Genomic DNA, 49826 nt, shown 5'->3' on the forward strand with positions numbered 1-49826 from the left:
GCACCTGTTCCGGTGTAAATCCAAGGTCACGCACGTATTCTGCAAGCTTCACCGCTTCCTTCATCGTACATCCCGGATGGGAGGACATAAAGTATGGGACGGCGTACTGCTTCTTGCCTGTCGCCGCGTTTGCCTTCTCATACTGATCCAGAAACTGCTGATAGACCTGATGGGATGGTTTTCCCATATAGTGAAGTACCTGGTCGGAAACGTGTTCCGGCGCGACACGAAGCTGTCCGCTTACATGGTATTTCACAAGTTCCTGCAAAAAAACTGGGCTTTTGTCCGCTACTACATAGTCAAATCGGACTCCGGAGCGGACGAAAACTTTCTTGACTCCGGAGATCTTGCGGAGTTTCCGAAGAAGTGCCACGTAATCGGTATGGTCTACGGTAAGGTTTCCGCACGGTTTCGGGAAAAGACACTGCCGGTTCTGGCAGACACCTTTGGTGAGCTGCTTCTGACAGGATGGCTGCCTGAAGTCTGCGGTAGGGCCTCCGATATCATGGATATAGCCCTTGAAATCCGGATCATGAGTCATTTTTTTTGCTTCTTTGAGAATGGACTCATGACTTCTCGTCTGGAGAATGCGTCCCTGATGGAACGTCAGAGCACAGAAATTACAGCCGCCGAAACAGCCCCTGTTGCTCGTCAGGCTGAATTTGATCTCCTCCAGAGCAGGGATTCCGCCTTTGGCGTCATACATCGGATGCCAGGTATTCTGATAGGGAAGGTCGTAAACATCGTCCATCTCCTGCTGGCTCAGTGGAAGTGCCGGCGGGTTCTGGATCACGCATCCTCGATTTCCGTAGCTCTCTGCCATCGGTCTGGCAGTAAACGGGTCGGTATTTCTGTACTGCTCGGCAAAGCTTTCGGCATAGGCTTTTTTGTCCGAAGATACTGTCTCATAGGACGGAAGGATGATCGGATCATAAGCGCGCGACAGATCTTTGCACTTATAAACGGTTCCCGGAATGAAAGTGATCTCATCTACCGGAAGGCCGCTCTGAAGCGCCTCCGCGATCTGGATGATCGAATGCTCTCCCATTCCATAAGAAATAAGATCCGCCCCGGAATCCAGAAGGACACTGCGGCGCACCTTGTTTTCCCAATAATCATAGTGTGCGAGGCGTCGAAGGCTTGCCTCGATCCCGCCCAGGATGATCGGTGTATGTTTATACGTCTGACGGATCAGGTTACTGTACACCACGGTAGGCATGTCCGGGCGCAGTCCCATCTCGCCGCCTGGTGAATAGGAATCCTTCTGGCGGTGTTTCTTGGAAACGGTGTAATGGTTCACCATGGAATCCATATTTCCGGCACTGACAAGAAAACCAAGACGCGGTTCGCCAAATACCTGGACGCTTTCTTTCTTACGCCAGTCCGGCTGTGGGATGATCCCCACGCGGTAGCCTCTGCTCTCCAGAAGTCTTGATATGATCGCTGTACCAAAAGAAGGATGGTCTACATAAGCATCTCCTGTCAGATAGACAAAATCCACCTGTTCCCATCCTCTCTGCTGCATTTCTTTTTTGGTTACTGGTAAAAAATCCTGCATGTATATGTTCTTCTCCTAAAATGATACCGACTGTGCCCGATATCCCTCTGCGATGATATCAAGCTGTCTGTGAAAACGTGCAAGCTGCTGCAGATCCTTCGTCCGGAATACGCGGAGAAACTCGTCCTGGATCTTGGCAACTTCCCTTTTGTTTGAAATCTTGTAAAGATTTTCGATGCTGAGAAGAATATCCTTGACAAGATTCGACTGCATCTGCGAAGAGTTCTGTGCATCCATGATCTCATCGCGGACAGAGGACATCTCCTGATCCAGCGCAATGATCGCATCTGCGGCGTTGCTCAGGCGCTCTGCCACGTGAAGCGGCATCTCACCTTTGTATTTGTACTGGAGAGAATGCTCGATCGTCGCCCAGAAATTCATCGCCATGGTACGGATCTGGATCTCCGCCTGGATCTTCTTTGGTCCGTTTATCGTTTCAACTGTATAATAAATGATCAGGTGATAACTTCTGTATCCACTCTGTTTGATGTGCTTCAGATAGTTCTTCTCACTCTTGATCGTCATATCGGTACGCTTCTGAATGATCGCAGCAACGGTATCAATGTCTTCCTCAAACTGGCAGATAATGCGGATACCTGCGATATCCTCCAGTTCTTCCTCCATGCGTTCCATGGGAATGTGTTTGCGCTGCATCTTTTCCAGAATGCTTGGCAGGCTCTTGACGCGTCCGCTGACCTGCTCGATCGGAGAATAAAGATCGTTCTGCTTGTGTTCTTCTATAATATGTTCAAACTTGACCATCAGCTCCTTGACAGCCAGTTCATATGGACATAATATACTTCTCCATAACTGTATTTCCATAAAAATCGCTCCCTTGGTGGCTTGTAGCAAAAGTAGCCCCGGCTTCCTCTTGATTTAAAGCGAAACTACTTTTGCATTATAGCACATTTTTGCATGGATATGTAATTAATATACACACTTTCTGATTTTTTTCTGAACGGCCTTCAGCACCCAGTATGGGTTTACGCTCATCTCCCTCGAATACGGTGTCTGAATGTAGATCCCGAGATGCAGATGTACCGGAAATTTTCCCTTTGTACCTTCACTGCCATAACCGGTATCGCCCATAAACCCAAGGATTTCTCCCGCTTTTATGGAATCTCCCTCCTTCCAGTCCCGCTCATAGGAAGAAAGGTGTGCATAATAAAAATAGCCTCCTGAAGGAGAACGGATACCGATCCGATAGCCACCTAAGGGGAGCCAGCCGACCGCTTCTACACTTCCGTCCGTCATACTGATGATCGGATAAAAATCTGCTGCCCCGCAACCTCCAAAAAGATCACAGCCTTCATGAACACGCTCTCCCCCAAAGCTTCTCTCTTCCATCCAGCCGTCCTCAAATGAGATGTCATCTGCTGCGACCGGAAAATATCTGACATCCTTCCAGACCGCCTGGTAAAAACTGCACAGATCTGTATATTCTTTGTATTTATATCTCAGATAAGGCTCCCTGTCAGAAGAACATCTCCCGGGATAAAATTTCCCGTTCAGCATTGTCGTCGTCAGATTTTCGATCCAGTCTGTATTTCCTGAACTTTCATCCTGGTTGCGAAGCTGCCGGTATAGTTCCGTCGGAAGATGCTGCTCCCGAAACGCAGCCGTCTCACATGTTTTTTCATCCAGTATCGATGCCCGGCTTCGCTCCAGAAGGATCTTCTGGGCGCCAGTGATGCAGGTAAGAATAAAAAAACAGAAGAAACTTTTCCAGAGCCATCGTCCCATGAGCCTGAAATTCTGCCTTTATACGATATCGTCAATTTTTATTCTATTCTCTCTCTTACATCATTATTACGCAAAAAACAGAGGCTCCCGGCGATCACCGCCCAGAAGCCTCTGTCGTAGAAACTTAGTTTTGTTTTATCAGTCTTTTAACTGTTCCAGAACTTTGACAAGGTAATTCCATACACGTTCTGTGGATGCGATATCCAGAACTTCCTCTGAAGTATGGATGTCCTTCATGTTTGGTCCCAGAGATACGCAGTCAAGTCCTTCGATCTTCTTGTAGAAAAGTCCACACTCCAGTCCTGCATGGATCGCAACAACTGCCGGTTTCTGTCCGTACATTTCTTCGTATACGGATACCATCTTGTCACGGAGCGGAGATTCCTTGCGGTACTCCCATGCCGGATAAGCACCCTGGATGGTGTACTCGCCACCAAGGAACTCTGTCAGATACTGGATCTTGTCAGAAAGTGCATCTCTTGCTGCCTCTACGGAACTTCTGACACTGGAGCTTGCAAAGAATTCATCCTCATAAAGTTTGACAATACCGATATTGGTAGAAGTCTCTACCAGCCCCTCGATGCTTCCGCTCATCTTCTGGATGCCGAACGGAACTTCCATCAGATAGAAGAGAACCTTCTCTCTGCTGGTCGGATAAAGGACCATTGCTGTCTCCACATCGCCCTCTGTGATCTGGATGGTGATCCTTGCATCGCTGCCTTCGTATTCCTCACGAAGACCTTCCTGTACTTTGGCTGCATAAGCTTTGACTGCTTCTGTCTGGTCGCCGTCGATCAGGAGTTCTGCGACAGCTTCTCTTGTGATCGCATTGTCCTTCTGACCACCCTCAAGAGAAATCATCTCATAATCTGCCTTGTTCTTGAGTCCGTAAAGGAAACGTGCCATAAGAACGTTGGCATTTGCGCGTTTCTTGTCGATCTCTGCTCCGGAATGTCCACCCATCAGTCCGCAGATCTTGACTCCGATCTTCTTTCCTTCTGCCTCGACTCTCTTCACCGGAATGCTGCTGACTGCGGAAAGACCGCCTGCACAGCTGATCCAGAGACTTCCTTCTGCTTCGGAATCCATGTTGATCATACGTTTTCCTTTGAGAACGCTGCAGTCAAGTCCTACTGCTCCAAGAAGTCCGATCTCCTCGTCTACAGTGACCAGAACTTCCAGTGCCGGATGCGGGATATCTGTGCTGTCCAGAAGTGCCAGTGCATAAGCAACAGCGATTCCGTCATCACCACCAAGTGTGGTTCCATTTGCGCTTACATATCCGTCCTTGACAGAAAGATTCAATCCGTCTTTCTCGAAATCATGCTCTACATCCGGACGTTTCTCGCATACCATATCCATATGACCCTGAAGGATCACAGTCGGTGCATTCTCATATCCGGCAGTTGCAGGTTTGTAGATGACAACGTTATTCAGTTCATCCTGTACATAATCAAATCCATGATCCTTCGCAAAATTCACCAGATAATCACTGATCTGCTTTGTATTGCGGGAACCATGCGGAATCTTACAGATTTCTTCAAAATAATAAAATACTCTTTTTGGTTCACAGTTTTCTAAAACTCTCATTTTGATTTCCTCCATTATTACTGCATTATAGTTTATATTACCCAGAAATCTTTTTGATTTCAAGGGTTTCTGGATTTTTTCCTCATATTTGTCCCGGGTATTTCGTATAGTAAAGAAAAAAAGATTTTTTTATGAAAAAAATTCTCTATACCGTCGTAAGTCTCGTATTGTTTGTGTTTCTTTTATTTTTTCCACGGGAAAGTCTGGCTTCCGCACAGGAAGGAATGCAGCTCTGGCTCAATATCCTGCTGCCGACGCTATTGCCTTTCATGATCCTGACTGGAGTCCTGATCCGAACAGATATGATCGGCCAGCGCCTAACCCCCATGGAATCCATCTGGCAAAAAATCTTCGGTGTTTCTCCTGCCGGAGCTTATGCCGTTCTTTTTGGGCTGCTCTGTGGTTATCCCATGGGAGCCAAACTTACTTCCGATCTCTATGCCAGCCGAAAGATCAGTCGCAGGGAAGCACAGTATCTCCTGACTTTTACCAACCACGCCAGTCCCATGTTCATCAGTTCTTATCTGATACATACCTGCATGAACGGGCAGGTCTCTGCTTTGGAGGTATTCTCGCTTCTTCTCGGCTCCGCCTTCCTCACCATGCTGTGCATGCGCCTGTGGTTTTTTCGTACAGGCAGCCGGTACACTGCTGGCTTCTCCCCGATATACACATCAAAAAAAGAGACATCCTCTGACAGCTCTCCGGGAGCCATACTGGATGCCTCTATTATGAACGGTTTCGAAACGATCACCAAACTGGGCGGGTATATTCTTATGTTCTCGATCCTGACTGCCTGTGTACGTCATTTCTGGAAAAGTCAGTCCATACTTTCGTATGTGCTGTTCTGCCTCCTGGAAATGACTACCGGGCTTCACAGTCTCGCACTCTCAGGTCTGAACCCGGAAATAAAATATCTCTGTGCCCTGGTCACTGTCGTACTCGGCGGTGCCTGCATCACTGCACAAACACGAAGCCTCGTGACAGAAGAACTCTCCCTGCTTCCCTATCTCGCATCCAAGCTTGTGAATGCGCTGATCGTCATAGTACTATTCTTATTCTTCGCCAAGATCATCTAAGAGATTGTCATCCTCAGCTTCCTTGGCAGGTTCGTCATGGTAAGAACCTGTGATCGCTGCTGCCTGTGCTGTCTGAGGTGCCAGCTCCTGGCGATTGTGGTTTACAACTTCCAGACAGCTCTGCAGAGAGTCGATGAAAGTCTTGTATTTGCCACCTGCATCCTCCAGTGTCTGGTTCAGGACAGATCCGATGTTTGCCATCATGTCATCTGTGTAAGTGATCGCGCTCAGACGAATGCTGTTGGCATCCTGTGTAGCGGAATCCAGGATCTCCTGTGCCTGCTTGTTGGCAGCGTTGATGGTCTCGTTCGCCTGTGCGTAAGCCTTCTGCATGATCTCGTGCTGTGTAACGAGCTCCTGTGCCTTGGTCTGTGCATCTGCGATCAGGGCATCTGCCTTGGTCTGTGCATCCTCAAGGATCGCATCTTTGTTGCTGATGATCTTCTGATATCTCTTGATCTCATCCGGAGTCTTAAGACGAAGTTCTCTTAAGTACTCTTCCATCTCTTCTTTATTTACAACGATCTTGGTTGCTGATAAAGGCTGAAATTTACAGCCTTCTATAAATTCATCGATTTCGTCGATAAGCTGTTCAATTCTGCTGCTCATAGTACATTCTCCTTATATTTTGTCTTTTTCCTGCATCTTCAGGAGTAGTTCCTGAATGATCTCTGCCGGTGCAAAACTGGATAAATCTCCTCCAAATCGGGCTACTTCCTTCATAATGGTGGAGCTTACATAAGCGTACTCCAGACTTGTGGTCAGGAATACGGTATCTACATCCGGAGCCAGAACACGGTTGGTCTGAGCCATCTGAAGCTCATACTCAAAATCAGTAACCGCACGAAGCCCACGTACAATGACCTGGGCCTGGTTCTCTCTGGCAAAGTTCACAGAAAGTCCGTCAAATGGCTTGATAATCACATTCGGGATATCCCTGGTCGCCTTTTCTAATATATTAACACGTTCTTCCACAGAAAACAACGGACTTTTTGCAGAATTCTGCAAAACCCCGACTACAACTCTGTCAAAAGATACGCTTGCGCGCCTGATGACATCCAGATGACCATAGGTTGCCGGATCAAAACTTCCCGGATAAACTGCTGTTACCATAGGTATTTCTCACTTTCTTTTGTGCAAAAAAATATGCTTATTGGTCTTGTATTCTTTGGAACGGCTCAGTTCATAGCCAAATTCTTCCACATAAGAGAAGTCCGTATGAAGGTCTGCCTCAACGATGATCAGGGTATCCTCATCCGCGAGGGAGCTATCCTGCAGATACTCCAGCACCTGTCTCTCCAGCTCATTGTTATACGGTGGATCCATAAAAATACAGTCGAATGCAGCCTGCCCTTCCATAGAACGAAGAGCCTGCAGTACATCCATGTTCAGCAGTTTACCATGTTCAGCCAGCTTTGTAAATGCAAGATTTTCCCGGATGCAGGCGCATGCCTTGGGATTTTTCTCAACGAAGGTCGCATGTTCTGCGCCTCTGCTGAGTGCCTCGATCCCGATTCCACCGCTTCCACTGAAAAGATCCAGGAAGGTGCTGTCCGGAATGTATGGCTGCAGAATATTAAACAGAGTTTCTTTGATTCTGTCTGTAGTTGGTCTTGTTTCCATGCCAGGCACTGTCTTGAGTGCAAGACGTCTGGCAGTTCCAGCGATTACTCTCATTTCAGATTCAGTCTCCAATCCAGGTCGCCGCGTGCAAGTCCGAGAATCAGAAGTTCTGCCGTTGCGATATTCGTAGCGACCGGTATATTATATTGATCACACCTCATAACGATGGCGTGGATGTCCGGTTCTTTCGGATCCATCATGACCGGATTGTAAAACAGGATGACCATGTCAAGATCCTGTCGTTCTACCATTTCCATAAATTGCTTATCTCCGCCTATACTTCCTGCAAGGAACTTATGCACATGAAGGTTTGTGGCTTCCTCAATCCGCCTTCCGGTTGTTCCGGTAGCATAAACCTCATGCTTGGCGAGAATATTCTTGTAGGCGATACAGAAATCTTCGATAAGTACCTTTTTGCTGTTGTGTGCAATGATTCCTAAATTCATCGTTCATCTCTCCATTTTCACCAATACATTACTGGTTTTTTAGTTTTAAGCTTATTTGTTACTGTTAACGTGGTAAACAGTAACACTTATTTTTGTTTATTATAACAAGTTACCAAAAAAAGTGCAATTAAATCTTTCAAACTTATACACAATTCATAGAAATTTAATATTTTCATATTTCTGGCAGATTATACGCTAAATTCCAGTGTATTATTTCGATAAATCCACATACTAGCATTGTAACACAAACACAAAAACAACCAAGGAGGAATCAATCATGTCAAACAATACTTCTTCTAACAAAGCAGTCGTACCAGAAGCAAAAGGCGCACTGGACCGTTTTAAATTCGAAGTAGCAAATGAATTAGGTGTACCGCTCACAGATGGATACAACGGAAACCTTACCTCCAAACAGAATGGTTCCGTCGGCGGATATATGGTTAAAAAAATGATCGAGCAGCAGGAAAGACAGATGTCTTCCGGAAGCCAGGGCGGTCAGTATTAATCTTTATCTCTCTGCCTGAAAGGGTCAAAAAGCTCAGATGAACAGATCATCTGAGCTTTTTATTGTTCTTATAATCCAAGAAATCCTGTAATATCACCATTGATGACATAGTGTGCCCCATTGTCTTCTGGTTTGATATATACTTTTAAGTCTTCAAGTTCTGATTCTTTTCTGCCCATCTCTTCTGTCCAGATCTTTTTGATGCTCTCAACAACATCCTTTGCATATATCTCTTTGCCAAGCCACTGTACGAATACTTCTGTAGTTGCTTCTGCTTTCTTTGCAGCTGCTTTTCTGGTTGTTCTCTTCGCAGTGGTTTTCTTCTCTGTTGTCTTTTCTTCGGTTGTCTTCTTGACAGCAGTTCTCTTTCTGGTTGTCTTCTTTGCAGGTGTTTTTACTTCTTCAGTTATTTTCTCGGTTACTGTTGCTTTGACCGGCTCTTTTGTCTCCGGTTCTGCAGCGAGCTTTGCAGGAGCCTCTTTTTCGATAGCCGTCTTCGCAGTTGTTGTCTTAGGTTCTGCCTTTTTTGTCGTTGTTCTTGTAGCCATAATAGCCTCCTTACAAGGTGAAAAATAGTTTTTACGGTACTAAAATACCACGTTTTCCCGGGTTTGGCAATATTTTCTTTTCAGAGGGCGATGTTTTCTGTCGCATTCTGGCTGTAATGTTCCATCCGTTCTCTCAAAGATCTGTGCTGTTCAAGATCAAGTTCCGGGTCCAGGGAAAGGATCTCTTCTGCCGCTTCGCTGGCTTCTTTGAGGATCGTGGAATCGTTGTAGATATCACCGATCCGAAATTCCATATCACCACTCTGACGGATCCCGAACAAGTCGCCGGGGCCACGGAGTTTGAGGTCTTCGCCTGCGATATAAAAGCCATCATTTGATTTGTTCAGGATCTCCAGACGTTTCGAAATCTGATCCTGATTTCCCTGGATAAAAATACAGTAAGACTGGTATTCTCCACGTCCTACACGGCCACGGAGCTGATGAAGCTGTGCCAGGCCAAAACGTTCGGTATTTTCGACCATCATGACGGTGGCATTCGGCACGTTCACGCCTACCTCAACAACGGTTGTCGAGACAAGCACCTGGATCTCACCGGCTGCAAAAGATTCCATCACGCGGTTCTTTTCTTTGGGTTTCATCTTACCGTGGAGGTATTCGATCCGAATGTCGGATGGAAGGTTTTCCTTGAGTTTCTGTGTATAGTCGAGAACATTTTCGGCTTCCATTTCCTCGCTCTCTTCTACCATCGGACAGATAACGTATGCCTGTCTGCCTTCTCGTACCTGCTTCTCTATGAAAGAGTAGGCTTTGGGGCGGTATGAAGTATTGACAACGCAGTTTTTGATCGGGAGACGCTTTGCCGGAAGTTCATCGATCACGGAGATATCAAGATCTCCGTAAAGAATGATCGCCAGTGTTCTCGGGATCGGCGTTGCGCTCATGACAAGGACATTCGGCGGATTTCCTCTCGTTGTCAGGGCTTCCCTCTGTTTGACACCGAAACGGTGCTGCTCATCTGTAATGACCAGGGCAAGGTTTGCGTATTCGACTTTTTCCTGGATCAGCGCATGCGTACCGATGATGATAGAAGCTTCTCCGGAAGCAATGCGCTCGTAGGCGATGCGTTTTTCTTTTGCCGTATCAGAACCGGTCAGAAGAATGGTCGGAAAAGAAAGTCCCTGTTCTTCCATCAGTTTCAGAAAGCCTTCGTAATGCTGCCTTGCAAGGACTTCTGTCGGGGCCATCAGTGCCGCCTGATAACCATTGTCTGCCACAAGAAACATCGCGAGAAATGCGAGGATCGTCTTGCCGCTTCCAACGTCCCCCTGTACAAGCCGGGACATCATCGTTCTTCCGGCGAGGTCGCGTTCGATCTCATGCCAGGCATTGAGCTGTGCATTTGTAAGTGAATAGGGAAGCCGCTCGATGACTTCCTCTGTCAGCCAGGTTTCTTTGACCGGAAAGCAGTTCGGTGTCTCCTCTGCTTTTTCCTTCATTCTTCTCACAGAAAGAATAAAGAGAAGAAATTCATCAAAAACAAGACGTTTCCTGGATACCAGAAGTTCCTCTTTGTTCTTCGGGAAATGTATGGTTTTGAGAGCATAATTGACATCTGCGAGTCCGTAACGTTCTCTGAGTTCTTCCGGAAGATACTCACTCTGCATGGGCAGATCTTCCAGAAGCTGTGTGACCATTTTGACAACGGTTTTGTTGGAAAGTCCTGCCGTCAATCCGTATATCGGCTGGAGATTGTGAAGGATCTCCTCATACGCTGACGGAGTGAAGATCTCCGGATGTTCCATCTCAAGCTTTCCCTGTTTGCGCACGATCCTGCCTCGGAAAACGAACCAGCTTCCTTTCCTGAGGGTTTTCTTGAGATATGGAAGATTGAACCAGACTACAGGGAATTTCCCGCTCTGATCAGCAATGTTTACAGAGATGATCTGTCTGCCTCTCACGGAATTAACATAAACGCCGGAACATACCGCAGCGGAGACGGCCTGCACCGTCCCCTCCTTAAGTTCTGCGATATCTACCGGCGTTTCATATTCATCATAATTTCTTGGATAGTAGAGCAGGAGATCGTCAGTATCATAGATTCCAACCTTCTGGAAAAGCTTCTCTGTCTTCTCTCCTACACCTTTTAGGGTTCTTAAACTCTGTGCCATTTGTCCTACTCAACAGAAATGATGTAATAATAGATCGGCTGTCCGCCATAGTTTACTTCTACTTCACAGTCCGGATATTTCTCTTCCAGAGTGGCTGCAAGTTCCTCTGCCTTCTCCTCGGAAGCATCTGCACCATAATAAACACTGATAACCTCTGCATCATCTGTCATCATGGCTGCTACCGTATCCTCTGCGACCTTTTCTTTGCCGCTGCCTACTGCAAGGATTCCCTTGTCACCGATACCCATGATATCTCCCTCATGGATCTCATTATCCTCGATTCTGGTATCTCTGACTGCATAGGTGATCTGACCTGTCTTAACTCTTGCGATCGCTTCGGTCATCTCTTCGGTGTTTTCTTCGAGAGACTTCTCCGGTACGTAGCTGATGAGAGCAGTAACTCCCTGCGGAACTGTCTTGGTCGGAACAACGATGATCTTCTTGTCCTCGGTAAGATCTCTTGCCTGGTTTGCTGCAAGGATGATGTTCTTATTATTAGGAAGGATGTAGATCGCCTTGGCATTGACTTTGTCGATCGCGTTCAGCATATCCTCAGTACTTGGATTCATGGTCTGACCGCCCTCGATCAGATAGTCTACACCAAGTTCTTTGAAGATGTCTGTGAGTCCATCACCTGCGGACACTGCGATGAAGCCAACTTCCTTTGCCGGTTCCTGTTTCTTCTCTTCTTCTGCCTGCTGTTTGGCAAGTTTCTCTGCGTCTTTGATAAGTTTTTCCTGATGTTCTTCGCGCATGTTGTCGATCTTCATACGGGAAAGGGCTCCATAAGTCAGTGCACGCTCGATCGCCTGTCCCGGATGATTGGTGTGCACATGGACTTTGACGATCTCATCGTCTGCAACGAGAACGATGGAATCACCGATGGAAGTCAGGAATTCCTTGAATTTGTGTTCTTCTTCGATCGGAAGCGTTTTGTCCAGAAGGATGATGAATTCTGTACAGTAACCGAATTTGATATCAGCCTCTGCCTGTGGAGAAATCTTGGTCACTGCCGGTCCCGCAGTCTTCTCAAAGTCGGAATAATCTACTTCTTTGCCGAGGAAGCCGTCAATGGCACCTCTTAAAACTTCAAGGAGACCCTGTCCACCGGAGTCTACAACACCTGCTTCCTTAAGAACAGGAAGCATCTCCGGTGTCTTTGCCAGAGTTGCCTCTGCGTGTGCAAAAACTTCCTCAAAAAACGGCTGCAGTTCCTCTGCTTCCGGAGCGATCTCTGCAGCCTTGAGTGCTGCTTCTCTGGCTACAGTGAGGATGGTTCCTTCCTTCGGTTTCATAACTGCCTTGTATGCAGTCTCTACTGCACGGTCCATAGCTGCTGCAACTGCAAGTGCATCGAGTTCCTTAGCTTTCTTAACGCTCTTGGTGAATCCTCGAAGTAACTGGGAAAGGATAACACCTGAGTTTCCTCTGGCTCCACGGAGAGAACCGGAAGAGATCGCCTTGGCAAGAGTCTCCATATCCGGATCTGTCAGTGCACTTACCTCTGCAGCTGCTGACATGATCGTCATTGTCATATTGGTTCCTGTATCTCCGTCTGGTACCGGAAATACGTTTAATTCATTGATCCATTCTTTCTTTGCTTCCAGATTCTTGGCTCCTGCCAGGAACATTCTGGAAAGCACACTGGCATCGATGGTTTTTATATTCAACACGTGTTCCTCCTCTGATTCCTTAGTCTATTGCGCGAACGCCTTCTACGTAAATATTGATCTTGTCGATCTCCATGCCAGTGAAATCCTCTACTTTGTACTTCACATTGCTGACAAGGTTATCGGCGATCGTACTGATATTTACGCCATACGCTACAATCACATGGAAATTCAGGCGGATCTTGTTGTCCTCTGTGATCTTGACACTGATACCATGTTTCAGGCTTTCCATACGAAGCAGCTTGACCAGTCCGTCCTTCATGCTGACTGCTGCCATTCCTACGATCCCGAAACATTCAACTGCCACACTGCCCGCATAGGTAGCAATAACGTCTGTATCAATGACGATCTGCCCTAAGCCGGAATCTATACGTCCATTCATATAGTGACCTCCATAAAAAATTATTATATAAATGTATTATAACCCGTTTTTTTGGATAAGACAATGTTTAATTTCGACATGGGCTGTTCTCATGATTTCTAATATAAAAAGAAGCTGGTCGGATTTGATCTCCAGCCAGCTCATACACGATAGCATTTTTCTTCTTGATATTTCAGCTCCCTGCTTTTGACCTGATCCGATGAAAAACAGGGATTTCTGAAATGTTTCTAGAAAAAAACAGACGGCAGCATTGCCATAGATAAAAAAGATGTATTGCTTAGTTCTATATTAACACTCCCATCCCTATAATTCAAGTGATTTTACTATTATTTTTTTAATTATCCGTGTTTTTATAATTAAATTTTGAAATAAGATATTATTTCACACGTTTTTTCATTTTTACCATATTTTATAACATTTTTTACATATTTACAATATTCCTCATCTCTGTCGTTCCGGTTTCATACTTATAATATATAGTCTGAAAACAGCTATATTTTACCTTGTTTTTGCCCTTTTGAAGAATATTTTGAGATTTTCTATTTTTTTACTTGCAAAACCTGGCTTCATCTGGTAGAATAAAATCTGTTGAAAAAAAGCGTCAAGGAGGTGCTATCATGGCTAAATGCGCAGTTTGTGAAAAAGGTGCTTATTTCGGAAATAATGTAAGTCATTCCCATAGAAGATCCAATAAAATGTGGAAATCCAATGTAAAATCCGTTAAAGTTAAAACAGCTAACGGCGGTGCACAGAAGATGTATGTATGTACTTCTTGTCTGAGATCCGGAAAAGTTGAGAGAGCATAATTCCGAATTATGTATGAACGACCAAGCAGGGCACGGGAATTTTCCCGTGCCTCTTTTTCGTTTTACAATAAACAAAGCTATAAAACATCTGTTTTCATTGTTAATGGCAGAACATATGATAACCACAGAGAAGGCAAAGCCCGGCTGTGACAATAATGACCACATTCTCCTGTATCAGCATGCCGATCACAATTCCTATCCCTATGCAGAAAATCATCAATCCCAGAAGTCTTCCCACACTCTTACCCTCATCTTATGGTCTCATAATATCTTATGCCAAAAACCCCTGTGGAATACAAAAAGCTTTACCGCACCTGCACGATAAAGCTCTTTGATATATCTCTTACTTTTTATTTAAATCTCTGTCTCACTTTCTGTGTCATCACTCTTGCCGAATCCAGAGGCAAATCTGTCTACAAAATCCGGAACCATATCGAGGACTTTGGTGAGTCCGTCCTGATTCTTGACATTGACGAGTTTGGTAGTTCCATTCTGGATGACCAGGACGGCACTTGGGGTCAGTTTACCGGTCATTCCACCGCCGCCGTTGCTCTTCTTGTCACCCTCGAAAGCCCCTGCTCCTACGCCGAAGGAAACATCCACCAGCGGAAGGATGATCGTATCTCCGACATGGATCGCATCTCCGACAACTGTCTTGGCAGAAATAAATGCATCCATTCCTTTAAAAAGAGAATTTACAGTATCCTTAAAATTGTTTTCACCTGACATAACACCAGTCCTCCTTTATTTATGTTTCCATCGTCTGATGACGTATTTTATATTTTTATCAAAATACAGCTCTATGGCTGTTTTAACCAGCATGATCCCGTATACTCTGCCCTTCAGATTCACATTTCCATAGAGAACATTCCGGTTCTCAAAAAGCGGCATGACACGGATACAGTTTCTGTGAAGCGGGATCGTCATTCCAAGGACTGCAAGTACAGAGCCCGTGATCGACGGATCTGTGCAGTCAAATACAAGTTCTCCCTCCACTTTCGTCGGAAATACATGCCGTAAAAGACGAAATGCCCTGGTTTTGACAAGAGATATGGCTTTCTGTGTACGTGGATGTCCGATAAATGCTTTCCACCAGTCAATCTTGTCACAAAGCGCATCCTTCTTTCGGGAGAGATTCTCCAGATCTGCGGGGATCTTCATGATCCTTCGATAGACTGCTTTTATTTTGTCCCAGATCCTTCTGGCTTTATTCCCCAGATCATAAAACAGATTCTTAAGTTTCTCTGCTGTCTGCTGCCATTTGCGTTCTTTCTCGATATCCGGATCTGACAGATCTTCTTCGGATGTTTCCATCTCCGGCCAGGATGCCTGCGGGGTCTCTGCTACTTCCCGGCTGTGCTTTGTCTCATCCCGAGAAAGTTCTTTCGCTTCTATATAAGTCGCATTTCCAGTGCTGTCCTCATCAGTCTCACTGTACTCTATTTCATCATCCATGTCAGGATCTGTTTTCTTCTTGTTCTTACGGTTCCTCAGTTTCTTCAGGACTTTCATGACAGGGATCCCAAATAACCGGAAATCCGATACCGTCTGTCCATTCTGAAACCCAAGAGAAAATGAGATACCGCCAAACAGCCAGCTTACCTTCGCCCGCCCACTGGCAGTGCGGAAGGAACCGGCCTCCTTCGTCCCTTCTGCCCGATACCTTACAGGACAGAATAAAATCAGCAGCAGTGCAAACAGGATCAGCCCCAGTATTATCCCTATAAGGATCAATATAAATTTTATGATCATCCACAAGATATGTAGCATGGCATCACCTGTTCTTCCAATATTCTTCTATCCGGAAATCTCCTGTCGCATCGTAGACTTCCTGAATGATCTCCACAACCATATCCACAGCCTCGTCCTTATCGCCGGCAAGTCCGATGATCTCCGGACAGATGTCTGCAGCACTCTGCTGGATTATTGTCAGAGCCGGTATGATCTCCAGAAGGTTCCGTGGATTTTCTGAAAAAGTGATAAGATAGACACCCGGCACGATCTTCCCATGATTCAGTTTACGACGGATCTTATCTGCTTTCTTTACGCCCTCGCCAATGCGAAGATCCTTACACCATTTCAGCATCGCTTGCTTCTCCTTCGGCTGTTATTATAGAGGATTTCCTTTTTTTCGGAATCTAAACAGGGCTGCGTCAGAAACACAGCCCTATTGTACATCTTCCATGCAGAGAATCTGAACAGTTATGCTCAATCTCTACGCTGTTTGCCCCAGAGTCCCTGACTCCGTAGTTCCAGATATTCCTGGTAAGCCTTCTCCACGATCTGCTTCTCATTCGAGAAACGAAGCAGATGATAGATCTCATGGAATTTGTAATACCCGGAATCCACAAAAAACTCTTCTCTCTGAGGTCTGCTATGATAATTATCAGCCGTCATCAGATACCAATGTACTTCCTTTGTAACGATATCCTCCGGAACTGTGAAATTATAATGGCTCTTGCCGATATACTTGACTACGGTAGCCTTCACGCCAGATTCTTCCTGCACTTCCCGAAGTGCTGTCTGAATATGCGTCTCACCTGGTTCTACAGTTCCCTTTGGCAGCACCCAGCCTTCATAACGGTTCTTATAAGACTTGTAAAGTGCCAGTATCTTGCCACGATAAATTACCACACCGCCACAGCTCGTTGCTTCTATCATGTTGCAATTTCCTCCTGTACTGCGTGTGAGTTGTTACTGTTCACTCCGTTCACAGTAACTGTAAGTTTCATACACTGAACTGTTAATAGTATAACTCTTTTTGGACAAACTGGCAACCTTAATCGTTATTCGATCAGTCAAAATAATATGCATCAAAGACATCCGCCGCGATCGGCACTGCCGCCTCGCTTCCGGTACCACCATCCTCGACGATGACAGAAACCACGATATCCGGATTATCAACATTAGAATATCCGACAAACCAGGAATGGCTTGCACCACTTTCGTTGTATTCAGCAGAACCGGTCTTTCCTGCCACTGTATAGCCTCTTCCATTCAGAGAAGAAGCTGTACCGTTCTGTACAACCCCCTTCATCAGTTCTCCGAGGAGAGATGCTTCGTTGTCTGTCATCAGACGTTTATATGCTTCCGGCTCTGTGGTATCCACCTCATCACCGGCATGATTCTGCACCTTGTCGATCAGATATGGTTTCATCAGAACACCGCCGTTTGCAATGGAACTTGTGATCAGTGCCATGTGCATCGGAGATACCAGGGTATTTCCCTGACCGATCGCCGTCTGCATCGTGAGCGGAACTCCAGAGCTTCCATTTAAAGTAAAGGAGCTCTTACGATAGGATCTCAGCGGAAGCTTCTGATTAAACAGAAGGTTCTCGCTTGTCTTAAGAAGTGCAGCTCCGCCAAGCTGTGTTCCCATCTCCGCAAATGCACAGTTACAGGATTTCGCGAATGCCGCATAAAAATCCTCCTGTCCGTGAACGGTTCCTCCATAACACTGGATCGTATGGTCTTCTTTTGTGATACTTCCCTGGCAGTCATAGGAAAATCCGTTAAACGTTCCATGCTGACGAAGATAAGTCAGTGCTGTAACAATCTTGAAGGTCGATCCCGGAGGATACTGTCCCATTGTCGCACGGTTCAAAAGGCTGCTGTTTGTCTCATCATTTACAAGCTGTTCCCAGTTTGCTGCAATCGTATTCGGATCAAAATCCGGCTTGCTGACCATCGCAAGGATTTTTCCTGTAGATGGCTGAATGACCACAACAGCTCCTCTTCTGTCGCCCAGAGAATTATAGGCTGTTGTCTGAAGATCTGCATTCAGGGTGGAAACCACTGTATCTCCCACATTCTTGGCACCCATAAATTCGTTTTTGATCTGGGTCAGAAAGAATTCATGAGAACTCAGCAGCTGGAAATTTGCCTCCGACTCCAGACCGCTTTTGCCATTGGTATCATATCCGACAACATGTGCAAAAATATTGGAATACGGATAAGAACGTTCTTCCGTTCCGTCATCGCTGACATTCGTCTGTGCGAGTATTTCACCGTCTGAAGACATAATATTTCCCCTCACGACTCTGTCTGCAAATGTATCCTGCCTTGTATTATAAGGGCTGTTGATAAAGCTGTCTCTCTTTATGGCATTGAAATACACCAGATACCCTGCCAGTCCCAGAAAAATAAGCACAAAGAAGACAGATACAAATGTATATTCTTTATTTCTTGCCCGACGTCTTTTAGAAGCGGCGTGTTCTGTCGCCAATCTCCTCTCTTGCTCTGATTCTCTGTAATGCTTCCTTTTTTCGTTTCTCAAATTCCTCGTCCTCGTCTTCTCTCAAAATATACAGTCCCTGAATGATCGCCAGCATGAGGATCGTACTCAGAAGAGAACTTCCTCCATAGCTTACCAGCGGAAGAGTAACACCTGTCATAGGGATAAATTTGGTAGCACCGCCGATCGTCAGGAATACCTGAAATGCATACTCTGTTCCAAGCCCCAGCGCGATCAGCTTATAAAAAGGATTGATGATACGCAGCGCGATATTGACGATCATCAGGAAGAAACTCATGCACACCAGGATCAGGCAGATTGCAAAAATCCCTCCCAGTTCTTCACAGATCGCGCTGAAGATAAAGTCATTCTTGACAACCGGAATGGACTCCGGTGATCCCTGGCAGAGTCCCATGCCGAACCAGCCGCCAGTTCCGATCGCAAACAGTGACTGTACGATCTGGTAGCCTTCGTTCTGGTAAACTGCCATCGGATCCTTCCATGCGCTGACCCTCTGTCTGACATGGCCAAACAGATGATAGGCGACCACTGCTGCCCCGCTTCCGCCTACAAGTCCAAGTCCCAGATATCCGACATTTCTGGTAGATACATAGACCATGACCAGATAAGCCACAAAAAAGATCACGGCACTTCCAAGGTCCCTGGAAAGCACCAGTATCCCCACATGGAAAGCTGCAACTGCCGATACCTGTACCACAGCTTTAAGACTGGTATCTCTGGACAAAAATGATGCCATAAAGAATACAAAGGTAATCTTGATCGCCTCTGATGGCTGCACACCCAAAAGTGTCAACTTCGCTCCATAGCTGGTTCTGGCCAGAAGAAATACTGCTGCCAGAAGTACAACGCCTATTCCTGCATATATCCAGGTCAGTTTGCGAAGAAAACGCATCTTACGGATCATGACCGGTATTGCAAGCGCAACAGCACTGGCACCGGCCGCAACAAGAAGCTGCTTGGTAGCCATCGTGATGTCAAGACGGCACAGCATGATAAATCCAACACTCAAAAGCATGCACATATTATTCAGAAGCAGCAATGATGCTTTCTTGTACAAGACTCTGTACAGGATCTGGATCACTGCAAAAAAGATCTGCATTTCTATATAAAAACGTACCACCTTGTAATCAAACGTCTTGAGGTAGATCACAAGAAACGCAGTGAAGTCGATAAAAAAGATCAGGATAAGCTGCTGACGCAGAAGCTCATTCCTCTCCTCTTCATCCGGCTGACGCACGGTATAAAAACAATGAAACGTATAGACGATCATCAGCGTCAGGATGATGTATTTGGATAATTCTACTATTACATTGATCATATGCCCCTACTCGGCTCCTCTTTTAAAATGTCCTTTGGTAAAGTTCCTTTCGGCAGGTATACGGTTATGATAATATACCCCCAGAAATTCATCCAGAATCTGCTCTGTTTCCTTAGCTGTCTCCATAGTCAGGGAAATACGTAAGGACTGCATCCCAAGTGCAAGCACCTGCTTCGACTCCTTAAGAAGTCCATACGGCAGACTATTATAGATTATATTATAGCAGCGTTCTTTTGTTTTTGTAGTTCCTGTTTTCCATGGGTGGCAGACACAGACTGCTGTAAATTCCTTGTCGTATCTGTCCTTCAGGACCATACTGCCCTCGCACATATCACAGGAAGCGATATTTTTGCGGACGCACTGCGCTGACTGCATCAATGGAATATATCCATATACGATAAGCTCACTGTTCCTGTTATCCCTGTGACGCATTTCCGCTTCTTTCAGTTCCAGAGGTACCGTATTCTTAAGAATGTCCTGTTTCTCCCAGAAATCGACGGCTTCGTTATTCCAGGTATACATCGTTGCATCCAGAACCGCAGATTTCTCAAGGCCCTGTTTTTTCAGCATTCCATAGGATTCCAGATTTCTCACAAGAAATCCCTTCATTCCTTCCTCAAGCCACCTTAAAGCAGTCTCAAAAAAATGCTCCGGTGCCTGTTCTCTGGTGATATAAGGAAATGCAAGATACAGTTCTTTCTGGTTCTGAATGCCCCTGGCCATTGCCTGCTCCATAACAAAATATGGAAGATACAATCCCTGAACTTCGTCTCTCTGCCATGCTGTCTCTGCCTGCTCCATCGTTTCGCAGGATATGAACATGCCTGGTATACTGCCATTCTTTCCGGCAGGACTCCCTTCCATTGTGGCAAACACTGGTCTGTCCGCTGCTTTCCGGTACATCGGCGCACAAAGTTCTTCTCCCAATGCTGCCAGAGCGTTTCTCCTGAGTTCATTAAGAAGTTTCACCGGAACAAAGATATTTCCATCCATCTGGATATCCAGGGATTCCCATTCAAATTCAGTATTTCCCAGTTTCTCCATCTGTTTGCGGATACGCTCCTCTGACATCGGATGTTCCTTGGCAAACTGGACTTCTCCATCGGAAACCACCACCTGCCTGTCCCCGCAGGAAACCTGCAGGATTGCCGGGCTCTCCGGGTAAAGCATCAGGCTTCCGGTGATCTTCTCCTTACATTTCGTAAGTTCTCCGGATACGCCGCCGGTCTTCTTCTCATTGGAGAATGCCATCATGGACGGACCGTTGTGCTGCTTATAATAGCCCGTGCAGGAACCGCCTCTGTTAAAGATATCTAAAAGATATTTCCTGTCTTTGTCTGTCACCTGATAATTTTGTCTGTTCTCTAACAATATGTCCAGATATTTCCGATACATACCTGTCACCCCGGCTGTATATCCCGGCTGTTTCATTCTTCCCTCGATCTTGAGCGACATCACGCCCGCTTCTACAATCTCCGGCAGAATATCCAGTGTACAGATATCCTTAAGACTCAGAGGACACAAATCCTCTGTCTTCGGAAATTTCCTGTCCTCTCCCTTACGGACCTGGTAAGGAAGCCTGCATGGCTGTGCGCATCTTCCACGGTTGCCGCTCCTGCCTCCGAGGATGCTGCTCATCAGGCACTGCCCGGACAGACTGTAGCAAAGAGCCCCATGGACAAACGCTTCGATCTCAATACTGCTTTCCTTGTGCATGGCAGCCAGTTCCTCAAGGCTTAATTCCCTGGCAGCAACGACACGTGCCGCTCCCTGTTCCTCAAGGAATTTCATTCCCTCCGGTCCGGTAACTGCCATCTGTGTGCTGGCATGGATATGCATGTCCGGAAAATTTCTGCGGATGAACTGAAAAACGCCAAGATCCTGAACAATGACCGCATCCAGTCCCGCCTCATACAGCGGTTTCAGGGAATCAAAAAGTTTTTCCCTGATCTCACGGTTCTTAAGCAGTGTATTTACTGTGAGATACAGCTTCCTGCCATGAATGTGCGCTGTCCGGATCGCACGGATCAGTTCTTCCTGTGTAAAATTCTGCGCGTAAGCTCTTGCCCCGAAATCCGGTCCGCCTACATAAACTGCATCTGCACCGGCTCCGATCGCAGCCTCGAATCCCTCATAGGAACCTGCCGGTGAAAGTAATTCTATTTCCTGTTTCTTCAAATGAGATTTTCCTTTCATCTGATCATTCTGTAACAAATAAAGAGGACTACCGAAGCAATCCCCTCCCTACTCTTACTTAAGCAACTTATCTATCTCTTCTTCCAGTTCCTTGACCTTCCCTTCGAGAAGTTCCTTCTGTGTTCTGGCATCCTGTTCTTTCTTCTCAGTTTCTTCGATCTTCATGCGGAGTGCGATCAGTTCATGCTTTAATTCATACATCTCCTGATCCTTCTGCTGAAGATCCTGCTCAAAGATCTCTGCCTGCTTCTTTGCCTTGAAATAATCATCTGTAACATTCAGGCTGAGCAGGGTGTGCTTTGTCTCCATTGGCTGACGGGAATATCCCGGCATTTCGCTCAATTCAGACATTTTGTTATTTATATATGATGCCACTTTCTGGAAATACTCTTCAGATTCGTAACCACCAAGAGTTATGATCTTCCCTCCGATGACTACCTGCGCCGTATTTTTGACTGCCATAACAAGCCTCCCGTATCTTAAACTTTCATCCTTCTTCCATAACGGAAGCCGACCAGATTTTTACAAATCTATGGCGTAGTAATACTCCTCACGCCTTGTCTGTACTCCATTATAATCGAATTTTGTAAAAATGTATAGGAATTTTTACGAATTTCTTTCAATTCCGAGATGCTTATAGGCAAGTGCGGACGCTGTACGGCCTCTCGGGGTCCTGTTGAGGAAGCCATTCTGTAGAAGATATGGCTCATAAACATCCTCCAGAGTGCCTGCATCCTCCCCGATCGCTGCCGCCAGAGTCTCCAGACCAACCGGTCCTCCCTGGAAGTTTACGATCAGTGTCTTGAGGATCCTCCGGTCGATCTTGTCCAGTCCATATTGATCCACTTCAAGAAGATCCAGTGCAAAAGAAGCTACATCATAAGTGATCTTTCCATCGTATTTGACCTGTGCAAAATCACGGACTCTCTTGAGAAGACGGTTTGCAAGGCGCGGGGTTCCTCTGGAACGCTTGGCGATCTCTGCCGCACCCCTCGTATCGATCTCAACACCAAGGACATCTGCTGAACGAAGGATGATCGTCTGAAGTTCTTCCTTATTATAGAATTCCAGATGGTGCATCACCCCAAAACGATCCCGGAGCGGTGCAGAAAGAAGTCCTGCCCTCGTTGTCGCTCCGACCAGGGTAAATTTCGGAAGATCAAGACGGATAGATCTCGCAGAAGCACCCTTGCCGATCATAATGTCGATTGCAAAATCCTCCATCGCCGGATAAAGGACCTCCTCCACCTGACGATTCAGGCGGTGGATCTCATCCACAAACAGGATATCTCCCTCCTGGAGATTATTGAGGATCGCCGCCATCTCACCCGGCTTCTCGATCGCCGGACCGGATGTTACCTTCATATGGGTTCCCATCTCATTGGCGATGATCCCGGATAAAGTAGTCTTACCAAGTCCCGGAGGTCCGTAAAACAGGACATGGTCGAGGGCATCGTGTCTCTGTTTCGCGGCTTCTATATAGATCTTGAGTGTGTTTTTGGTTTTTTCCTGACCAATGTATTCATCGAGGGTCTGTGGACGGAGGTTTCCCTCCAGAGGCAGATCCTCCTCTGTCACATCTGTTGTGATCATTCTTTTTTCCATTTATCATTACTCCATTATAATTGTTTGAGGGCAGCCTTGAGGATTGCTTCCACATCGCCCGGGTCTACATCTGTGACTCTGCGGACTGCCTTGAGTGCCTCGGAACTGCTGTAGCCAAGTGCTGTCAGGGCTTCCACTGCCTCCTGGCGTCCATCATGGAAATCTGCACCAGCAAGGACTGCCGCCTCCTGCTCATGTGCCAGTTTCTTCTCAAACGCATCCTCCAGTTTCAGTTTATCCTTCAGTTCAAGGATCAGTTTCTGGGCGGTTTTTTTACCGATCCCAGGCGCTTTGGAAAGAGCCTTGACATCATCAGAGAGTACCGCGAACCGAAGCTCATCAGAAGTAAGTCCTGCCAAAACTCCCAGTGCAGCCTTCGGCCCGATCCCGTTGACACCAAGAAGAAGACGGAACATCTGAAGATCGTCCTTATTCCAGAAACCATATAACTGCATGGCATCCTCACGCACATGGAAATATGTATGGACTTTCACCTTACCTTCCATACGGACCGCCTGCTCGATCGCCGTCCCTGTCATAAAAACCTCATATCCGATCCCGCCTGTCTCTATGATCACAGAATTCTCTGTTGTATCTGCCACCTGGCCGCAAATGAATGAAATCATGCAAACTCTACTCCTGCTCTAATCAAATTTTTTTCCTGTTTTTCAATCATAACATAACAAAAAGCAAAAAGCAAACATCTATTCGAAAAGATCCCGGTCAGAGAAGCATTGCCTCTCACGGCCGGGATCTTATTCATATGATATGAGGTTTTAGAGAATGACTTTTCTCGGGCATACTTCTTTACATGCACCGCAGTTTGTACATTTGTCGTAATCGATGTGTGCACAGAAGTCTGTAACAGTGATCGCACCGTTCGGACAGGTCTTCTCACACTTCTTACATCCGATACATCCAAGTTCGCAGGCAGTTGTAACAGCCTTGCCTTTGGCATGGGAGCTGCAGCCTACGAAAGTCTTCTGCTCGTATGGTGCAAGCTCGATCAGATGATGCGGGCATTTTGCGATACATTTACCACAGGCTTTACATGCATCACGGTCTACGACTGCAACACCGTTCACGATGTGGATCGCATCAAACGGACAGGCTTTTACGCAGCTTCCGAATCCCATACATCCATAGGAACAGGCTTTGGCACCGCCGCCCGGGATGAATGCCATCATTTCACAGTCTTCTACACCTGTGTAAGTGTAGTTGTCTTTTGTTTTTTCACAAGTTCCGGTACATTTTACGAAAGCAGCCATACGTGCACTCTCGACAACTTCCTGTCCCATGATCCCTGCGATCACTTTTCCAACTGCTTCGCCGCCTACCGGACATGCATTGACCGGTGCTTCTCCTTTGGCGATCGCTGCTGCCAGACCATCACAGCCCGGGTATCCACATCCACCACAGTTGTTTCCCGGAAGTGCTTCACGGACAGCAACTTCCTTCTCATCGACTTCTACCGCAAACTTCTTGCCGGCAACGCCGAGGAAGATTCCAATAAAGAGGCCCACTGCTGCAACAACGACAGTTGCCACGATAATTGCATTAATATCCATAATCTACGCCTCCTTCGTTACTTAAGCAGTCCGGAAAATCCGAAGAATGCGATCGCCATCAGACCTGCTGTAAGCAGTACTTTCGGGAAGCCCTGGAAAGATTCCGGAACATCATTGTATTCAGTTTTTTCTCTGATACCAGCCATCAGGGTGATAGAGATCGTAAATCCGACTGCTGTTGCAAATCCGTTTACAGTTCCCTGAAGGATATTGTAGCTTTTCTGTACGTTTGTCAGGGCAACACCAAGAACTGCACAGTTTGTTGTAATCAGAGGAAGGTATACACCGAGTGACTGATAAAGTGCCGGCATGCCTTTCTTGAGGAACATCTCAACAAACTGAACAAGTGCTGCAATGATAAGAATAAATACGATCGTCTGTAAATATTCCATTCCTGTCGGTACCAGGATGAAGTTGTAGATCAGACCTGTTACAAAGGAAGACAATGTGATAACGAAAATGATCGCACCACCCATTCCTGCTGCCGTTTCGATTCTCTTGGATACACCGAAGAACGGGCAGAGTCCGAGAAACTGGCTTAAGACTACGTTGTTGACGATCGCAGAGCTTACCAGGATCAGTAATAATTCTTTCATGCTTCCTTGCCTCCTTTGCACATTGTATTGTTGCAGGTATCACAGCCTGCACAGCATCCACAGCCTTCACTCGGGTCAATACCTCTCTTGGCAGCACCGATCTTGAATTTATTCTGGATCGCTGCAAGCATTGCGAGAACGAAGAATGCTCCAGGTGCAAGGATAAAGATTGTGATCGGCTCATATCCAAATTTTCCGCCTGCTGCGAGTGGAAGTATCTGATGTCCAAAGATCTGTCCGGCACCGAGAAATTCACGGACTGCACCGATGCAGGTGATACTTAAGGTAAATCCAAGTCCCATACCAATACCATCAAATAATGACGGGATCGGAGGATTCTTGGAAGCATATGCCTCTGCACGGCCAAGGATGATACAGTTTACAACGATCAGAGGGATATAGATTCCAAGTGCGGAATACAGGCTTGGGATAAATCCCTGTAAAAGCATCTGTACGATGGTTACGAAAGATGCAACGACAACGATAAATGCCGGCATACGAACTCCATCCGGAATGAATTTCCTAAGAAGGGAGATCATAAGGTTGGACATTGCAAGGACTACTGTTGTGGTAAGTCCCATTCCGATACCGTTGATCGCGGATGTGGTAACTGCCAGTGTAGGACACATACCCAGTACCAGCACAAAAGTCGGATTTTCTTTGATAATACCGTTTACAAGACGTTCAGCAGGTGTATTTGCTTTCATGACTCTGCTCCTCCTTCCACATAACGAAATGCACAAAGGCCGGCATTTACACCGTTTGTCATGGCATTTGTAGTAATTGTGGCACCACTGATCGCATCGATCTGGTCGTCAGATGTGGCACCTGTCTTGGTATATTCGAATTTTTCTACGTTCTTATCCTTAAACTGATCCTGGAAATCCGGATTCTTGGCTTTCATACCAAGTCCGGCTGTCTCGCTGATGGACAGGATGGAGATTCCGTTTAAGGTTCCGTCGTTCTGAATTCCCATGGTGAACTGGATGTCTCCGCCATATCCTTCAGAATCTGTAACGTTGAGTGCATAGCCGATCGTCTCACCGGAAGCATCCTTGGCTTCCATGATCTCGTTGATCGTCTGTGCATTGAAATTATTCTCTGCAAGGTTTGCTGCCAGTGCATCAGCATCTACATCATATACTTCAAAGCTGTCTGCATCTTCAAATACAGCCTTGTATGCTTCCTGTTTGGACTGCTCCTGCTGCTGTGCGATAGGACCTGCTGTGATATCCTGGACTACGCCAAGTGCAAGACCGGCAACAAGCGTGATCGCTGTAATCGCGATCGTATCTTTTACAATACTCATGCTTTTTTACCTCCTTTTCCAAAAGCAACCGGTTTGGTCACTTTCTCGATAAGCGGTACCAGAAGGTTACAGAAGATGATCGCATAGGAAACACCCTCTGCGGATCCGCCAAAGAGACGGAAGATCGCTGTGACAACACCAAGACAGCATCCGTAAAGTAACTGTCCCTTCGGTGTGATCGGGGTCGTTACATAGTCAGTTGCCATGAACCATGCACCAAGCATCAGACCGCCGCCAAACAGATGGCTGAAAAGATAGTTTACATCAAATCCCTTGCCTGTTCCAAGCATATAAAGGATTACAAATACTGCAAAACTTCCGATATATGTAAGCGGGATCTTGAGGTCGATGACTTTGAATGCAAGCAGGATCACTGCACCGATCAGGATCGCGATTGCAGAAGTCTCACCGATGGTTCCGTGAATATTACCGATGAACAGGTTCTTTACAGAGATGGAATCTGCTGTGAATCCGCTGTTCTTAAGTTCTGCAAGAGCAGTTGCTCCTGTAACAGTATCAATACAGTGATATCCGCTCAGCTTGTCCACTGCGAAATCTGTCATTTTGCCTGCAAAGGAGATCATCAGGAAACATCTTGCAGCAAGTGCCGGGTTCATGAAGTTCTGTCCCAGACCGCCGAAAAGCTGTTTTACAACGATGATTGCAAAGGCACTGCCGAGTACCGGCATCCACAGCGGGATCTGCGGCGGCATGTTGAGCGCAAGCAGAAGTCCTGTAACAACTGCACTGAAATCATTGATTGTGTTCTTTTTATGCATAAGACGGTCATACAGCCATTCAAAAAAGACGCTGGACGCAACCGTCACGAGTACAACAAGAAGTGCACGGAAGCCGAAGTTCCAGATACCAAACAGTGTGGTAGGAAGCAGCGCAAGTGCAACGAGCTGCATGATCCGGCTTGTTGTCATTTTGTCCCTGACATGAGGATTAGATGATACATTTAACATTTGTTCCATTTTGTTCCCTCCCCCTATTTCTTCTTACGGCTGGCAAGAACCATTTTACGCATAGATTTGATACTCTGGGTCAGCGGTCTCTTCGCCGGACAGATATAACTGCAGCATCCACATTCGCAGCATTCCATACCATCCAGTGCTTCAAAACCTGCCATATCACCACGTTCAGCCAGCGTAGCCAGACGAGCCGGAAGAACATGACCGGGACAGACACCTACACAACGGCCACAGTTGATACATGCCGTCTGGATCTTCTGTGCCTCAGCTACTGCATCATGCTCCAGGAAAAGGAATGCAGAGGTTGTCTTGGTGCACGGGATATGAAGGTCATATAACGGGAATCCCATCATCGGACCACCGGAGATGATTTTCTCGATCTTGGCTTTCAGTCCGCCTGCTGCATCGATCAGTTCAGACATATCGGTTCCTGTATAAACACTGAAGTTCTTAGGCTCTTTGATGCCGTCACCTGTTACAGTCACAACTCGATCCATGACAGGTCTGCCCTGGATAACAGCCTTGTATACAGCAACTACAGTCTCTACGTTGTCTACCACGCATCCAACATCTGCCGGGAGCATCTTGGAGTTGATCTCTCTGCCTGTTGTCGCGTAGATCAGGGTACGCTCACCACCCTGTGGGTATTTGGTCATGAGTTCTTTGACTTCGATCCTCGGGATATCCTTGACCAGTTTCTGCATCTTCTCGATACAGTCCGGTTTGTTGTCCTCGATACAGATATAACCTTTGGCAGAATCAAAGAGTTTCAGGATCACTTTAAGTCCCTCGACTACTTTCTCCGGTTCTTCCATCATTCTGCGGTAGTCACTGGTGATGTACGGTTCGCACTCCGCGCCGTTTACCAGTACGTATTCGATCTTGGAAGGATCCTTCGGTGCCAGTTTGACATGAGTCGGGAAACCGGCTCCACCCATACCTACTACTCCGCCTTCTTTGATACGGTTCAGGATTTCTTCTTTGGTCAGATCTTCCAGTTTCGCAGGTGTGAACTCCACTTCCTGATACTGTTGGTCGTTCTCCACGATGATCGCATCGATCATGGCGCCTGTTGCATTCAGGCGCTTCTCGATCCCCTTAACAGTACCTGATACAGATGCGTGAAGAGGTACAGATACAAATCCTCCTGCATCTGCGATCTTCTGTCCTGCGAGAACCTGGTCACCCTTTTTGACACATGGAACAGACGGTGCTCCGATGTGCTGAGACATCAGGTAAGCCATGTCTCCTTTTGGGAGATACTTCTCAATCGGATGATTCTTTGCCAGTTCCTTACCTTCGTAAGGATGGATTCCGCCCTTAAAGGTCAGTTTTCCCATATATTCGTTTCCTCCTTTTTCATGAGCTGGTATCCACCGCCCATGTTTATTTTGTTTCTGGTGCTGCAGACGATGCCCTCTGCAGTAGAAATCTTGATTAGCTACTGTGCACTCCATTCGCAATAACCGCTATGTTACTGTTCACTCCGTTCACAGCAACTTGGTCAAAATCCATTCCAAATCACCTTCGGTGATAGGATTTTGCCCTGTATGTCTCGGGATTTTGCCATATTCATGGCAAAACACCTCGCGGGATACTACCTGTGAACAGTAACATCTCTATTACTACTATACATCTTTTTCACTAAAAATTCACTACCCAATTCACAAAATATTGTGTATAATTAAATACAATCAAGAAAGGAAAAAAATACCATGATTGTTAAAAAAATGCCGATTTTACAAGGGTTTCCAGACTCTGATACTGTTAAATTTTTGTCGAATGCGGAATTAAAGTTGTCAGAATTTTCACCTATTTTTTACGATATTGAGACTACAGGTCTGTCCCGATATTCTACCTTCGTTTATCTGATCGGAGCCGTCCGACATGAACAAAACCTATGGATCCTGACACAGTGGCTCGCAGAATCTCCCGAAGAAGAATCTCTGATCATCGAGGAATTTACCCGCTATATACAGGGCGCAACCTGTACGATCCAGTACAATGGAAACCGTTTTGACCAGCCTTATCTCGAGGAAAGGTGTCGAAGGAACGGTCTTCCTTCCCCTTTTGGAGAGCTTCCGTCGATTGATCTCTATCAGTCGCTTAGATCGTGTCAGACTTTGTTTAAATTATCACGAATGAAGCAGCTCGACCTGGAAAATCTGTTTCCTTCCATACACAGAATACACTGTGACGGCGGTCAGTGCATCCGATTATACCGCTCCTATATAAAAAAGGAGGACCCCTCCGCACTGGAAACGGTTCTGGGTCACAATCAGGAAGACTTATGCGGGCTTGGATCTGTCTATACGCTTCTGAGCTACAAATTCCTCTATCTTGGCGAATATGAGCCTTCCGCTGTCCGCATGCACGGCCAGGAAGAACTTGTGATCACGCTGGCGCTAAAGCATCCGGTCCCTGTTCCCGTTTCCTGTGTCACAGAGGAATTCTATCTCACCGTCAATGATTCCGAAGCCAAACTGCTCCTCCATCTCAGGGATGGAAAGCTCCGGCAGTATTATCCGAATTACAAGGACTATGAATATCTCCCCGGAGAAGATCAGGCAATCCCCAAATCGCTCAGCCGCTACGTGGACAAGAGCCTGCGGACAGCAGCCACGCCCCAGACCTGTTACACCTGGTTCTGCTGCGACGAAAGTTTCCTCAACAGCAGACAGAAACAGATGCAGTACCTGACACATTCTCTCCCCTGTCTTCTCAAAAATCTCGGAAAATAACGCAAAAAAATCCCGGCAGACCTTAAATCTGTCGGGATTTCATATTATTTGGAATTAATTAAGCCTCTGTGTCTTCTTCTGCCTGTGCAGGAGCTTCCAGTGCTTTCATGCTAAGGCTGATCTTCTTGTCTTCGCCGTTGAAGTCAACAACCTTTGCTTCGATTTCCTGTCCGATGGAAAGTACATCAGATGGTTTTGCAACGTGCTCTCTGGAAATCTGGGATACATGAAGAAGTGCATCAATTCCAGGTGCCAGTTCAACGAATGCACCAAAGTCTGTCATACGTGCAACTTTACCAGTTACAACGTTGCCTACTGCGAATTTCTCAGCAGCTGTAAGCCATGGATTCTCTTCCGGGAATTTCATGGACAGTGCGATCTTGTCTCCGTTGATCTCTTTGATCATAACTTTAACTTCGTCACCAACGTTGAATACTTTCTTCGGGTTCTCTACTCTGCCCCAGGACATTTCGGAGATATGAAGAAGTCCGTCTGCTCCACCGAGATCGATGAATGCACCGAAATCTGTAACGTTCTTAACAACGCCTGTAACAACATCACCAACGTTGATTCTCTCCATAAGTTCTTTCTGTTTTTCTGCTTTCTCAGCAAGAAGAAGCTGTTTACGGTTACCGATGATACGGCGTCTTCTTGGGTTGAATTCTGTGATAACGAATTCGATCTCCTGATCTGCATATTTGGAAAGATCTTTCTCATAAGTATCGGATACAAGGCTTGCAGGAATGAATACTCTTGCTTCCTCAACGTTTACACAAAGTCCACCATCCAGTACCTGTGTTACAGGTGCTTTCAGTACTTCCTGCGATTCAAAAGCAGCTTCAAGACGTTTGTTGCCTTTCTCTGCAGCAAGACGTTTGTATGTCAGGATAACCTGGCCCTCTCCATCGTTCACTTTCAGGACTTTTGCTTCCATAGTGTCACCAACTTTGACTGCATCGGTGAGTACCAGGGAAGAATCGTTGGAATATTCATTCTTTGTGATGATACCATCTGCTTTATAACCGATGTTCAGGATGATCTCATCCTCTTTGACATCGATAACAGTACCCTGTACGATCTCTCCATTTCTGATTGTTTTTACGGAATCCTCCAGCATCTGTTCAAAACTTAATTCTGACATGTTCTTGAACCTCCTCAATAATTTTCTTTGGGGTGGACGCCCCTGCTGTAATACCTACACAACTACTGCGATGGAACATTTCAGAATCCAAGTCTACAGGTGTTTGTATATAGTAAGTATTTCCACATTCCTCTTTGCATATTTCAAACAGCTTTTGAGTATTGGAACTATGTCTGCCACCGATGACAAGCATAGTGTCTACCTCTCCGGCTATGTTTTTTGCTTCTTTCTGCCGTTCTTCAGTAGCATTACAAATAGTGTTTAAAATATTGCTAATATTTAAAACATTATTATAATACCTCTTTTCGCGGAGAATTTCAACTAGTTCTTTAAATTTGTTGTAATTAAATGTCGTCTGTGATACAACGCATGCTTCCATATCTGCTTCCGGAATCATATTCTCGACATCTTCTCTGTTTTTGAGGACTCTGTACGGGCCATGGCACCAGCCGCAGATCCCCTGCACCTCCGGATGCTTCGGATCTCCGAAAATGAAGATCTGTTTCCCAGCAAGGCTTTCTTTCTCGACGATCCGGTGGATCTTGAGTACGAATGGGCAGGTGACATCTACATATTCAAGTCCATTCTCCTTAAGCTTCTCATAGATCTCTCTTCCCACGCCGTGAGAGCGGATCACAACGGTACCACTCTTAATATGATCGAGATCCTCTACTTCAATCACACGCACGCCTCTTGATTCCAGATCAGAGACAACTTCTTCATTGTGGATGATCGGTCCCAGAGTATAAATAGGAGAAACTCCATCCTCGATCAGCTGATAGACCTTGTCGACAGCCCGCTTGACTCCGAAACAGAAGCCTGCAGTCTCTGCTACTTTAACCTTCATATCGTTTATTCCTTTTCTGATACTTTGGAGTGATAGACAGAAAGGATCTTCTCGACAGTCTCATCGATCGTAAGTTCTGAGGAATCCACGAGAACAGCATCCTCTGCCTGGCAGAGCGGCGAGATCTCTCTGGTCATATCTCTCTGATCTCTCTCCTCGATCGTTTTCTGGATCTCGGCAAGATCACAAGCCTCACCCTTTTCCTGATATTCAAGATAACGGCGGCGTGCCCTTGTCAGTGAGCTTGCGGTAAGATAGATTTTGACATCTGCATCCGGCAGGATCGTTGTTCCGATATCTCTGCCGTCCATGACAACGCTCATGGTCCTGGCCAGCTTGCGCTGCAGATCAAGAAGCTTCTCTCTCACACGCGGCACTGCAGAACTTACAGACGCCATTGCACTCACTTCTTCCGTGCGGAGATGTGCATTTACATTTTCTCCGTCGAGAAGAACGATCTGCTCTCCATTCTGATACTCAATAGAAATCTCCGCATTCTGACATGCCTCTCCGATCTCATCCGGTTTCTCGCGGTTTACTCCCTTTCTGAGAAGATAAAGTGCCATAGCGCGATACATTGCTCCTGTATCCACGTATACAAAAGAAAGTTCTTTTGCTACTTTTTGGGCCACTGTACTTTTGCCCGCTCCAGCCGGACCGTCAATTGCAATATTGTGTACCATTTTGTTTTCCTCCTAGTTACTCTTTTTCGCTTATATCTATAGCAGCAAGGTATGCAGTGGACCACGCGATCTGAAGATTGTAGCCCCCTGTTACTGCGTCAAGATCAAGAACTTCACCTGTAAAATACAGGTTTTTGATTTTTTTGGACTCCATGCTTCCCGGGTTGATATCCTTGACGGAAACACCGCCCTGTGTGATGACCGCCTCCTTGAATTCTCCCGGCTCCGTGATCGTGAACGGGAAATTCTTGACGACTGTGCCAAAGGCAAGGCGTTCTTCTCTGGATATCTCATGGATCACCTTATCTCCCGGGATTCCACCGATCTCAAGCATCACCGGTGTAAGTGATGATGGGAAAAGGACTCCTATCACATTCTTAAACTGCTTATTCTTGCCATTTTCAAACTCTCGAAGTATCCGCTCATCAAGCTGCTCCGGACTGAGGGCCGGCTTAAGATCGATAAATGCGCTCAGTTCTTCTCCTTTGGCAAGATATTTGCCAAGTTTGGCACTGGCACTTAAGATCAGCGGTCCGGTAACACCGGTATGTGTAAACATCATCTCTCCAAAATCCCGATAAAGGATCTTTTTGCCGCGTCTGACTGTAAGCTCTACATTCTTGAGTGAAAGTCCTGTCATCCTCGGAATATAATCTTCTTTGACCTTAAGCGGAACAAGCGATGGGATACAGTCCGTCACCTGATGCCCGGTCTCCCGTGCAAAACGATATCCGTCTCCTGTGGAACCGGTCGTTGGATAAGACAGTCCGCCTGTCGCAACGACTACTGCATCTGCATTCTGAACTTCTCCGTCCGCCAGGGAAATTCCTGTCGCAGCCCCGTCCTTTGTCAGAATCTCTCTGACTTCACTTCTGAATCTTACGTGAACGCCATATTTCTTCATAAGACGTTCCAGACCGCGGATGATGTCTGAAGAACGGTCAGACTGTGGAAAAACGCGGTTTCCCCGTTCTGTCTTGAGCGGTACGCCCGTCTCCTCAAGAAGTGCCATCATATCCTGGCTGTTAAAAGTATAAAATGCACTGTACAGAAATTTGCTGTTCGTCATCACTGCGCGGAGCAGGTCTTCTACCTCACAGTTATTTGTAACATTGCATCTTCCTTTTCCTGTAATATAAAGTTTCTTTCCCAGCTTTTCGTTTTTTTCGTATAAAAAAACTTCACAGCCGTTTCTGGCGGCGATGATACTGCACAGCATACCGGCAGCTCCGCCCCCGACAATTATCACTTTGTTCATGGAAATCCTTTCTTGCAAGCAAGCCCGTCAGAAAAATCTGGCGGGCCTGATTATTTTCCTTCATTTGGAACGCTGTCCAAAGCAGGGATTTTTATTTTTTATACCGGATATGCTCCGTTTTCTGTGTCTGCAGCTTTCTCGTCTACTTTTTTCTCCTGAGCCTGACGGTATTTGAAGAAGTCAGTAGCAACCTGCGGGAACAGTGCGTAAGACAGAACGTCCTCATCCTGCTCTTTGTAAGCGGACATTTCTGTTTCCAGTTTGTCCAGCTCGTTGTCGAGAAGGTCTGCCGGACGGCAGGTGATCGGTTTTGCATCTCCGATGCACTTCTTCTGTACATCCTGGTTGAATGGTTTTACGGTTGCACCGTATTTTCCTAACAGGATATCCTTTGTTTCTTTTGTGACCATCTTGTATCTCTCACCCATGAGCACGTTGAATACAGCCTGTGTACCAACGATCTGAGAAGACGGAGTTACGAGTGGCGGCTCACCGAGGTCTTTACGAACCTTCGGAACTTCCTCAAGAACATCGTAGAATTTGTCTTCTGCGTGCTGCTCTTTGAGCTGTGATGTCAGGTTGGAAAGCATTCCGCCTGGTACCTGATACAGAAGAGTCTTGATGTTTACACCAAGGTTCTTCGGATTCAGAAGGCCGCTGTCCAGAGCGTCATCACGGATCGGCCGGAAGTAATCAGCGATCTCAGCAAGGAGTTTCTGATCAAATCCTGTATCATATGGTGTGCCTTTGAAGGTCTCTACCATAACCTCTGTTGCCGGCTGGGAAGTTCCCAGAGCGAACGGAGACATTGCAGTATCGATGATATCAACACCAGCTTCTACTGCTTTGAGGTATGTCATGGAAGCAACACCAGAGGTGTAATGTGTATGAAGATCGATCGGGATCTTAACAGCATCTTTGAGTGCTCCGACAAGCTCAGTTGCTTTATATGGAAGCAGAAGACCTGCCATATCTTTGATACAGATGGAATCTGCACCCATGTCTTCGATGTGTTTTGCGATGTTTACCCAGTACTCAAGAGTATATGCATCACCTAATGTGTAGGAAAGAGCAACCTGTGCGTGTGCTTTTTCTTTGTTGGCAGCTTTAACTGCTGTCTGAAGGTTACGCATATCGTTGAGGCAGTCAAAAATACGGATGATGTCGATTCCGTTTGCTACAGATTTCTGTACGAAGTATTCTACTACGTCATCTGCATATGGACGATATCCAAGGATGTTCTGTCCACGGAACAGCATCTGAAGTTTTGTGTTCTTGAAGCCGTCACGTAATTTACGAAGTCTTTCCCATGGGTCTTCTTTAAGGAAACGAAGGGAAGCATCGAAAGTAGCTCCACCCCAGCACTCTACTGCGTGGTAGCCGACTTTGTCCATTTTATCTACGATCGGGAGCATCTGTTCTGTGGTAAGTCTTGTTGCGATCAGAGACTGATGAGCATCACGGAGAACAGTTTCCACGATTTTTACAGGTTTTTTTTCTAATTCAGCCATTATGTTTTCTCCTTATATTATTAATTCAGCTAAACGCATCTGACCCAGCGGGATCAAACACCGAAGATAGCCATGAAGGTTCCGGCTGCAACGGCTGTTCCGATTACACCGGCTACGTTTGGTCCCATTGCATGCATCAGCAGGAAGTTTGTAGGATCTGCTTCTGCGCCGACTTTCTGGGATACACGGGCAGCCATAGGAACGGCTGATACACCAGCGGATCCGATCAGCGGATTGATCTTTCCACCGGACAGTTTGCACATCAGTTTACCAAGCATACATCCGCCGAAAGTACCGAATGCAAATGCTGCAAGACCGAGAACAACGATTTTCAGAGTATCAACATTAAGGAATGCCTCTGCGCTTGTAGAAGCACCTACAGATGTACCAAGCAGGATAACTACGATGTACATCAGGGCATTGGAAGCAGTCTCAGTAAGCTGTTTAACAACGCCTGACTCACGGAAGAGGTTACCCAGCATCAGCATACCTACCAGCGGAGCTGTTGTAGGAAGAAGTAAGCAGACAACGATCGTGATAACGATCGGGAACAGGATCTTCTCGATCTTGGTTACCGGACGAAGCTGATCCATTTTGATCTTACGTTCTGCTTCTGTAGTACAGAGTTTCATAATCGGCGGCTGAATGATCGGAACCAGTGACATATAAGAATATGCCGCCACCGCGATCGGTCCCATTAAAGCGGTCTGTCCAAGTTTTCCGGCAAGGAAAATGGAGGTAGGACCATCTGCTCCACCGATGATGGAGATCGCTGCTGCTGCTTTTCCGTTGAATCCAAGGAAGATCGCAAGGAAGTATGCAACATAGATACCAAGCTGTGCAGCTGCTCCGAGGAGGAAGCTCTTCGGATTGGCGATCAGCGGACCGAAGTCTGTCATCGCACCAACGCCCATGAAGATCAGGGACGGAAGGATACTCCACTCATCGAGGATATAGAAGTAATGCAGAAGACCACCAACACCGTTGGACATGTCTTCCGGATTTGCCATAATGTCCGGGTAGATATTTACCAGGAGCATACCAAAAGCGATCGGAACCAGAAGAAGCGGCTCAAAACCTTTTTTGATAGCAAGGAATAAGAATACACACGCCACCGCGATCATCAGATAGTTTCCCCATGTCAGGTTAAAAAATGCTGTCTGATGGATCAGGTTGGACAGGGTTTCTATTACATAAGACATTTGATTACCTCCCGTCCTAGTTCATTGTAGCCAGAGTATCTCCGTTTTCTACGGATGCGCCTTCGGATGTGTCGATGCTGGCTACAGTACCATCCTGAGGAGCTACAACCGGGATCTCCATCTTCATGGATTCCAGGATCACGATGTTGTCTCCTGCTTTTACTGCCTGTCCTGCGGAAGCTACGATCTTGAGGACTTTACCTGGTACAGAAGCGGTAACTTTGACTGCGCCTGCTCCTGCTGCCGGTGCTGCTACTTTAGGAGCTGCTGCCGGTGCTGCCTTCGGTGCTGCTACTGGAGCTGCTGCCGGTGCGCGTACGCTTCCTGTTTCTTCTACAGTAACTTCATATGCTGTTCCATTTACGGTGATTGTATAGCTTTTCATTTTTAATCCTCCTAAAATTGTCAATTACCTTTTTTTGCGGTTGATCTTACGGATGGAGCGTACAACAAATCCGTCTGTTGTAGTTCCCTCTGATGCTGCGATCGCTGCTGCGATCACGGCGATCAGCTCTGAGTTATCAGTTTCTTCCTGAACAGGTGCTGCTGCCACCGGAACCGGTGCAGGAGCCGGAGCTGCTGCTTCTTCTTTTTTCTTTTTAACCTGCTGTGCTCCTGAACCCGGAATGTATTTGAACAGGGAGATCAGGAAGATCAGCATGGCCAGAATCACGAATACAGTACCGATTCCCATAAGAGTGTTAAGTGCTGCATTCTTCATGGTTGTTCCAAAAGAATACTGAATATCGACTGCCAGTGAAGTAGGAGTCAGGTTCTTGTCAAATACATAAGTAAATTCAGCGTCTTCTTTTTCGAATTCAACCGGAATAACTGCTGTATATTCATCACCTGAATATTCGATCTCTACATCACCGGTTTCCTTCAGCTCACCCAGGTCATCTTTGGTTCCGTCCCAGGCTGTCATTGCACTTGAAGTAAACGCATCGTCGGACTCCATGTACTGCTCGATCTGATCATCAGACAGTCCGATGATCTCATCTGTCAGTCCTTCTGCATAAGTTTCAATCTGGTTTTTGACGGTTTCGTCGATCTCACCATCTGCCCAAACAACTGCTGCACCGGAGAATATCAGGGATGCGGCGCAGGCAAAAGCAGCGCAGGTAGTGGATGCTTTCTTTAACATCTGATTCATATGCTCACCTCGCTTAGACTGTGCCATGTTTCTTAGCTGGACGGTCTTCTCTCTTTGTGAACAGCATCTCAAATGCTCCGATCACGTATTTACGTGTGTCAGCCGGAGCGATCACAGTATCTACATATCCTCTTGCTGCGGCAGATTCTACGCTGGACTGCAGTTCTCTGTACTCTGCAGCTTTCTCGTTGATAACAGAAGCTTCTGATCCCGGGTACATGATCTTTGCTGCCATGGAAGCATCCATCATTCCGATTTCTGCATTGTCCCATGCATAAACGATATCTGCACCTACAGATTTGCTGTTCATTGCCACATAAGCTGTTCCGTATGCTTTGCCGATGATGACGTTTACCTTCGGAACGGTTGCGGATGCAAATGCATGAACCAGTTCTCCGATGGATTTAGCCATAACTTTCTCGCTGCATACAGTTGCGTTGAATCCGGTTACGTTTGTAAGAGTCAGTACCGGGATATCAAAAGCGTCACAGAATTTTACGAATCCGGCTGCTTTTCTTGCTCCTCTTGCGGAAAGAGTGCCGTCGAATTCTTCTGTCTTCTCACCTTCTACATCATAAACTTCTGTTCTGTTGGCTACTGCACCTACAGTCATTCCGTTTACACGAAGGAGTCCTGTAACAACGTCTTTACCATAGTCTCTCTTGGTCTCGAAGAAGATTCCGTTGTCTGCGATTCTGGAAAGTGCGATGGAGGTGTCTCCTGCGCATGCTGCGATATCCTCGCATGCACGGTTCAGATCATCTGTGCACTCTGCGAAAGAATCATTGTCTTCGAAGTTGGATGGAAGAAGGCTTACCAGCTGACGGATCTCAGCAAGGATCTCTTCTTCGGATTCTACAGCATCAATAAGACCAGTCTCTTTGCTCTGGTAATCAGCTGCTGCTGTGTCACATTTCTCTGTGCAGTTTCCATCAAGTGCGTTCGGGCTGTTTACGAACATTTTGCCTTTTTTGGCTTCGATGAATGTGAAGTCGGTCAGTGCCGGAACAACTGCCATTCCTCCGCCACAGGTACCGAATACTGCTGTGATCTGCGGGATCATTCCGGATGCCATTGTCTGTTTAAAGTAGATTCCACCGAATGCTTCCAGTGCATCTGTTGCTTCCTGAAGACGCATTCCTGCACAGTCTACCAGACCGATCACAGGTGCTCCTGTCTTGATAGCAAGGTCATATAATGCGGAGATCTTCTTTGCATGCATCTCGCCTACAGTTCCGTTCAGTACGGAAGCATCCTGGCTGTATACATAGACAAGATTTCCATCGATTACACCATATCCGGTGATAACACCGTCTGAAGGCGCTTTTTTCTCAGTCATGTTGAAATCTGTAGATCTGGCTGTTACGCTTTTCCCGATTTCGACAAAACTGTTGGCGTCAAGCAAAGAAGTGATTCTTGTGCTCGCTAAGCTTTGTGTTGCATTACTCATTCTCTTTTGCCCTCCATGTTTATAAAATTTTAAAATATAACCAAAATTTTAGCCGATTATAATTGTAACCTGTTTTCAAGTTTTTTTCAATACATTTCGGTTTTTTTGTTAAATTTTTAACCCCAAAATTTATTTTATGTCAATGCAAAATTTTTGGTCAAAAAAAAGAAAAGCCCTCTCCTCGCGGAAAAGACTTTTTGCTCTCTTTCATTTCCTTAATGAAAAAATCTATCAGAAACATATTCCAGGGTCCGGGTGAAGGTTCTCTCCCCGACAGACTGTTCTGCCAGTACCGGGTAAGCAGAGAGCAATTCCCCATTCAGCCGGAATGTCACCTGCCCGATCTCATCTCCCCGTCTTACAGGAGCTTCGATCGAAGACGGCACTTTTACCTGACAGGTCACATTTTCCCTGTCAGAAAGAAGCATGCAGGTTTCTTTCTGTTCTTCGGAGATATCGAGAAGACCGTGCAGATATATCTTCTTTCTGCCGACAGGATCTCCCGTGAATCCATTTTTGACCTGGATCAGAGGAATCTCGGGGTCTTTCCACCAGCTGCGGTATTTATAATTTTCTTCGCCGTAATTAAGAAGTGCTGCGGTATCCTTCCATTTGTAAGTCTTGTGGTTCGGCCAGCCGCTTCCCAGAAGGGCAACAATGAAAGTCCTGCCGTCTTTTTCCTCTGCACAGACATAACAGTAGCCCGCGTCTCCTGTGTATCCGGTTTTTCCTGACAGGATGCCTTCTCTCATATCCAGGAACGCATTCGCATTGTGGAGAGAAAATGTCCGCTTCTTCTCAATATCTGAAAAAGAATAGTCCCTTGTCTCGGTGATCTTGAGGAACATCGGATTCTGTATGGCATAGCGCATGATAAGTGCCAGGTCCCGCGCTGTTGTATGATGACTTCCCCCGTCATCCTTCGCATCCAGCCCGTTCGGTGTCACAAAATGTGTGTCCGTACAGCCGATCTCTTTCGCTTTCTGGTTCATCATGGCTGCAAATCCTTCCACAGAACCTCCGATATGTTCCGCGATCGCGACCGCGGCATCGTTGTGGCTCTGCAGCATCAGAGAGTACAAAAGGTCTTCCAGATAATACTGCTCTCCTTTTTGGATACCAAGCCGTACATCTGGCTGCGCGGCAGCATTGGAAGAAACCTGTACATAATCATCGCCTTTACCGTTTTCCAGGGCAAGGATGCAGGTCAGGACTTTCGTGGTGCTTGCATTCGCTCTCGGTGTTTCGCCCTCTTTTTCATACAGGACACGCCCCGAATCCCCATCCATCAGAACTGCCGAAAGCGCATAAAGATTTCCGAGCGCACTGCTTTCCCCGGAAGCAGCACAGACTGTGGAATTTATCAGAAAAACTGCTATGACCAGAATCGTGACCGTGATATTATATCTGCGTTTCATATCCCACCTCTTATTCTTTATAGGATATTTTATGCAGACCTGTCCTCATTATATGTCTCTGTTCCTTCCGGTTCCAGTAAGCCGGTCAGCCGTTATAAGTCTTATACCATCTCTCGCCCAGCGGTCTGTCTTCTTTTGAAAGTCTGAATAATTCCTCAAGGTACTGCGGTGCTTCCTTTATCTCCCTGTCATACAGTCCGTGCAGGGCATGGACCGGAACTGCGCTCCCCGGGACCGGGTCTTTCGCCATGAAATATTCCATCATGGAATCAGACAGCTTCTTGCCGGCAAGCCTCGAAAGCACCGTGAGAAATTTCTTACGCCTGCCCTTGTTATCATAGACCAGACAATTTGTGATCAGCTTCATGCGCCTCAGAGATTTCAGGATATCTCCTGTCGCTATTTTGGGGATCGCACGGTGGATCACTCTGGCATAGGGGATTCTCGGAAACACACCGCATGCCGGGTAATAATGATATGGATTTTTATGAGTTTCCAGCATCAATGTCCGGTCAAATTCTTTCTCAAGAAGGGTATGCGTGATCACTTCCTTCGCCGCCATATCCTCGATATAGGGATGGCAGGCGCTGTCCAGAAGATAATGGCATCCGAATCCAAGGAGATAGGCAAGGAGCTTCTCATCGTGCTTTTCGCGCATGATCGCCATTCCCCTCTCAAAAAAAGGAGCCGCTTTTTCCTTATGCATACGGATACCCGTTGTGGATACCTTTGGTTTCAGCATGTGATAAAACAGGATATCCGGTCCATGAAGACCGATCCGGTACAGATTAACATTTCTCTGAATGACCATCTGCATCTCCTTCGGAAGTTTGTGATAGATTTTTTTGCCAAATAAGTCATGTGCATAGGTCGTAGGCATTTTATTTTCCTCCTAAACATCCAGGCGAAGCTGTACTTCTTCCTCGGCTTCCGCCTTAAAATCTTCCAGACGGACCGGATCTACAGCAGGAAGTTCTTCCAGCCCCTGTACGCCAAAACAGCGCAGGAACTCTTCGGTCGTCCCAAGGAGGATCGGTCGTCCCGGCGCATCCAGTCGTCCAAGCTCTTTTACAAGCTCATATTCTACCAGTTTGTTGATCGCATGGTCACATTTTACCCCGCGGATCTTCTCGATCTCTGCCTTTGTGACCGGCTGTTTGTACGCGATAATAGAAAGTGTCTCCAGCATGACATCTGTCAGTGCCGGTTTCTTGGGATGCAGGGCAAGACGGATCAGACATTCGTAGTATTCTTTTTTGGTGCACATCTGATAGGACTGCTCCAGTTCGATGATCTGGATTCCTCTGTCTTCCTCCTGATAACGGTCCATCATATTGTTGAGAAGTTTTCGCGTTGTCTCCTTGTCCTGCTGGATCGCACTGGCGATCTGCGTCAGCTCCACGGATTCTCCCATGGTAAAAAGCACCGCTTCGATCGCCGCTTCTAATTTCTTTATTTCCATATGATTCCTCAATCTCTGTATTTATTCGTCTGCAAATTCTGTCAAATGTGTCCATTCTACAGGGTCCCTGACAACATCCACCTGAATATCATCGAACAGCTCGTCCTGCTCCACGTGAATATATCCCATCTTCATCAGTTCCAGAATAGAAAGAAAAGTCACGATAAGCTGCACTCTTGACTTCTGCCCGACAAGCAGCTGATGGAAACTGAATTTCCTGTGGTTTCCTGCATATTCCTTCATTTCGAGCATTTTTTCGGAAAGACTGACTTCTTCTTTCTCGATCGTTCCAAATCTGCTTCGGATCGGGTCGATCTTGTCCTCCTGTTTCTTAAGGATCGACTGATAAATGCTGTGCAGTTTCTCAAGGGTAAGTCCCGCAAGAAGTTCCCTCGGGTCGACCGGCTCCCTGTACTTCATTACCTCGTCCGGAACAGTAGCTCCCTTATAAAAAACTCCGACAGCCCCGTCCATCCTGTCTTTTAGTTCATAGGACATATATTTATACATCTTATATTCCAGAAGTTTCTGGACAAGTTCTTCTCGCGGATCCTCTTCCTCACCCTCTTCGTTCACTTCTTTCGGGAGAAGCATTTTACACTTGATGTCGAGAAGTGTCGCCGCCATGACAAGAAATTCGCTCATGACGCCTAAGTCTTCTTTTTCCATGGAGTGAATATATTCCATGTACTGATCTGTGATCTCCACGATCGGAATATCATAGATATCGATCTTGTTTTTTTCGATCAGATGGAGAAGAAGGTCAAGAGGTCCTTCAAAGACGTTAATTTTTACCGATATTGCCATTTGCTGTTTTCCTTCCTGTTTTGTGAGAGTCTTCCTTATGGGCAGACGGACAGAATTCGATCACCAGAAGCTCCCTCGGATTGTGGAGACGGATCGGTATCGTATGCTCTCCAAGCCCTGCACTGACAAGCATCGTGCTTTTGCCGCTTTGGAATCTGCCGCAGCAATACGGCGGAAAAAGGAGATACTGCGGGCAGGTCAGCCCGTGATTCTCGCCAAAGCGCAGGATTCCCCCATGATAATGTCCGGACAAAACAAGGTCCGCACCCCAGGAAAGATACGTATTTCCATATTTAGGGTTATGTGCCAGAAGAATATGTATCCCCGACATGAACGGTGTCCCGAGAAGTTCTTCCAGCTCTGTGAGACTGAGTTTTGGAGAATTCGGTTTGTGATAATATTCGATTGGAAGTTCCAGTCCGTGAAAGATAAAATCAGTTCCACAAAAATTCGAAGATATGCGCTCATTATGCAGAAAGCACACACCTGCACTAGTGAGCAGCCGTTCATAATTCAAGTACTCCTGCCGTACTTCAGGATTCAGAAGCATCTTATACTCATGGTTCCCAAGCGTATAAAAAACCGGTATCTTCTCACTCAGACGGCTCAGAAGCACTGCTGCCGCCTGAAGCGTCTCAGTCTTTCGGTTGACGATCATATCTCCGGCGACAAGAACTGCCGCCGGATCATGTTTCAGAACAGCGTCATATAATTCCTGATGATTATTGCCATAGATAAGGCCATGAAGATCTGTCAGAAATGCAAATCTTACTTTATGTCCGTTTTTCAGTTTATCTGTGTGAATCTCATATGTTCTGGTTCTGAATGTTTTTTTCATGTAATTCCCCAATATTTTTTATTTACCAAAACCGCAGTTCGGGAAGGTGCAGGATGCACAGTTCAGGCAGAGTCCGCCCTCTCCGTAGGCTGCGATCTCCTCAGCACGGATCGGATCATCTGCCATGACACGCGGAAGGATCAAGTCAAAGACTGTTCTCTTGGCGTACATGACACATCCCGGAAGTCCGAGGATCGGCACTGTCCGCTCTCCGTCCTTATAATAGGCGAGAAGCAGCATGGCTCCCGGAAGCACCGGAGCTCCGTATGTGACGATATCTGCCCCTGTATCCTTGATCGCGCCAGGTGTGCGGTCATCCGGGTCCACGCTCATCCCGCCGCTGCAGATCACAAGGTCTGCGCCTTCTTTGATAAAGTTCAGAATGTCGGCTGTGATCTGTTTTCGGTCATCACCCGGTGTGGTCTGCCCCATGACAGGACAGGCATATTCCTCCAGTTTATCTTTAAGGACCGGTGTAAAAGTATCCTTGATCAGTCCGTTCTTTACTTCGCTTCCGGTGGTCACGATCCCCGCCTTCTTATTTTTGAAAGGAAGAATGGAAAAGATCGGCTCCTCTCCTGCCACTTCCTCGGCGCGGTCCATTTTTTTCTTCTCGATCACAAGCGGGATGATACGGGTTCCTGCGATCTTGTCGCCCTTTCTGATCGGGAAATCGCCGTGTCTGGATGCGATCATCATCTCACCCAGAGAGTTTACCTTAAGAAGTGCATCTCTTCGGATCTTGAGCACACCGTCGCAGTCCGCGATCAGCTCGATCTTGCCTTCCTTGATGTCACTTCCATGCATATGCTCTCCTGCGGAAATCTTGTAAAGGGTCTCTGCTGCCTCGTTTTCGTGAAGGATCCCCTCCTTTTTCTCCCACACGAAAAGATGCTCTTTTCCTACAGAAAGAAGTGCAGGTATGTCTTCTTCCCTTACGATATGTCCTTTTTTGAATAAAACTCCCTTTTTCTGATCTTTGATGATCTGTGTGATGTCGTGGCACAGGATATGTCCCACTGCATCTTGTGTTCTGATTTCTTTCATTGTTTTCTTCTCCTAGTTTTTGCTTTGACCATTTGGATATTATTATACCTCTCACAGTGTATCTTTGTCAAAAGATTCCTGCCCGGCGGTTAGCCATAAATAACCAGCTGTTTTGCGAAGGCAGTCGAGATATCCCGCACGTTCAATGTCTTCCGCATAAAGGATCGTAAGGCGTCCAAGTTCTTTATCACCTGCGGTATAGATCACTTCTCCTGCTTTCGCGCCTTTTTTTATCGGTGCTTCGGTCTTTTCGGGAAGACTTATTTCTTTTTTTACATCGGAAATACTGTGTCCTTCGGTATCCAGATAACGGAAAGTGCCATCGTAGGAAAGCGAGACCGTTTCTTCTTTTCCTTTCTTTACAGAAAGCTCTGGAAGTTCTGCCGGTTTGTTGTCGATATAGCGACAGCACCTGGCAAATCCATAATCCAGAAGAGAGGCGGCATCTTTGAGCCTTGCCTTATAATCCGGTGCTGCCATGACGACAGAGATCAGCATAAGTTCATTCCTCTCTGCCACCGCGCTCAGGCAGAATCCCGCTTTGCTGGTACTTCCCGTTTTGAGTCCGATACAGCCGGAATACGTACGGATCAGTCGATTCGTGTTGGTGAGTCCGAATTCTTTGCTTCCCTGTCTGGTAACGTGAGTGATATTTTCCATCCAGATCGAAGAATACTGAAAGATCTCCGGATAATTCAGGATCAGCTCCCGGCTCATCAGGGCAATGTCATATGCTGTCGTATAATGTTCATCCGAATCCGTCAGTCCACAGCAGTCGACAAAATGCGTATTTTCCATCCCAAGCCCTTCTGCCCTGGCATTCATCTCTTTTACAAAAGCTTCCTCACTTCCTGCGATATGTTCTGCCATCGCAACACTGGCATCATTTCCCGATGCAACGACGATACACTTGATCATCGTCTCCACATCCTGCGTCTCGCCTTCTTCCAGAAAAACCTGCGAACCGCCCATGGATTTCGCATGTGCGCTTGTCGTCACAGTATCGGTAAGTTTCAGGCTTCCGTCTTTCAGGTGATCGAAGATCAACAGGAGCGTCATGACTTTTGTGACACTCGCAGGACTCCTTCTGGTGTCTTTGTCTTTCTCATAAAGAATCGTTTTTGTCTCCGGCTCCATCAGGACACCACTTGGTGCCGAGATCTCCACCGCCTCATTTTCTTCTGCATGTACGGGAATGCAGGCAAGTACAATACAGAATAATAAAAAACATGCCGCCGTTTTTCTTATTTTTCCAGGGAATTTCATACAATACCTCAAAATCCTTTTCCTTACTATTGTAAAAACTTTCCTGCGAAATTATACCATTGCATACAAAAAAGGAATGCGGCAGTTCCCCTCTCGAAAAACCGTCGTATTCCCTTTCGTATCATTTTTATAACAGCGGGGCAAAAAGCCTCAGGATGCTCTGGAATCCGCGCACCAGGATGTTTCTGTCACGGCAGAATTCAATATTGATCGGATCACAATAATTCAGGGTTTCTCTGAAATCCTCCAGAATATCCCCGACTACTTTGTTCTTGTAGAACCAGACGCCGTTTTCAAAATGAAGATACAGGCTGCGGTAGTCCAGATTGATCGTTCCGACAACCGCGATCTCATCATCACAGACAAAAGATTTCGCATGAAGGAATCCCGGCTGGTACTCATAGATCCGCACTCCTGCCTCCAGAAGCTGCTCATAATAAGACTGTGTCAGCAGAAAGACCATCTTCTTGTCCGGGACACCCGGTGTCATGATCCGGACATCGACACCGCTCTTGGCAGCCAGACAGAGGGCTGTCATCATCTCATTGTCGATGATCAGATATGGCGTACAGATATAGACATATTTCTTTGCACGGTTGATGATGTTCAGGTAAACGTTCTCACCGAGGACTTCCCCGTCCAGCGGCGTATCACTGTATGGCTGCACGAAACCGTCATCCTCAAATGCCTCCGGATGATATTTGTGCGGCATATGGAGTTCATGCTCCATCGGCTCTGCAGAGTTATTGACCACACTCCACATATGCAGGAACATCACCGTCATATTCCAGACAGCCTCGCCCTTGAGCATGACTGCGGTATCCTTCCAGTGACCGAAGCGTTCTTTCTGGTTGATATATTCGTCCGCGAGGTTGATTCCCCCGGTAAATCCTGTCTTACCGTCGATCACGCAGATCTTGCGGTGGTCGCGGTTATTCTGAACGATATTCAGAAGCGGCCGAAACGGGTTGAAAATGGTACATTTGATGCTCTTTTCCCTGAGAACTTTGTCGTATCTGTTCGGAAGCGTGGTAAGGCAGCCAAATCCGTCATAGATCAGCCGGACATCCACGCCCTCTTTCGCCTTGCGTTCCAGAATATCGAGGATCGTCCGCCACATCACACCGTCATTGATGATAAAATACTCAATATAGATATAATGCTGCGCCTGTTCCAACTCACGTACCAGGACCGGGAACATGTCATCTCCGACCTGGAAATATTCTGCCGTTGTATTCCCATGGACAGGGAAACTGGAATACTGATGGATATATCTGGACTGCACCGCCGCTCCCGCGCTCTGTTCTTCCAGTTCTTGAAACGTCTGCTCATCCTGCTCCATATAAGGAAGGCTTTCTTCCTGAACCTGTGTGTATTTGTCCTGGATCGCCTGCGCGATCCTGGATTTACCAAAAAGCACATACAGGAGAACACCAAATACAGGAACCGTCATGATCAGGATCGTCCATCCCAGTTTGTAGGATGGATTGATCTTTTTGTTTACGATCCAGAGCACGATCAGAACACTGATGATCCCGATCGCATTGGAAATATATTTCGAGTAAGCTGCTAGCCTCCATGCGGTGATCAAAAGCCAGCCCATCTGGATCAAAAGGGCAAGCGCAACATAAAAGATCCTGTTGAACAGAAGTTTTAAAATTCTCTTAAGAAACTGCATAATACGACCCATAAACTCTTCCCCGTTGCCCTTTCCTCTGTCTCGTTAAATAAGTATCAATTTTAAATCTTAAAAACCCCTGACGGACTTGTCGTCAGGGATTTTTTGCGCACAATTAATTATATTTACGTTTTCTTGCGGCTTCAGATTTTTTCTTACGACGAACGCTTGGTTTCTCGTAATGCTCTCTCTTGCGGATTTCCTGCTGGATACCTGCTTTTGCACAGCTTCTCTTGAATCTGCGAAGAGCGCTATCTAAAGTCTCGTTTTCTTTTACGATAACGTTTGACATAGACTCACACCTAACCTCCCTCCAGTTGTAGATTGTGCTAAAATACAACTGTCTGGGTATTTTTCTTGCACGACTGTTATTATATAACATAGTGATAACATTCGTCAACATCTTTTGGCTAAATTTAGAAAAAAATTATTTTTGACAAAAAATGCACTTTTTAGTGGATCTGCTGTTCCAGGATTCCTGCTGCTGCTTTAACTGCTTCGTCCGCCTTTTCCGGATTCTTTCCGCCGGCCTGAGCCATGTTCGGACGACCGCCGCCGCCACCGCCTACGATCGCTGCGACACCTTTGATGAGGTTTCCTGCATGTGCTCCTGCTTTCTGAGCTGCATCTGTAGCCATGGCAAGGAGATTTACTTTGCCGCCGTTTACAGCTGCAAGGACAACAACGCCCTCTCCGATCTTCTCTTTGAGCTGATCACCCAGATCACGGAGTCCGTTCATGTCAACGCCCTCAACCTTAGCTGCAAGGAGTTTCACACCCTTGACATCTACGATCTGGTTCATGATATCACCAAGAGATCCCTGAGCCAGTTTGCTCTTGAGGGATTCGTTCTCGCTCTGGAGAGATTTGACCTCTGCCTGGAGATGTGTGATCTTCTCAGCAACTTCTGCCGGCTGTGCCTTGAGTGCTTTGGCAGCCTCGTGGAGCATAGCTTCCTGTTTCTTATAATATTCAATAACACCGTTTCCTGTCAGTGCCTCGATACGACGTACACCTGCTGCGATACCAGCCTCGGATACGATCTTGAAGAGCATGATGGAGCTTGTGTTCTTAACGTGTGTACCACCGCAGAGTTCTTTGGAGAAGTCGCCCATGGATACGACACGTACCTTCTGGTCGTATTTCTCGCCGAACAGAGCCATTGCGCCGGATTTCTTGGCTTCTTCGATGTCCATGACATTTGTCTCTACAGGAAGAGCTGCCTGGATCTCTTTGTTTACGAGAGCTTCTGTCTCTGCGATCTCTTCCGGTGTCATTGCCTGGAAGTGTGCAAAGTCAAAACGAAGTCTGTCCGGAGTTACCAGGGAACCTTTCTGTTCTACGTGAGAACCAAGGACAGTCTTGAGTGCTTTCTGAAGAAGATGTGTTGCACTGTGGTTCTTCTCCGTATCACGGCGGGCCTG

At 46.5% G+C, this 49826-nt stretch carries 52 protein-coding genes; 4 read left to right on the forward strand and 48 right to left on the reverse strand.

From position 1 onward, the window contains the following. The 4 genes from WMO75_RS09505 to WMO75_RS09520 all read right to left on the reverse strand — a co-directional run. Window positions 1-1558 (reverse strand): YgiQ family radical SAM protein (locus WMO75_RS09505; protein WP_349077949.1); only part of this gene is annotated, 1558 nt, incomplete at its 3' end. Between the two features lie 15 nt (window positions 1559-1573). Further along, the gene (locus tag WMO75_RS09510; RefSeq protein ID WP_022215186.1) at window positions 1574-2380 is read right to left on the reverse strand and encodes a GTP pyrophosphokinase; all 807 of its coding nucleotides are present in this window, start codon (window positions 2378-2380) and stop codon (window positions 1574-1576) included. Between the two features lie 105 nt (window positions 2381-2485). Next, entirely contained in the window at window positions 2486-3301 is an 816-nt protein-coding gene (locus tag WMO75_RS09515) for a M23 family metallopeptidase (protein ID WP_291581594.1), read from the reverse strand. Between the two features lie 138 nt (window positions 3302-3439). Continuing rightward, window positions 3440-4891 carry an aminoacyl-histidine dipeptidase gene (locus WMO75_RS09520; protein WP_227222427.1) on the reverse strand — a complete coding sequence of 484 codons (1452 nt, stop codon included), beginning with the start codon at window positions 4889-4891 and terminating at the stop codon, window positions 3440-3442. A 131-nt stretch (window positions 4892-5022) separates the two neighbouring features. Here WMO75_RS09520 and WMO75_RS09525 point away from each other — a divergent pair, with 131 nt between their 5' ends. Further along, the gene (locus WMO75_RS09525) at window positions 5023-5970 is read left to right on the forward strand and encodes a hypothetical protein (RefSeq protein ID WP_227222426.1); all 948 of its coding nucleotides are present in this window, start codon (window positions 5023-5025) and stop codon (window positions 5968-5970) included. Here the strand turns inward: WMO75_RS09525 and WMO75_RS09530 are convergent. From WMO75_RS09530 to WMO75_RS09545, 4 genes are read right to left on the reverse strand one after another with little or no spacing between them, the layout of a single operon-like run. Then, the gene (locus WMO75_RS09530) at window positions 5947-6579 is read right to left on the reverse strand and encodes a hypothetical protein (RefSeq protein ID WP_022215182.1); all 633 of its coding nucleotides are present in this window, start codon (window positions 6577-6579) and stop codon (window positions 5947-5949) included. The two genes, WMO75_RS09525 and WMO75_RS09530, sit on opposite strands and share 24 nt — an antisense overlap. Before the next feature lie 12 nt (window positions 6580-6591). Beyond that, on the reverse strand, window positions 6592-7083 hold the full coding sequence (gene coaD, locus WMO75_RS09535) for a pantetheine-phosphate adenylyltransferase (RefSeq protein WP_022215181.1): 492 nt from the start codon (window positions 7081-7083) through the stop codon (window positions 6592-6594). Window positions 7084-7092: 9 nt separating this feature from the next. After that, window positions 7093-7647 (reverse strand): 16S rRNA (guanine(966)-N(2))-methyltransferase RsmD, encoded by a 555-nt coding sequence (rsmD, locus tag WMO75_RS09540; protein ID WP_118251477.1) that lies wholly within the window; start codon window positions 7645-7647, stop codon window positions 7093-7095. Further along, the gene (locus WMO75_RS09545; protein ID WP_022215179.1) at window positions 7644-8039 is read right to left on the reverse strand and encodes a methylglyoxal synthase; all 396 of its coding nucleotides are present in this window, start codon (window positions 8037-8039) and stop codon (window positions 7644-7646) included. The genes rsmD and WMO75_RS09545 overlap by 4 nt, the downstream gene beginning before the upstream one ends. Window positions 8040-8316: 277 nt before the next feature. On the opposite strand from WMO75_RS09545, the gene WMO75_RS09550 reads away from it, so the two are divergent. Then, window positions 8317-8544 (forward strand): alpha/beta-type small acid-soluble spore protein, encoded by a 228-nt coding sequence (locus WMO75_RS09550; RefSeq protein WP_022215178.1) that lies wholly within the window; start codon window positions 8317-8319, stop codon window positions 8542-8544. A gap of 68 nt (window positions 8545-8612) precedes the next feature. On the opposite strand, the gene WMO75_RS09555 is transcribed toward WMO75_RS09550, so the two are convergent. The 4 genes from WMO75_RS09555 to WMO75_RS09570 all read right to left on the reverse strand — a co-directional run bounded on the left by WMO75_RS09555 (window position 8613) and on the right by WMO75_RS09570 (window position 13273). Further along, window positions 8613-9092: a DUF6465 family protein gene (locus WMO75_RS09555; protein ID WP_118251476.1), complete on the reverse strand. Its 480-nt coding sequence runs from the start codon at window positions 9090-9092 to the stop codon at window positions 8613-8615. An 80-nt stretch (window positions 9093-9172) separates the two neighbouring features. Then, the gene (gene recG / locus WMO75_RS09560; protein ID WP_349077950.1) at window positions 9173-11221 is read right to left on the reverse strand and encodes an ATP-dependent DNA helicase RecG; all 2049 of its coding nucleotides are present in this window, start codon (window positions 11219-11221) and stop codon (window positions 9173-9175) included. A gap of 5 nt (window positions 11222-11226) precedes the next feature. Then, window positions 11227-12891, reverse strand: coding sequence for a DAK2 domain-containing protein (locus tag WMO75_RS09565; protein WP_227222433.1), 1665 nt, complete (start codon window positions 12889-12891; stop codon window positions 11227-11229). Between the two features lie 22 nt (window positions 12892-12913). Next, on the reverse strand, window positions 12914-13273 hold the full coding sequence (locus tag WMO75_RS09570; protein WP_022215174.1) for an Asp23/Gls24 family envelope stress response protein: 360 nt from the start codon (window positions 13271-13273) through the stop codon (window positions 12914-12916). A 617-nt stretch (window positions 13274-13890) separates the two neighbouring features. Between WMO75_RS09570 and rpmB the strand changes: the two genes are divergently transcribed. Continuing rightward, window positions 13891-14079, forward strand: coding sequence for a 50S ribosomal protein L28 (rpmB, locus tag WMO75_RS09575; protein WP_022215173.1), 189 nt, complete (start codon window positions 13891-13893; stop codon window positions 14077-14079). 100 nt (window positions 14080-14179) lie between these two features. Here rpmB and WMO75_RS09580 read toward each other — a convergent pair whose 3' ends face one another. The 17 genes from WMO75_RS09580 to rsxC all read right to left on the reverse strand — a co-directional run bounded on the left by WMO75_RS09580 (window position 14180) and on the right by rsxC (window position 29240). After that, window positions 14180-14317: a hypothetical protein gene (locus WMO75_RS09580; RefSeq protein WP_173905484.1), complete on the reverse strand. Its 138-nt coding sequence runs from the start codon at window positions 14315-14317 to the stop codon at window positions 14180-14182. A 116-nt stretch (window positions 14318-14433) separates the two neighbouring features. Further along, a complete protein-coding gene (locus WMO75_RS09585) occupies window positions 14434-14808 on the reverse strand; it encodes a GerW family sporulation protein (RefSeq protein WP_022215172.1) in 375 nt (124 codons plus the stop codon). Between the two features lie 15 nt (window positions 14809-14823). Then, window positions 14824-15849 carry a DUF2953 domain-containing protein gene (locus WMO75_RS09590; RefSeq protein ID WP_118251473.1) on the reverse strand — a complete coding sequence of 342 codons (1026 nt, stop codon included), beginning with the start codon at window positions 15847-15849 and terminating at the stop codon, window positions 14824-14826. 4 nt (window positions 15850-15853) lie between these two features. Then, complete coding sequence (locus WMO75_RS09595) at window positions 15854-16165, reverse strand: hypothetical protein (protein ID WP_227222424.1); 312 nt, start codon at window positions 16163-16165, stop codon at window positions 15854-15856. Window positions 16166-16287: 122 nt separating this feature from the next. Then, complete coding sequence (locus WMO75_RS09600) at window positions 16288-16740, reverse strand: NUDIX hydrolase (protein ID WP_022215169.1); 453 nt, start codon at window positions 16738-16740, stop codon at window positions 16288-16290. Between the two features lie 133 nt (window positions 16741-16873). After that, window positions 16874-18304, reverse strand: a complete 1431-nt coding sequence (locus tag WMO75_RS09605) for a penicillin-binding transpeptidase domain-containing protein (RefSeq protein ID WP_264466900.1) — start codon at window positions 18302-18304, stop codon at window positions 16874-16876. Continuing rightward, window positions 18279-19652: an FtsW/RodA/SpoVE family cell cycle protein gene (locus WMO75_RS09610; RefSeq protein ID WP_227222423.1), complete on the reverse strand. Its 1374-nt coding sequence runs from the start codon at window positions 19650-19652 to the stop codon at window positions 18279-18281. The genes WMO75_RS09605 and WMO75_RS09610 overlap by 26 nt, the downstream gene beginning before the upstream one ends. A 6-nt stretch (window positions 19653-19658) precedes the next feature. After that, window positions 19659-21830: a peptidase U32 family protein gene (locus WMO75_RS09615; protein ID WP_227222422.1), complete on the reverse strand. Its 2172-nt coding sequence runs from the start codon at window positions 21828-21830 to the stop codon at window positions 19659-19661. A gap of 72 nt (window positions 21831-21902) precedes the next feature. Beyond that, the gene (locus WMO75_RS09620; protein WP_022215165.1) at window positions 21903-22310 is read right to left on the reverse strand and encodes a cell division protein ZapA; all 408 of its coding nucleotides are present in this window, start codon (window positions 22308-22310) and stop codon (window positions 21903-21905) included. 144 nt (window positions 22311-22454) lie between these two features. Beyond that, window positions 22455-23453, reverse strand: coding sequence for a Holliday junction branch migration DNA helicase RuvB (gene ruvB, locus WMO75_RS09625; protein WP_022215164.1), 999 nt, complete (start codon window positions 23451-23453; stop codon window positions 22455-22457). A gap of 14 nt (window positions 23454-23467) precedes the next feature. Further along, window positions 23468-24079 (reverse strand): Holliday junction branch migration protein RuvA, encoded by a 612-nt coding sequence (gene ruvA, locus WMO75_RS09630; RefSeq protein WP_022215163.1) that lies wholly within the window; start codon window positions 24077-24079, stop codon window positions 23468-23470. Between the two features lie 150 nt (window positions 24080-24229). After that, the gene (locus WMO75_RS09635) at window positions 24230-25021 is read right to left on the reverse strand and encodes an RnfABCDGE type electron transport complex subunit B (protein ID WP_227222421.1); all 792 of its coding nucleotides are present in this window, start codon (window positions 25019-25021) and stop codon (window positions 24230-24232) included. A 17-nt stretch (window positions 25022-25038) separates the two neighbouring features. Then, entirely contained in the window at window positions 25039-25617 is a 579-nt protein-coding gene (gene rsxA, locus WMO75_RS09640) for an electron transport complex subunit RsxA (RefSeq protein ID WP_227222420.1), read from the reverse strand. Then, window positions 25614-26324: an electron transport complex subunit RsxE gene (rsxE, locus tag WMO75_RS09645; protein ID WP_227222419.1), complete on the reverse strand. Its 711-nt coding sequence runs from the start codon at window positions 26322-26324 to the stop codon at window positions 25614-25616. Before rsxE ends, rsxA begins: the two co-directional genes overlap by 4 nt. Further along, window positions 26321-26926 carry an RnfABCDGE type electron transport complex subunit G gene (locus WMO75_RS09650; RefSeq protein WP_118251471.1) on the reverse strand — a complete coding sequence of 202 codons (606 nt, stop codon included), beginning with the start codon at window positions 26924-26926 and terminating at the stop codon, window positions 26321-26323. The genes rsxE and WMO75_RS09650 overlap by 4 nt, the downstream gene beginning before the upstream one ends. Beyond that, entirely contained in the window at window positions 26923-27903 is a 981-nt protein-coding gene (locus WMO75_RS09655) for an RnfABCDGE type electron transport complex subunit D (protein WP_022215158.1), read from the reverse strand. Before WMO75_RS09655 ends, WMO75_RS09650 begins: the two co-directional genes overlap by 4 nt. Window positions 27904-27917: 14 nt before the next feature. Next, window positions 27918-29240, reverse strand: coding sequence for an electron transport complex subunit RsxC (rsxC, locus tag WMO75_RS09660; protein ID WP_118251470.1), 1323 nt, complete (start codon window positions 29238-29240; stop codon window positions 27918-27920). Between the two features lie 375 nt (window positions 29241-29615). On the opposite strand from rsxC, the gene WMO75_RS09665 reads away from it, so the two are divergent. Then, window positions 29616-30641 (forward strand): ribonuclease H-like domain-containing protein, encoded by a 1026-nt coding sequence (locus tag WMO75_RS09665; RefSeq protein WP_118698371.1) that lies wholly within the window; start codon window positions 29616-29618, stop codon window positions 30639-30641. A gap of 58 nt (window positions 30642-30699) precedes the next feature. Here the strand turns inward: WMO75_RS09665 and rpsA are convergent, their stop codons facing one another. From rpsA to WMO75_RS09760, 19 genes are all read right to left on the reverse strand, one after another. Next, on the reverse strand, window positions 30700-31782 hold the full coding sequence (gene rpsA / locus WMO75_RS09670; protein WP_118698372.1) for a 30S ribosomal protein S1: 1083 nt from the start codon (window positions 31780-31782) through the stop codon (window positions 30700-30702). Next, window positions 31763-32629, reverse strand: a complete 867-nt coding sequence (ispH, locus tag WMO75_RS09675) for a 4-hydroxy-3-methylbut-2-enyl diphosphate reductase (RefSeq protein WP_118251467.1) — start codon at window positions 32627-32629, stop codon at window positions 31763-31765. The genes rpsA and ispH overlap by 20 nt, the downstream gene beginning before the upstream one ends. Window positions 32630-32634: 5 nt before the next feature. Next, window positions 32635-33312, reverse strand: a complete 678-nt coding sequence (gene cmk, locus WMO75_RS09680; RefSeq protein WP_173906521.1) for a (d)CMP kinase — start codon at window positions 33310-33312, stop codon at window positions 32635-32637. Window positions 33313-33328: 16 nt separating this feature from the next. Next, window positions 33329-34570, reverse strand: a complete 1242-nt coding sequence (locus tag WMO75_RS09685) for a BaiN/RdsA family NAD(P)/FAD-dependent oxidoreductase (RefSeq protein ID WP_227222418.1) — start codon at window positions 34568-34570, stop codon at window positions 33329-33331. 98 nt (window positions 34571-34668) lie between these two features. Then, window positions 34669-36081 (reverse strand): oxaloacetate decarboxylase subunit alpha, encoded by a 1413-nt coding sequence (locus WMO75_RS09690; RefSeq protein WP_118251465.1) that lies wholly within the window; start codon window positions 36079-36081, stop codon window positions 34669-34671. A 53-nt stretch (window positions 36082-36134) separates the two neighbouring features. After that, window positions 36135-37283, reverse strand: a complete 1149-nt coding sequence (locus WMO75_RS09695) for a sodium ion-translocating decarboxylase subunit beta (protein WP_022213775.1) — start codon at window positions 37281-37283, stop codon at window positions 36135-36137. A gap of 16 nt (window positions 37284-37299) precedes the next feature. Next, on the reverse strand, window positions 37300-37668 hold the full coding sequence (locus WMO75_RS09700; RefSeq protein WP_349077951.1) for a biotin/lipoyl-binding carrier protein: 369 nt from the start codon (window positions 37666-37668) through the stop codon (window positions 37300-37302). A 24-nt stretch (window positions 37669-37692) separates the two neighbouring features. Further along, complete coding sequence (locus WMO75_RS09705; protein ID WP_349077953.1) at window positions 37693-38436, reverse strand: OadG family transporter subunit; 744 nt, start codon at window positions 38434-38436, stop codon at window positions 37693-37695. 13 nt (window positions 38437-38449) lie between these two features. Beyond that, window positions 38450-39886, reverse strand: coding sequence for an acyl-CoA carboxylase subunit beta (locus WMO75_RS09710; protein WP_349077955.1), 1437 nt, complete (start codon window positions 39884-39886; stop codon window positions 38450-38452). Between the two features lie 215 nt (window positions 39887-40101). Then, a complete protein-coding gene (locus WMO75_RS09715; protein ID WP_349077957.1) occupies window positions 40102-41304 on the reverse strand; it encodes a D-alanyl-D-alanine carboxypeptidase family protein in 1203 nt (400 codons plus the stop codon). Window positions 41305-41389: 85 nt separating this feature from the next. Continuing rightward, window positions 41390-42184, reverse strand: coding sequence for a zinc dependent phospholipase C family protein (locus tag WMO75_RS09720; RefSeq protein WP_349077959.1), 795 nt, complete (start codon window positions 42182-42184; stop codon window positions 41390-41392). Window positions 42185-42196: 12 nt separating this feature from the next. Further along, window positions 42197-42766 carry an SMC-Scp complex subunit ScpB gene (scpB, locus tag WMO75_RS09725; RefSeq protein WP_022213769.1) on the reverse strand — a complete coding sequence of 190 codons (570 nt, stop codon included), beginning with the start codon at window positions 42764-42766 and terminating at the stop codon, window positions 42197-42199. 21 nt (window positions 42767-42787) lie between these two features. After that, a complete protein-coding gene (locus WMO75_RS09730) occupies window positions 42788-43573 on the reverse strand; it encodes a segregation and condensation protein A (RefSeq protein ID WP_227222415.1) in 786 nt (261 codons plus the stop codon). Continuing rightward, window positions 43551-44411 (reverse strand): metallophosphoesterase, encoded by an 861-nt coding sequence (locus tag WMO75_RS09735; RefSeq protein ID WP_302700754.1) that lies wholly within the window; start codon window positions 44409-44411, stop codon window positions 43551-43553. Before WMO75_RS09735 ends, WMO75_RS09730 begins: the two co-directional genes overlap by 23 nt. A gap of 18 nt (window positions 44412-44429) precedes the next feature. Further along, window positions 44430-45458: a molybdopterin-binding protein gene (locus tag WMO75_RS09740; RefSeq protein ID WP_291579682.1), complete on the reverse strand. Its 1029-nt coding sequence runs from the start codon at window positions 45456-45458 to the stop codon at window positions 44430-44432. A 51-nt stretch (window positions 45459-45509) separates the two neighbouring features. Next, a complete protein-coding gene (locus WMO75_RS09745; protein WP_022213765.1) occupies window positions 45510-46724 on the reverse strand; it encodes a D-alanyl-D-alanine carboxypeptidase family protein in 1215 nt (404 codons plus the stop codon). 127 nt (window positions 46725-46851) lie between these two features. Continuing rightward, entirely contained in the window at window positions 46852-48414 is a 1563-nt protein-coding gene (gene cls / locus WMO75_RS09750) for a cardiolipin synthase (RefSeq protein ID WP_173906535.1), read from the reverse strand. Between the two features lie 103 nt (window positions 48415-48517). Next, window positions 48518-48694, reverse strand: a complete 177-nt coding sequence (gene rpsU, locus WMO75_RS09755) for a 30S ribosomal protein S21 (RefSeq protein WP_004222305.1) — start codon at window positions 48692-48694, stop codon at window positions 48518-48520. A 160-nt stretch (window positions 48695-48854) separates the two neighbouring features. Next, a partial coding sequence (locus WMO75_RS09760; RefSeq protein ID WP_349077962.1) for a DHHA1 domain-containing protein occupies window positions 48855-49826 on the reverse strand: 972 nt, incomplete at its 5' end.

It is taken from the genome of Blautia intestinihominis (assembly GCF_040096655.1).
GTDB lineage: Bacteria > Bacillota > Clostridia > Lachnospirales > Lachnospiraceae > Blautia_A > Blautia_A intestinihominis.

Excerpts from the sequence above, each read along its gene's own strand:
- WMO75_RS09510 (WP_022215186.1), bottom strand. The coding sequence starts at position 2,380 with ATGGAAATACAGTTATGGAGAAGTATATTATGTCCATATGAACTGGCT.
- WMO75_RS09515 (WP_291581594.1), bottom strand. The coding sequence starts at position 3,301 with ATGGGACGATGGCTCTGGAAAAGTTTCTTCTGTTTTTTTATTCTTACC.
- WMO75_RS09520 (WP_227222427.1), bottom strand. The coding sequence starts at position 4,891 with ATGAGAGTTTTAGAAAACTGTGAACCAAAAAGAGTATTTTATTATTTT.
- WMO75_RS09525 (WP_227222426.1), top strand. The coding sequence starts at position 5,023 with ATGAAAAAAATTCTCTATACCGTCGTAAGTCTCGTATTGTTTGTGTTT.
- WMO75_RS09530 (WP_022215182.1), bottom strand. The coding sequence starts at position 6,579 with ATGAGCAGCAGAATTGAACAGCTTATCGACGAAATCGATGAATTTATA.
- coaD (WP_022215181.1), bottom strand. The coding sequence starts at position 7,083 with ATGGTAACAGCAGTTTATCCGGGAAGTTTTGATCCGGCAACCTATGGT.
- rsmD (WP_118251477.1), bottom strand. The coding sequence starts at position 7,647 with ATGAGAGTAATCGCTGGAACTGCCAGACGTCTTGCACTCAAGACAGTG.
- WMO75_RS09545 (WP_022215179.1), bottom strand. The coding sequence starts at position 8,039 with ATGAATTTAGGAATCATTGCACACAACAGCAAAAAGGTACTTATCGAA.
- WMO75_RS09550 (WP_022215178.1), top strand. The coding sequence starts at position 8,317 with ATGTCAAACAATACTTCTTCTAACAAAGCAGTCGTACCAGAAGCAAAA.
- WMO75_RS09555 (WP_118251476.1), bottom strand. The coding sequence starts at position 9,092 with ATGGCTACAAGAACAACGACAAAAAAGGCAGAACCTAAGACAACAACT.
- recG (WP_349077950.1), bottom strand. The coding sequence starts at position 11,221 with ATGGCACAGAGTTTAAGAACCCTAAAAGGTGTAGGAGAGAAGACAGAG.
- WMO75_RS09570 (WP_022215174.1), bottom strand. The coding sequence starts at position 13,273 with ATGAATGGACGTATAGATTCCGGCTTAGGGCAGATCGTCATTGATACA.
- rpmB (WP_022215173.1), top strand. The coding sequence starts at position 13,891 with ATGGCTAAATGCGCAGTTTGTGAAAAAGGTGCTTATTTCGGAAATAAT.
- WMO75_RS09585 (WP_022215172.1), bottom strand. The coding sequence starts at position 14,808 with ATGTCAGGTGAAAACAATTTTAAGGATACTGTAAATTCTCTTTTTAAA.
- WMO75_RS09590 (WP_118251473.1), bottom strand. The coding sequence starts at position 15,849 with ATGCTACATATCTTGTGGATGATCATAAAATTTATATTGATCCTTATA.
- WMO75_RS09595 (WP_227222424.1), bottom strand. The coding sequence starts at position 16,165 with ATGCTGAAATGGTGTAAGGATCTTCGCATTGGCGAGGGCGTAAAGAAA.
- WMO75_RS09600 (WP_022215169.1), bottom strand. The coding sequence starts at position 16,740 with ATGATAGAAGCAACGAGCTGTGGCGGTGTGGTAATTTATCGTGGCAAG.
- WMO75_RS09610 (WP_227222423.1), bottom strand. The coding sequence starts at position 19,652 with ATGATCAATGTAATAGTAGAATTATCCAAATACATCATCCTGACGCTG.
- WMO75_RS09620 (WP_022215165.1), bottom strand. The coding sequence starts at position 22,310 with ATGGCAGTCAAAAATACGGCGCAGGTAGTCATCGGAGGGAAGATCATA.
- ruvB (WP_022215164.1), bottom strand. The coding sequence starts at position 23,453 with ATGGAAAAAAGAATGATCACAACAGATGTGACAGAGGAGGATCTGCCT.
- ruvA (WP_022215163.1), bottom strand. The coding sequence starts at position 24,079 with ATGATTTCATTCATTTGCGGCCAGGTGGCAGATACAACAGAGAATTCT.
- WMO75_RS09635 (WP_227222421.1), bottom strand. The coding sequence starts at position 25,021 with ATGGATATTAATGCAATTATCGTGGCAACTGTCGTTGTTGCAGCAGTG.
- rsxA (WP_227222420.1), bottom strand. The coding sequence starts at position 25,617 with ATGAAAGAATTATTACTGATCCTGGTAAGCTCTGCGATCGTCAACAAC.
- rsxE (WP_227222419.1), bottom strand. The coding sequence starts at position 26,324 with ATGAAAGCAAATACACCTGCTGAACGTCTTGTAAACGGTATTATCAAA.
- WMO75_RS09650 (WP_118251471.1), bottom strand. The coding sequence starts at position 26,926 with ATGAGTATTGTAAAAGATACGATCGCGATTACAGCGATCACGCTTGTT.
- WMO75_RS09655 (WP_022215158.1), bottom strand. The coding sequence starts at position 27,903 with ATGGAACAAATGTTAAATGTATCATCTAATCCTCATGTCAGGGACAAA.
- rsxC (WP_118251470.1), bottom strand. The coding sequence starts at position 29,240 with ATGGGAAAACTGACCTTTAAGGGCGGAATCCATCCTTACGAAGGTAAG.
- WMO75_RS09665 (WP_118698371.1), top strand. The coding sequence starts at position 29,616 with ATGATTGTTAAAAAAATGCCGATTTTACAAGGGTTTCCAGACTCTGAT.
- rpsA (WP_118698372.1), bottom strand. The coding sequence starts at position 31,782 with ATGTCAGAATTAAGTTTTGAACAGATGCTGGAGGATTCCGTAAAAACA.
- ispH (WP_118251467.1), bottom strand. The coding sequence starts at position 32,629 with ATGAAGGTTAAAGTAGCAGAGACTGCAGGCTTCTGTTTCGGAGTCAAG.
- cmk (WP_173906521.1), bottom strand. The coding sequence starts at position 33,312 with ATGGTACACAATATTGCAATTGACGGTCCGGCTGGAGCGGGCAAAAGT.
- WMO75_RS09685 (WP_227222418.1), bottom strand. The coding sequence starts at position 34,570 with ATGAACAAAGTGATAATTGTCGGGGGCGGAGCTGCCGGTATGCTGTGC.
- WMO75_RS09690 (WP_118251465.1), bottom strand. The coding sequence starts at position 36,081 with ATGGCTGAATTAGAAAAAAAACCTGTAAAAATCGTGGAAACTGTTCTC.
- WMO75_RS09695 (WP_022213775.1), bottom strand. The coding sequence starts at position 37,283 with ATGTCTTATGTAATAGAAACCCTGTCCAACCTGATCCATCAGACAGCA.
- WMO75_RS09700 (WP_349077951.1), bottom strand. The coding sequence starts at position 37,668 with ATGAAAAGCTATACAATCACCGTAAATGGAACAGCATATGAAGTTACT.
- WMO75_RS09705 (WP_349077953.1), bottom strand. The coding sequence starts at position 38,436 with ATGAATCAGATGTTAAAGAAAGCATCCACTACCTGCGCTGCTTTTGCC.
- WMO75_RS09710 (WP_349077955.1), bottom strand. The coding sequence starts at position 39,886 with ATGAGTAATGCAACACAAAGCTTAGCGAGCACAAGAATCACTTCTTTG.
- WMO75_RS09715 (WP_349077957.1), bottom strand. The coding sequence starts at position 41,304 with ATGAAACGCAGATATAATATCACGGTCACGATTCTGGTCATAGCAGTT.
- WMO75_RS09720 (WP_349077959.1), bottom strand. The coding sequence starts at position 42,184 with ATGCCTACGACCTATGCACATGACTTATTTGGCAAAAAAATCTATCAC.
- scpB (WP_022213769.1), bottom strand. The coding sequence starts at position 42,766 with ATGGAAATAAAGAAATTAGAAGCGGCGATCGAAGCGGTGCTTTTTACC.
- WMO75_RS09730 (WP_227222415.1), bottom strand. The coding sequence starts at position 43,573 with ATGGCAATATCGGTAAAAATTAACGTCTTTGAAGGACCTCTTGACCTT.
- WMO75_RS09735 (WP_302700754.1), bottom strand. The coding sequence starts at position 44,411 with ATGAAAAAAACATTCAGAACCAGAACATATGAGATTCACACAGATAAA.
- WMO75_RS09740 (WP_291579682.1), bottom strand. The coding sequence starts at position 45,458 with ATGAAAGAAATCAGAACACAAGATGCAGTGGGACATATCCTGTGCCAC.
- WMO75_RS09745 (WP_022213765.1), bottom strand. The coding sequence starts at position 46,724 with ATGAAATTCCCTGGAAAAATAAGAAAAACGGCGGCATGTTTTTTATTA.
- cls (WP_173906535.1), bottom strand. The coding sequence starts at position 48,414 with ATGGGTCGTATTATGCAGTTTCTTAAGAGAATTTTAAAACTTCTGTTC.
- rpsU (WP_004222305.1), bottom strand. The coding sequence starts at position 48,694 with ATGTCAAACGTTATCGTAAAAGAAAACGAGACTTTAGATAGCGCTCTT.